The 57,141-nt window shown below is 73.1% G+C and carries 46 protein-coding genes (2 of these 46 cut by a window edge); 21 read left to right on the top strand and 25 right to left on the bottom strand.

What is annotated here, in order from left to right:
- Both WME89_RS25785 and WME89_RS25780 read left to right on the top strand, forming a co-directional pair.
- Positions 1-400, top strand: the end of a protein-coding gene (locus WME89_RS25785) for a hypothetical protein (protein ID WP_438011730.1). Its footprint begins 782 nt before the window's first position; only the last 400 of its 1,182 coding nucleotides appear in the window; the start codon falls outside the window, past its left edge; the stop codon is at positions 398-400.
- A gap of 242 nt (positions 401-642) precedes the next feature.
- Entirely contained in the window at positions 643-1,146 is a 504-nt protein-coding gene (locus WME89_RS25780) for a hypothetical protein (protein ID WP_438011729.1), read from the top strand.
- 578 nt (positions 1,147-1,724) lie between these two features.
- Here WME89_RS25780 and WME89_RS25775 read toward each other — a convergent pair.
- Both WME89_RS25775 and WME89_RS25770 read right to left on the bottom strand, forming a co-directional pair.
- The gene (locus WME89_RS25775; RefSeq protein ID WP_438011728.1) at positions 1,725-2,087 is read right to left on the bottom strand and encodes a DUF1330 domain-containing protein; all 363 of its coding nucleotides are present in this window, start codon (positions 2,085-2,087) and stop codon (positions 1,725-1,727) included.
- Positions 2,088-2,324: a hypothetical protein gene (locus WME89_RS25770; RefSeq protein ID WP_438011727.1), complete on the bottom strand. Its 237-nt coding sequence runs from the start codon at positions 2,322-2,324 to the stop codon at positions 2,088-2,090. It lies immediately after the preceding gene.
- Positions 2,325-2,335: 11 nt separating this feature from the next.
- Between WME89_RS25770 and WME89_RS25765 the strand changes: the two genes are divergently transcribed.
- Positions 2,336-3,250, top strand: coding sequence for a LysR family transcriptional regulator (locus WME89_RS25765; RefSeq protein ID WP_438011726.1), 915 nt, complete (start codon positions 2,336-2,338; stop codon positions 3,248-3,250).
- Positions 3,251-3,943: 693 nt separating this feature from the next.
- Here the strand turns inward: WME89_RS25765 and WME89_RS25760 are convergent.
- The gene (locus tag WME89_RS25760) at positions 3,944-4,249 is read right to left on the bottom strand and encodes a hypothetical protein (RefSeq protein WP_438011725.1); all 306 of its coding nucleotides are present in this window, start codon (positions 4,247-4,249) and stop codon (positions 3,944-3,946) included.
- A gap of 422 nt (positions 4,250-4,671) precedes the next feature.
- Between WME89_RS25760 and WME89_RS25755 the strand changes: the two genes are divergently transcribed.
- The 3 genes from WME89_RS25755 (at position 4,672) to WME89_RS25745 (ending at position 7,178) form a co-directional block, all read left to right on the top strand.
- A complete protein-coding gene (locus WME89_RS25755) occupies positions 4,672-5,253 on the top strand; it encodes an SDR family oxidoreductase (RefSeq protein ID WP_438011969.1) in 582 nt (193 codons plus the stop codon).
- A gap of 293 nt (positions 5,254-5,546) precedes the next feature.
- Entirely contained in the window at positions 5,547-5,738 is a 192-nt protein-coding gene (locus WME89_RS25750) for a hypothetical protein (RefSeq protein WP_438011724.1), read from the top strand.
- Between the two features lie 759 nt (positions 5,739-6,497).
- Positions 6,498-7,178 carry an MOSC domain-containing protein gene (locus WME89_RS25745; RefSeq protein ID WP_438011723.1) on the top strand — a complete coding sequence of 227 codons (681 nt, stop codon included), beginning with the start codon at positions 6,498-6,500 and terminating at the stop codon, positions 7,176-7,178.
- A 245-nt stretch (positions 7,179-7,423) separates the two neighbouring features.
- Here WME89_RS25745 and WME89_RS25740 read toward each other — a convergent pair whose 3' ends face one another.
- On the bottom strand, positions 7,424-9,373 hold the full coding sequence (locus tag WME89_RS25740) for a DUF2169 domain-containing protein (protein ID WP_438011722.1): 1,950 nt from the start codon (positions 9,371-9,373) through the stop codon (positions 7,424-7,426).
- Between the two features lie 170 nt (positions 9,374-9,543).
- Between WME89_RS25740 and WME89_RS25735 the strand changes: the two genes are divergently transcribed.
- From WME89_RS25735 to WME89_RS25705, 7 genes are all read left to right on the top strand, one after another.
- A complete protein-coding gene (locus tag WME89_RS25735; protein WP_438011721.1) occupies positions 9,544-10,887 on the top strand; it encodes a DUF2169 family type VI secretion system accessory protein in 1,344 nt (447 codons plus the stop codon).
- Positions 10,880-12,109 carry a DUF4150 domain-containing protein gene (locus WME89_RS25730; protein WP_438011720.1) on the top strand — a complete coding sequence of 410 codons (1,230 nt, stop codon included), beginning with the start codon at positions 10,880-10,882 and terminating at the stop codon, positions 12,107-12,109. Before WME89_RS25735 ends, WME89_RS25730 begins: the two co-directional genes overlap by 8 nt.
- A gap of 3 nt (positions 12,110-12,112) precedes the next feature.
- A complete protein-coding gene (locus tag WME89_RS25725; RefSeq protein WP_438011719.1) occupies positions 12,113-12,868 on the top strand; it encodes an ankyrin repeat domain-containing protein in 756 nt (251 codons plus the stop codon).
- A gap of 8 nt (positions 12,869-12,876) precedes the next feature.
- Complete coding sequence (locus WME89_RS25720; protein ID WP_438011718.1) at positions 12,877-13,524, top strand: hypothetical protein; 648 nt, start codon at positions 12,877-12,879, stop codon at positions 13,522-13,524.
- 302 nt (positions 13,525-13,826) lie between these two features.
- On the top strand, positions 13,827-15,128 hold the full coding sequence (locus tag WME89_RS25715) for a hypothetical protein (RefSeq protein ID WP_438011717.1): 1,302 nt from the start codon (positions 13,827-13,829) through the stop codon (positions 15,126-15,128).
- 173 nt (positions 15,129-15,301) lie between these two features.
- Complete coding sequence (locus WME89_RS25710; RefSeq protein ID WP_438011716.1) at positions 15,302-16,156, top strand: hypothetical protein; 855 nt, start codon at positions 15,302-15,304, stop codon at positions 16,154-16,156.
- 139 nt (positions 16,157-16,295) lie between these two features.
- Positions 16,296-17,894 (top strand): protein kinase domain-containing protein, encoded by a 1,599-nt coding sequence (locus tag WME89_RS25705; RefSeq protein ID WP_438011715.1) that lies wholly within the window; start codon positions 16,296-16,298, stop codon positions 17,892-17,894.
- 192 nt (positions 17,895-18,086) lie between these two features.
- Here the strand turns inward: WME89_RS25705 and WME89_RS25700 are convergent, their stop codons facing one another.
- Entirely contained in the window at positions 18,087-19,031 is a 945-nt protein-coding gene (locus WME89_RS25700; protein WP_438011714.1) for a LysR family transcriptional regulator, read from the bottom strand.
- 248 nt (positions 19,032-19,279) lie between these two features.
- Between WME89_RS25700 and WME89_RS25695 the strand changes: the two genes are divergently transcribed.
- Positions 19,280-20,134, top strand: coding sequence for an SDR family oxidoreductase (locus WME89_RS25695; protein ID WP_438011713.1), 855 nt, complete (start codon positions 19,280-19,282; stop codon positions 20,132-20,134).
- Positions 20,135-20,188: 54 nt separating this feature from the next.
- Here the strand turns inward: WME89_RS25695 and WME89_RS25690 are convergent, their stop codons facing one another.
- Positions 20,189-21,151 carry a bifunctional methylenetetrahydrofolate dehydrogenase/methenyltetrahydrofolate cyclohydrolase gene (locus WME89_RS25690; RefSeq protein ID WP_438011712.1) on the bottom strand — a complete coding sequence of 321 codons (963 nt, stop codon included), beginning with the start codon at positions 21,149-21,151 and terminating at the stop codon, positions 20,189-20,191.
- A gap of 145 nt (positions 21,152-21,296) precedes the next feature.
- Positions 21,297-22,106, bottom strand: coding sequence for a hypothetical protein (locus tag WME89_RS25685; RefSeq protein WP_438011711.1), 810 nt, complete (start codon positions 22,104-22,106; stop codon positions 21,297-21,299).
- A gap of 1,030 nt (positions 22,107-23,136) precedes the next feature.
- Here WME89_RS25685 and WME89_RS25680 point away from each other — a divergent pair.
- Both WME89_RS25680 and WME89_RS25675 read left to right on the top strand, forming a co-directional pair.
- A complete protein-coding gene (locus tag WME89_RS25680) occupies positions 23,137-28,086 on the top strand; it encodes an MG2 domain-containing protein (protein WP_438011710.1) in 4,950 nt (1,649 codons plus the stop codon).
- Between the two features lie 56 nt (positions 28,087-28,142).
- Entirely contained in the window at positions 28,143-29,696 is a 1,554-nt protein-coding gene (locus WME89_RS25675) for a sigma 54-interacting transcriptional regulator (protein WP_438011709.1), read from the top strand.
- Positions 29,697-30,055: 359 nt separating this feature from the next.
- On the opposite strand, the gene WME89_RS25670 is transcribed toward WME89_RS25675, so the two are convergent.
- From WME89_RS25670 to WME89_RS25645, 6 genes are all read right to left on the bottom strand, one after another.
- On the bottom strand, positions 30,056-30,451 hold the full coding sequence (locus WME89_RS25670) for a GFA family protein (protein WP_438011708.1): 396 nt from the start codon (positions 30,449-30,451) through the stop codon (positions 30,056-30,058).
- 114 nt (positions 30,452-30,565) lie between these two features.
- On the bottom strand, positions 30,566-31,198 hold the full coding sequence (locus tag WME89_RS25665) for a glutathione S-transferase family protein (RefSeq protein WP_438011707.1): 633 nt from the start codon (positions 31,196-31,198) through the stop codon (positions 30,566-30,568).
- A 232-nt stretch (positions 31,199-31,430) separates the two neighbouring features.
- On the bottom strand, positions 31,431-32,003 hold the full coding sequence (locus WME89_RS25660) for a hypothetical protein (RefSeq protein WP_438011706.1): 573 nt from the start codon (positions 32,001-32,003) through the stop codon (positions 31,431-31,433).
- 311 nt (positions 32,004-32,314) lie between these two features.
- The gene (locus WME89_RS25655) at positions 32,315-33,178 is read right to left on the bottom strand and encodes a formylglycine-generating enzyme family protein (RefSeq protein WP_438011705.1); all 864 of its coding nucleotides are present in this window, start codon (positions 33,176-33,178) and stop codon (positions 32,315-32,317) included.
- Positions 33,178-34,299: a hypothetical protein gene (locus WME89_RS25650; protein ID WP_438011704.1), complete on the bottom strand. Its 1,122-nt coding sequence runs from the start codon at positions 34,297-34,299 to the stop codon at positions 33,178-33,180. The genes WME89_RS25655 and WME89_RS25650 overlap by 1 nt, the downstream gene beginning before the upstream one ends.
- A 4-nt stretch (positions 34,300-34,303) precedes the next feature.
- Positions 34,304-36,136, bottom strand: coding sequence for a serine/threonine-protein kinase (locus WME89_RS25645; protein WP_438011703.1), 1,833 nt, complete (start codon positions 36,134-36,136; stop codon positions 34,304-34,306).
- A gap of 159 nt (positions 36,137-36,295) precedes the next feature.
- On the opposite strand from WME89_RS25645, the gene WME89_RS25640 reads away from it, so the two are divergent.
- On the top strand, positions 36,296-36,877 hold the full coding sequence (locus WME89_RS25640; RefSeq protein WP_438011702.1) for a type 1 glutamine amidotransferase domain-containing protein: 582 nt from the start codon (positions 36,296-36,298) through the stop codon (positions 36,875-36,877).
- Between the two features lie 30 nt (positions 36,878-36,907).
- Here WME89_RS25640 and WME89_RS25635 read toward each other — a convergent pair whose 3' ends face one another.
- Positions 36,908-37,303: a VOC family protein gene (locus WME89_RS25635; protein WP_438011701.1), complete on the bottom strand. Its 396-nt coding sequence runs from the start codon at positions 37,301-37,303 to the stop codon at positions 36,908-36,910.
- Between the two features lie 392 nt (positions 37,304-37,695).
- On the opposite strand from WME89_RS25635, the gene WME89_RS25630 reads away from it, so the two are divergent.
- A complete protein-coding gene (locus tag WME89_RS25630; RefSeq protein ID WP_438011700.1) occupies positions 37,696-38,712 on the top strand; it encodes a hypothetical protein in 1,017 nt (338 codons plus the stop codon).
- A gap of 52 nt (positions 38,713-38,764) precedes the next feature.
- On the opposite strand, the gene WME89_RS25625 is transcribed toward WME89_RS25630, so the two are convergent.
- From WME89_RS25625 to WME89_RS25615, 3 genes are read right to left on the bottom strand one after another with little or no spacing between them, the layout of a single operon-like run.
- Positions 38,765-39,718: a formylglycine-generating enzyme family protein gene (locus WME89_RS25625; RefSeq protein ID WP_438011699.1), complete on the bottom strand. Its 954-nt coding sequence runs from the start codon at positions 39,716-39,718 to the stop codon at positions 38,765-38,767.
- Positions 39,719-39,723: 5 nt separating this feature from the next.
- Entirely contained in the window at positions 39,724-40,398 is a 675-nt protein-coding gene (locus tag WME89_RS25620) for a hypothetical protein (protein WP_438011698.1), read from the bottom strand.
- The gene (locus WME89_RS25615; RefSeq protein WP_438011697.1) at positions 40,395-42,602 is read right to left on the bottom strand and encodes a hypothetical protein; all 2,208 of its coding nucleotides are present in this window, start codon (positions 42,600-42,602) and stop codon (positions 40,395-40,397) included. Before WME89_RS25615 ends, WME89_RS25620 begins: the two co-directional genes overlap by 4 nt.
- 358 nt (positions 42,603-42,960) lie before the next feature.
- Between WME89_RS25615 and WME89_RS25610 the strand changes: the two genes are divergently transcribed.
- Positions 42,961-43,827, top strand: coding sequence for an alpha/beta fold hydrolase (locus tag WME89_RS25610; RefSeq protein WP_438011696.1), 867 nt, complete (start codon positions 42,961-42,963; stop codon positions 43,825-43,827).
- A 52-nt stretch (positions 43,828-43,879) separates the two neighbouring features.
- Here WME89_RS25610 and WME89_RS25605 read toward each other — a convergent pair whose 3' ends face one another.
- A complete protein-coding gene (locus tag WME89_RS25605; RefSeq protein WP_438011695.1) occupies positions 43,880-45,562 on the bottom strand; it encodes an alpha/beta fold hydrolase in 1,683 nt (560 codons plus the stop codon).
- Between the two features lie 388 nt (positions 45,563-45,950).
- On the opposite strand from WME89_RS25605, the gene WME89_RS25600 reads away from it, so the two are divergent.
- Positions 45,951-47,141, top strand: a complete 1,191-nt coding sequence (locus WME89_RS25600) for a cytochrome P450 (protein WP_438011694.1) — start codon at positions 45,951-45,953, stop codon at positions 47,139-47,141.
- A 6-nt stretch (positions 47,142-47,147) separates the two neighbouring features.
- Here WME89_RS25600 and WME89_RS25595 read toward each other — a convergent pair whose 3' ends face one another.
- The 3 genes from WME89_RS25595 to WME89_RS25585 form a co-directional block, all read right to left on the bottom strand.
- A complete protein-coding gene (locus WME89_RS25595; RefSeq protein ID WP_438011693.1) occupies positions 47,148-49,451 on the bottom strand; it encodes a di-heme oxidoredictase family protein in 2,304 nt (767 codons plus the stop codon).
- A gap of 232 nt (positions 49,452-49,683) precedes the next feature.
- On the bottom strand, positions 49,684-51,261 hold the full coding sequence (locus WME89_RS25590) for a DUF1552 domain-containing protein (protein WP_438011692.1): 1,578 nt from the start codon (positions 51,259-51,261) through the stop codon (positions 49,684-49,686).
- Positions 51,262-51,313: 52 nt separating this feature from the next.
- A complete protein-coding gene (locus tag WME89_RS25585) occupies positions 51,314-52,768 on the bottom strand; it encodes a DUF1592 domain-containing protein (RefSeq protein WP_438011691.1) in 1,455 nt (484 codons plus the stop codon).
- 288 nt (positions 52,769-53,056) lie between these two features.
- On the opposite strand from WME89_RS25585, the gene WME89_RS25580 reads away from it, so the two are divergent.
- The gene (locus tag WME89_RS25580) at positions 53,057-53,902 is read left to right on the top strand and encodes a LamG domain-containing protein (RefSeq protein ID WP_438011690.1); all 846 of its coding nucleotides are present in this window, start codon (positions 53,057-53,059) and stop codon (positions 53,900-53,902) included.
- A 17-nt stretch (positions 53,903-53,919) separates the two neighbouring features.
- On the opposite strand, the gene WME89_RS25575 is transcribed toward WME89_RS25580, so the two are convergent.
- The 4 genes in view from WME89_RS25575 to WME89_RS25560 are tightly spaced (at most 9 nt apart) and all read right to left on the bottom strand, a layout consistent with a single transcriptional unit that may run on beyond the window.
- On the bottom strand, positions 53,920-54,975 hold the full coding sequence (locus tag WME89_RS25575) for a hypothetical protein (RefSeq protein ID WP_438011689.1): 1,056 nt from the start codon (positions 54,973-54,975) through the stop codon (positions 53,920-53,922).
- 9 nt (positions 54,976-54,984) lie between these two features.
- On the bottom strand, positions 54,985-55,971 hold the full coding sequence (locus WME89_RS25570; protein ID WP_438011688.1) for a hypothetical protein: 987 nt from the start codon (positions 55,969-55,971) through the stop codon (positions 54,985-54,987).
- Positions 55,964-56,602 carry an RNA polymerase sigma factor gene (locus WME89_RS25565; RefSeq protein WP_438011687.1) on the bottom strand — a complete coding sequence of 213 codons (639 nt, stop codon included), beginning with the start codon at positions 56,600-56,602 and terminating at the stop codon, positions 55,964-55,966. The genes WME89_RS25570 and WME89_RS25565 overlap by 8 nt, the downstream gene beginning before the upstream one ends.
- On the bottom strand, positions 56,599-57,141 hold the 3' portion of the coding sequence (locus WME89_RS25560) for a glycoside hydrolase family protein (RefSeq protein ID WP_438011686.1). The gene runs 564 nt beyond the window's last position; only the last 543 of its 1,107 coding nucleotides appear in the window; its start codon lies beyond the right edge, outside the window; its stop codon occupies positions 56,599-56,601. Before WME89_RS25560 ends, WME89_RS25565 begins: the two co-directional genes overlap by 4 nt.

Genomic DNA, 57,141 nt, shown 5'->3' with positions numbered 1-57,141 from the left:
GAACGTCGACATCGTCGGGGGGCTCTCCTTCAAGCTCGTGGAGTGGGCGTCCCTCGATTACCAGCTCCATGTCGTGCGCCAGCCGCAGCTCATCGACGCCTGGCAGGTGCAGAATAACATCCTGCTCACGCTCTCCTATGCCGTGGGCTCGAAGGTGCCAGGGTTGCCGCCCTGCGTGCCCTGCAGGCCGGTGCCAACCAAGGCGGAGCCGGCGCCGACGCCTGCGCCCACGCCGGCTCCCGAGCCGGCGCCGGCGCCTGCGCCCACGCCGGCCCCGGCGCCTGCGCCCGCACCTGCGCCCGCACCGGACGCTGCGCCTGCGCCTGCGCCTGCCGCGGCGCCCGCGCCTGCCGCGGCGCCCGCGCCTGCCGCGGCGCCCGCGCCTGCGCCGATACAATGATTGGAGGTTTCGGCAATGACCTCGCCGCGCTCGCCGCTGGCACACGTGAGCCATCGCCATGGGCGTGGCTCACTGCGGCTCTCGCCGGGGTCGACGATGCCGGACGTGGGGCGGCGTCAGCCCGCAGCCCGGACGGGCTTGGGACGGTGCGCAAGAAGACTCACTCTGGCACAGGCACATCCTCGATCACGCAGAAAACCTCGTGATTGACGCTGGCACGTCACGTGCTCCCGGGGCACGGCATGAAGACCTCGATTCGATGGCTCATCCCCGTTGCGCTGCTCCAGGTGCTCGCCTGCTCCGATCCCGTCGAGCAGCCCACTGAAACCGGATCGGGGGGCGACTCGTCCGGAGGAACCACGTCGTCGAGCGCGTCGAACGGCACCGGCGGCGCCCCCGAGACGTCGTCGAGCGCGTCGGGCGATACCGGCGGCGGCCCCGTGGAGTGCGATCAGGGATACGGCGCTCAGCCGGGAGCGGCCTGCACGAACGAGGACGAGATATGCGACAGCGCCTGCTCGGGCTGCTGGGACAGATGTATCGACGGCGTGTGGGTCGCGGAGTGTGATCCGTGCCCCGATGCGCTGCCCGAGAGCGGGACGAGCTGCGAGGGCTATGACGGCGTGGGACCGTGCAACTACTATGTCGAATGCGGCACGGCGATCGCCGACTGCGACGGGGCGACCGGGTTGTGGGTCGTCGAGGGGGACGACTGCGGCGGGGAGGACTGGGGCGGCTGCGGCTGAGCGTCGGTCTCCCTCTCTGCAACCAACGACGCAGGGCGACGCCGAGTACGGACGCCCGCGCCGCTCTCGTTCCACCGGCGCGAACGTTCCCGCCACGACGCCGTGACCCGATCACCACGCGGCGTCCCTCGATAAGCCGAGATGCTCGCGCAAGAGGCCGACGAGCATCTCGGGATCGACTCCGGGATCGACTCCCCACGTCCGGAAGGGATGCTCCATGTGGCGCATGACGTCGTAAGCAAGGTTGCATCGCCCGCGCGCCAGGCTCTCGTACCTCGCTTCGAACAAGGGATACGTGTCGCAGGCTCGGAAGAAGGGGCAGCCGGTGCAGGTCCTCTCGCGGCGCCAGGCGTCCCCGTCCAGGCTCTCCTGATACCGCGCTCCGCGCTGCAGCGCCGCGGCGGTCAGCGGCCGAGAGAGGTCGGCGATCCGGGCGTCTTGACCGTAACCCGCGCCGGGCGGGTACGGTAATGCGGCCGCGGCGCCGGGATCCTCGAGGCGGAGAGCACTTCAGGTCGCGCATCCAGGAGAGGCGCAATCGCGAGAAGCGCTGAGGCGCTTCGAGAGCGCGGAGCGCTTCAGCCGAGCGGGTGTGTCGGCTGGAGCACGGCGTCGCTGAGCGCGGAGAGGCGCACGGGGTCGGCGCGGTGGTACTCCGGGTCGGCGATCATGTCCGTGAACGCCCTTCGCGAGGGATACCGGACGAGGGCGACGCAGTCCCAGGACTGGCCGGGCTCGGCGCAGAGCGCCGTCTTGCCGTCGCCCGCGTAGAGGATCTCGCCGCCGTGGCGGGCGAGGACGGGGCGCGCGAGCGCGATGTACTCGAAGTAGCGCTCGCGGCCGCCGTTGGGGCGGAAGCGGAGGAGGTTCAGCATGACGACGGGCTTGCCGTCGTCCTCGCGGAGAAAGCGCTCGAGGTCGGAGGGGGTGATCGTGATCATCTATTTCAGCCTTTCCTTCGGGATGTCCGTGAACATGACGATGCTCTTGATGCGGTGGCTCGCGTCGTACTCGACGTCGTCGTGGCCGCTGAAGCCGGCGTTCCCCCTGGCGTCGACGAGCTGCCGCTGCACGAGGGCGTGGGTCTCCCAGCCGAGCATCGAGGCGAGGCGGAACGAGCTGGCCGGGCTTCGCCGGCGAGGAGGCCCGCCGTTGCGGCGCGCCGCGAACGCGCGCATCGTCGCGCGGCATGGCCGCGATCGACTTCGAGGTGTCCGTCCCGCAGCTGCGGTGCTTCCTCGCGGTCGTGGACGCGAGCTCGGTCGCCGAGGCCGGGCGCAGCCTCGGGATGTCCGCCGCGAGCGTCTCGAAGGCGATCACGCGGCTCGAGGACGGCGCCGGCGTGAGGCTCCTCCATCGCTCGACGCATGCCATCTCCCTCACCGACGCCGGCGAGGCGCTGCTCGAGCCCGCGCGCGAGGCCGTGCGCGCGGCGGAGGCCTTCGCCGAGACGGCCGCGCACGCGTCCGCTCGCGGCGACGGCGGGATCGTGCGGCTCACGGCGGCCGCCGGCATGGTCCGGCACGTCCTCGCGCCGCTCGTGGGCGAGCTCGCGCGCGTGCATCCGGACCTCCGGGTCGACATCCGCGTCACGAACCGGGTGCTCGACCTCGCCGAGGGCGGGATCGATCTCGCGATCCGCTCCGGCCCGTTCGACGGTCTTCCCGGGCACATCGCCCAGACCTGGTTCGCCGCGCCGTGGGTGCTCTGCGCGACGCCGGGCTACCTCGCTGGCCGCGCGCGCCCCGTGTCCCTGCGCGATCTCGACGGGCACGACCTCATCGCCTTCCGCAACGGCAGCGGGCGCGTCTTGCCCTGGCCGCACCGGGACGGCAGCTACGAGCCGAAGGCCCGCTTCACCTTCGACGACGGTGACGCGAGCTTCAGCGCGATGCTCGCCGGCGCCGGCATCGCCTGCACTCCGCTCTACCTCGCCGCGGCCTCCTTCCGGAGCGGCGCCGCGGTCGAGGTGCTCGCACCGCTCCGCGCCGAGCCCGTCCCGATCTCGCTGCTCCGCCGCGAGCGGCGCCTGACCCCCGGCCGGCTGACGAAGCTGATCGCGTTCCTGAGCACGCACGCCCCGGACCTCTCCGACTTGCTCTGAGCTCACGCCCGGACTCTGGCAGGCCGCGGCGGCGCGCTGTAGACGCGGGCGGGGAAGGGCAGTCTTGCCCTCGCGGAAACGTCAGCGCCGGTGGAGGAACGCGGCGACGAGCCCGGAGAGCGCGACGACGATCGCGAGCCCGACGAGCGCGAAGTGCGCCGCCTGCGTCCGCTCGTCGGGCACGGCGGCGCCACGATCATCGGCGGAAACATCGGAGTCCCCCGCCGTGCGCCGCAGCTTCCTCGAAGCTGTGCCGGAGCACGCGCGCATCCTTGCGCTCGCTGAGGCATGGGAGTTGGCGGACAGGTGCTCCCTCGAACCGGCGCAGCGCGACCTGCACCGAGAGCATTCTGCATCCGACGATGAACGAAACGCTGGGGGTGCGGCACCTCAGGGTCATGCGAACGACTTCACTCATCGTCCCGTGCATACTCTTGATGGTCGGTTGCTCTGGCCCCGGGTCTGGCGACAGTTCCTCCGGAGGGGCAGGCGGCGGCTCTCCCGGAGTCACGTCTGGCAGCGGGAACGCCGGCGGCGCCGGCGGCGACCCCAGCGGCAGTGGTGGCGCTGGCACCGGCAGTGCCTCCAGCGGCCCCAGCGTTGGCTCCGGCGGCTCCGGCGGCTCCGGCGGCTCCGGCGGCTCCGGCGGCTCCGGCGGCTCCGGCGGCTCCGGCGGCTCCGGCGGCTCCGGAGCTACGCGTGGACCACCCGCCGCGGCAACATCACCGTCTGGAGCCGCACCGGGGGCGAGGTGCTGTCGATCACGCTGGCGCGCGACGGCAGTGTCCACGCGGCCCCCGACGCGGTGCACCTCGCGACGCAATACGGCGCGGATTCGTCGGTCCAGGTCATACCGATCGACGGCTCGCCGCCGTCCATCACGCCCGGGTTCGCGGGCACCTTCCACGCGTGGTCCCAGGACGGCGCGCGCTTCCTGACGACGGCCGGCAGCACGGTGCGGGTGTACTCGAAGACCGGCGTCCAGGAGAGCATCGTCAACCTGCCGGAGTTCTACGAGCTCGGAGCGATCGGAGACTACCTCTGGACGCACAGCGCAGATTCCCCGCGCAAACCGCTCACGATCTACCGGATCGGCGGAGGGAACGTTCCCGTAGCACAGTACGAATTCAGTGGCATCGCCACCTTCGTGCCTACCGAGCGCGCGATCGGCGTGTTCGCTTACCCGGAGCTCACGGTCATCGATCTCGGCGGCTCTGAGATCACGGCAACGGAGCACGAGGCGGCCATGTACGGCTCCAGCGTGATGCACATCGACGGAGGGCTTCGCTGGGCGATCGGTAGCAGGCGAGGCCTCATCGAGCACAAGGGCACGGTGGCCGACCCCGGCGCGACCGGGATGCTCGGCTGCGGAGCGTCGAACCTGGGCGGCTCGGCCTCCGGGCAGGTCGCCATCGCCACGGCTGTGGGGACGATCCTCGTCGCGCGCGGCCGACTGCGCCGCCATGGTCGCAGCCGCCGTGAAGAGGTACGGGCGGCTCGACGTCGCGTTCAACAATGCAGGCGTGGAGCAAGTCATCAAGAGCGTGCCCGAGCTCGAGGAGGACGAGTGGGATCGCGTGATCGACATCAACCTGAAGGGCGTCTTCCTGTCGATGAAGTTCCAGATCCCGGAGATGCTCAAGGCCGGCGGGGGCGCGATCGTCAACACGTCCTCCGTCGGAGGCCTCGTGGCGACGCCTGGTCTGTCCGCGTACGTGACGTCGAAGCACGGCATCATCGGGCTGACCAAGGTCGCGGCCATCGACTTCGCCGCTCGCAACGTGCGGGTGAACGCGATTTGCCCCGGGGGCACGCACACCGCGATGTTCGACAAGTGGATAAGGGATGGGGCCGTGGAGCGACACGTCCTCGCGAGCCACCCGATCGGCCGGTTCGCGGACCCGATCGAGCCGGCTCGGGTGGCCCTCTTCCTGGCGAGCGACGAGGCGTCGTTCGTGACCGGGGTCGCCCTGCCCGTCGATGGCGGGCTCGTCGCGGCCTGACACGGCCGCTGTGTGGACGCGTCGCCGAACGGCCTCGACGCGGAGGCTCAGAGGGGCCACTCGAGCCTGATGATGGCACGCGGATCCTCGCACAGCTTGCGTGAGGAACTGGTAGGTCCTGAGAAGTCGGCCCTGCGGGCCTCTCGACTGGTATACCTGTTGCTACGCTTCCAGTCGGTTCCAGCCAAAGGGAGGTTCCATTGAGCAGAGGGAAGCGCTTGTTTTCGGTAGGTGTCGCGATGGTGATCGGCCTGGGCCTCTCGGTGAGCGTGACCGGAGCGGCATCAGCCAGTATGGATACCGGTAGCGAGGCCATCTCCGCGGCGGCGGACTTCTGGTACCTGCACAGCACGTACAACAGCCGGGCCGAGTGCGAGGGCGCCGCTCAGCTGTACATGTGGCCCAACAACCCGGGAGGCGCCGACGACTACGAATGCCGGTCCGAGGGCGGCCGCTGGGGTCTGTGGCTGGGATTCCTGTCCTGACGCAGTGACACGGAAGGGCAAGCTGGGCGGCGTGGTCCCCGGGGGTGGCGGGAGGCCAACTTCCTATCCCTGAACGTGGTTCTTCGTCCTGGTAACCGGTGTCATTGTCCGGCATAGCACTTTCCGTTCCTCGAACGAAAGGCGTGAAGACTTCGAGGACGGGCTCGGCGCCGGGAGGCGGCGAACCGCCGGTGCCAACCGCTGCTGTCAACCGGTGCAACCCACGGTTGACAACACCCTTTGGTGCGTATCCGACGGAAACAGAAAATTCTCTCCGGACGAGGACCACGAAGCGGTCAGGCAATCCAGACGCGATCCGAAATCAAGCTCCTCGTCGTGGCCGTCCCAGGTCGTAGCCCGTCGAGTCGCCGACCCACGTGGCGCTCGAGTACGCCCCGGCACGCCCGAGAGCGCGAACAGCGACGACTCTCCCAACGCCGCGGTGAAGCTCTCGCCCATCATCTGGTCCAAGGTCTCCGGCGGCACCGCGAACAGGGCGCGGGGAGGCCAGGAGGTCGAATGCGCCTTGTACCGCCCAGTGGTCGGTTGTCAGGGAGCCTCGGAGCCCGGGAATCTTCGATGCCCGGGCGAGCCCCTCCAGGTCTCACGGCGGGACTCGGGCGCCCGCGGCTCCCGTGGGCGAGTCGGCCGGGGCCGAGAGAGAGCGCCCTCGCGCCAACGCCCGTTCTCTTGCTGGCGCGCCTGTCGTAACGTATCATGCCTGCTCGGCGGGTGTATTGGGCCCGCATGGAGCGATTCATGATTGAGCCTGCCGAGCCCAGCCAGGAAGAACTCACCGCGGCCCGCCCGGGCAGCGTCGATACCGAGCGCCTCCAGTTCGTGGGGCTGCGCGGCGATCCGAGCCGCCACCTCGGCCGCGCGGCGCTCGAAGCCGGCATCGCGTCGTTGAGCGCGCCGCTCGACGACGGCAGGGTGGCGCTGATGGTCGCGCGCGGACCTGCGGGCGAGCGGCGGCTGCACACCGACGCCGTGCTCACGGTGGAGGGCGGGATGCCCGGAGATCGCTGGGCCACGCAAACCGAGTACGGCCCCGATTATCAGCTGGCGACGACGCGTGCGGACGTCGCGCGCCTCATTGCCAACGGGCAACCCCTCGAGCTTCACGGCGATAACCTCTATCTCGATCTCGACCTGTCCTCGGACAACCTCCCGCCCGGCACGCTGCTACGCTCCGGCGACTGCCTGCTGCAAGTCACTCCCGTCGCCCACAACGGCTGCAAGAAGTGGGTCCAACGCTTCGGCCTCTGTCCGATGCAGCTCAACCTGGACCCCGCATACCGTGCGCTGCACCTGCGCGGAATCTACCTGCGCGTCGTCGAAGAGGGCCGCGTCCGCGTGGGAGACCGCGTGCAGGTCGTCTCTCGCGGTCCGGTCGCGAGCCGGGCGCCGTCGCACGGCAGCGCGGGCGCGGCCGCCTGAATCCATGGGGAAAGCCGCCGCGGTTGCCCCTATCGGTGTCCCACGCGTTCTGATGGGTTTCCGTGTATTTTACATCAAAGGAGGTATTAGGCAATAGTATTTACGAAGTGGGCGCCGGGGCGCCGGCCTCGGGACCAGGGTGGAGCCATCACCTCCACGTCCGAGGTGGGATTTCCAAGCAGGTCGAGGTCGTCGTGGCTTTCAGCTCCCCTCGAGTGAGATGAGCGACCCGCCGGCCTGCCCGACTACGAGGCCTGCCCCGCCTCGCGCATCGCCTTGCGCACCTCCTGGGCCGCGTGCGGATCTCTCACGATCCTCTCCAGCCACACGCGTCGGAGCCGGATCGTCACCCCCTCCGGCAGCCTCAGGTCTGCGAGGGCCTCTCTGTCGGTCCCGCGCTCGACCGCGATCATCAGCCGCGCGTACTCGCCCACCGTGATCGGCCCTCGCTCGGCCTCGAGCGCCCCGACATAAGCTGCGTCGTACGCCGAGAGCAGCGCCTTGCTCCCGCGCGCCGCGCCGGCGCGGATCGCGTCGAGCCAGTGCGCGTGGAGCGCCTCCCAGGTGCGCGGCGCGAGCGCCTCCGCGTCGAGGATCGCGTCGCGCGACTCCGGCCGGCGCGCGAGCTGCGCCGCGATCGCCGCGCAGCGTGCGAGGGGGTACTCGCCGAGCGGCAGCGCCGGCGCCGCGCTCGGCCCGGCCGGGGTTTGCTCCGGGGCGACCGCAGCGGGGGCGTGCTCCTCCGCCGGAGCGGGCATCGCGACACGGCGCTGCGCGGGCGGCGATGACGCGGGCGGCGCGGGGGTCGCGCGCGGCGGCGGCGCGGATGGCGCGGGCGGTGCGGGTGTCGCGCGCGGCGGCGGCGCGGACGGCGCGGGCGGTGCGGGCGTCGTCGCGCGCGGCGGCGGCGCGGACGGCGCGGGCGGCGGCGGCGCCGTCGAGAAGCGCCAGGCGGGCGGCGCGTCGGGGTGAAGCGCGTCGCTCGCCGTGAGCGACGGCGACGCCGTGTCCCCCGCGAGCGACGGCGGCGGCGCCGTGTCCCCCGCGCGCGGCGGAGACGGCGGCGGTCCGGGCGGGTCCGTCGCGCGGCGCAGCGTGAAGGGCCCTCCCTCCGGCGCGTCGTCGAGCGGCGAGGGCGCTCCGGCGTGGAACGGGAGCGCGGCCTTCGCGGGCTCGATCGCTGGCGCCTGGGTCTGCGCGGGGTCCTCCTCCTCGACGGGGCGCGAGGCCGCGGGCGACGGCGGCACGCGCGCCCCGTTCGCGTCCGGCGACCCGTTCGTGTCCGGCGCGGCGCCGGCGGGCGGCGCCGCGCCGGCGGGCGCCGAGGCCCGCTGGAACGGGAGCGCCGCGGCGGATCTCGACGAGAGCGGGGGCGCCATCGTGCCCGTGCTGCTCGGCGCGGCGTCGTCGTGGGTCACGAACACGACCCCCTCGCGCTGCGGATGATCGAGCAGCAGCTGCCCGCGCCAGACGAGCGCCGCGACGCCGTGATCCGCGTCGATGACGAGCGTGTCGCACCGGAGCGGCACCCGCTGCTCGACCCCGTAGGTCGCCGTGAACGCGCGCGGCGTCGGCGCGCGAAGGCGCGTGATCAGCCGCGCGAAGCGCGGGTGCAGGTGCTCGAGCACGATCCGCTCCGCGCCCGTGAGCTCGTCCGTCACCTGGTCCGGAGGCGCGACGTTGAAATAGGCGGCGTCGATGTCCTCGGGGAGCGGGCGCTCGACCCAGCGCGCGTGATCCCAGCCCGCCGCGTGCCGGCGCAGGCGCTGCGCGCGGCCGGGCCACTCCGGCCGGATCGGGCCGAACCCGGCGGGCCGGCGCGTGAAGCCCGCGTCCCCGCGGATCTGGACCGCCTTGTCCAGAACGCCCACCGCGAGGCGAGCGACGAGCGATCGCACCGGGTTGCCCGCGGGCGCGTGCGCGTGGCCCACGACGACGACCTCTCCCCACCGCTTGAGCGGCGCGACCGGACCCCACGGCTCGACGTACCGCCGCTCGTCGTCCTCGCCCTCCGGCGGGGCCATGGGCGCGCCGGTCAGCGGCGACTCGCCGGGCGCGAGCTCGAAGTGCGCCCGGCACGCGATGGTGAGCGCCCATGCGTCAGGCCTCAGCCGCCACACCAGCGTGCTGGCGCGCAGGAACCCCTGGCAGACGACGTCCATCGCGTCGAGGAGGATACCCGAGCCGCGAGGCATCCGGCGAAGCGAGCGCGCCCCATCGCTCCCTGGTCACGCGCTGGACACTCCGCCGTGCGGCGCCGGACGCGGACCGGCGCGCCTCGCCGCCTCGCGCCCCACGGGCCCGATCGCCGCGGCGCGTCGCCGTTGAATGCCGGTGTGCGCTTCGATAGCGTCGCAGGGCGACGATGGAGTGCCGGAACCTCACGCCGTTCGACGCCCTGGCCTACGGCGCCCTCGACGCGAGCGACGAGGAGCACCACGTCTTCGTGCTCAAGGCGGCCTACAGGCTCGCCGCCGCCGGGGGCGACGGGGAGGCGACGACCCACCGCTGCGAGCTCCTCCCGGGGGACGACGCGGGGAAGCTCCACCTGCGCGACGTGTTCGAGGGCGAGACGAACGCGTCGAGCGTCCGCGCGGAGAGCGATCTCGCCCCGTTCAAGCCGCGCTGCGACGTGCTCGTGCGCGCGACAGCGTGGGCGCCCGGGGGCCAGCCCGCGGAGCGCTGGACGGCCCGGCTGCGCGTGACGACGCCGGGCGAGCCGCCGCCCGGGGACGACGCCGATCTCCGCGTGATGGCGCCGGGCGAGCCGCCGCCCGGGGACGAGGCCGATCTCCGCGTGACGGCGCCGGACGGGCGGACGCCGAGGGGCGACGCCGGCGCGCCCGCGCCCGCGAGGCGCGCGCTCGTGGACAAGGCGGTGGAGGTGTGCGGGCCGCGGTGGTTCAAGCGCACGGCGGAGGGCTTTCGCCTCACGCAGCCCGAGCCGACCGCGAGCGTCCCGGTGCGCTGGGAGCACGCCTTCGGCGGGCGCAGCCTGGTGCCGGCCCCGGAGCCCGGCAGGGGCCCGCTCCTGGACGAGGTGTGCTTCACGAACCCGGTCGGGTGCGGGTGGATGGAGTCGCGCTACCTCGGCGCGCTGAGCGACGCCGGCGCGCCGGCGCCCGACCGCGTGCCCGCGCCGCAGGTCGAGCGGCCTGACGGCAGGGTGACGCGCCTCGTCGTCGCGTCGCACCCGCCGCACGCCGTGGAGGCGCCCGCGATGGCGGAGCTCGCGGAGGGCTACGGCGTGCGCCCGGCGGGCCTCGGGTGCGTGGGGCGCGCGTGGACGCCGCGGCTCCAGCGGGCGGGCACCTACGACGCCGCGTGGGTGCAGGGCCGGCACCCGTTCCTCCCCGACGACTTCTCCTTCGCTTACTGGAACGCGGCGCCCGACGACCAGCAGATCCCGCACCCCGGCCCCGGCCTGCGCGTCGAGCTCTGGAACCTCGCGCGCCCCGAGCTCGCCCGCGACGGGCGCATCGCGTTCGAGCTGCCGCCGCACCGGGCCTTCGCGCTCGCCTGGATCGCCGGGCTCCCCGTGCCGGTCCCCGCGGCGCTCGACACGCTCACGGTCGACGCCGAGGCGATGGTCGTGACGTGCGTGTGGCGGGCGCTCGTGGCGCGCGCGCTCGGGGTGGAGCGCATGGAGGCGCGCTTCGAGCTCGACCCGCGCGCCCCGCTCCTGAAGCTGGAGGCGACGCGTGGCTGAGAACGTCCTCTCGCGCAAGCAGGAGCCGTGGATGGCGGTGTCGTGCGCGCCCGACGTCTGCAAGACCCCGATGGGGTCGAGCACGCCGCCCGTGCCGTACAACGTGGTCTCCAGGCTGGCGCCCGCCCTCGACGCCAGCGAGAACGTGCACGCCAACCTCGGCCGCGTGCAGAAGCACGACCGGACGGTGATGCCCACCACCGAGGGCGACGAGCCGGGCAGCGCGAAGGGGGTCGTGAGCGGCACCGTCGGGCAGCAGAGCTGGTCGCAGGAGCACAGCCCGAGCGTCCGGGTCAACGCGCAGCCGGTCGTGCGCCACGGCGACATGGCGCAGATGAACGGCGACAAGGCGGCGCAGGACAAGGCCGACAAGGCCGCGCGCTACACGTGCCGCAAGGAGCAGATCGCCGAGGGCAAGAAGAGCCAGGACGCAGCCACGCGCGAGGCCGCCGAGCGCTTCGAGCGCAACAACATCGCCGCGGAGAAGGCCGCCCTCTCGGAGCACGTGTACAACCCGTCGAGGCCGGCGCCCACGGGCTGGCGCGACATCAGCAAAGACCCCGAGGCGCTCGCGCGTTACGGGCTCACGCCCGGCGACCTCGACGGCAGCCGCCCCGGCGCCACGCGGCTCTACGAGCCCGATCCCGACGTCTTCGGCGGCGATCAACGGCCGACGGTCGCCTTCCGGGGGACGGAGGGCGGCGCGGACTGGCAGAACAACTTCGCGCAGGGGCTCAACATGGACTCGCCGTACTACCGCGACGCGGTGCGCGTGGGGAACACGCTCGGGAGCAGCGTGGACTACACGGGGCACTCGCTCGGCGGCGGCCTCGCGTCGGCCGCGGCGACCGCGGGCGGCTCGCAGGGCTGGACGTTCAACGCGGCGGGGCTCAACGCGGGCACCGTGACGCGCTACGGCGGCACGGAGCACCCGACGGACATCGCCGCCTACCAGGTCCAGGACGAGGCGCTCACGGGCATGCAGGAGCAGGGGTGGAAGGGCACCGCGGCCGCGTTCGCGGCGGGCGGCCTGTGGGGCGCCCTCGCCAAGATCGGCCTGAGCGCGCTGGCGCCCGACGCCGTGGGCACGCGACACCAGCTGCCCGCGTCGAGCCTCGACCCGTACAACCGTCACCTGATGCCCGACGTCCTCAAGGGCATCGAGCGGCAGAAGCAGGAAGATCAGAAGAAGATCGCCGAGAAGACCGGAAAGGTGTGCTGATCCATGGCCGCGCGCCCGCCCGACCCCGATCGCTTCTTCCTCGGCCCGCAGCGCGAGCTCGCGCGCGCCATCGCGGCCGCCGACCTCGCGGCCGTCCGCGCGCTGGCGCCGGCGACCGACCTCGACACGCCCGGCGCGGAGGACATGACGCTGCTGGTCTTCGCGATGCACCGGGCGTCGGGGCTCGAGCCCGAGCGCCTGCAGATCGTGGCCGAGCTCGTGCGCGCGGGCGCCGACGTGCACCACGTGGTGCCGGGCCTCTCGAGCGCCCTCGATCTGGCGCTGCTCGCGCAGAGCCCCGAGCTCCTGCGGGCGATGCTCGACGGCGGCGTCTCCCCCGACGCGCGCGTCGGCCGCGGCCACACGCCGGCGCTCTTCCGCGCCGCCGCCGAGCCCACGGCCGCGAACATGCGCCTGCTCCTCGACCGCGGCGCCGACGTGAACGCCCGCGACTCGCTCGGGACGCCCGCGATCACCTACGCGCTGCGCGCCCTGCAGCTCGACCAGGTGGAGCAGCTGCTCGACCGCGGCGCCGATCCCGGCGCGGTCAACCGCCTCGGCCAGTCGTTCGCGCACGTCCTCTCGGAGCTCATGGCCCGGCAGCTCCCGGGGTCGCCCGCGCTCCTGAAGATGGCGGCGCTCCGCGACAGGATCGTACGGGCGGGGGTCGCGTGGCCGCCCGCGCCGCCCGAGGTGGAGCGCGAGCGCATGCGGCAGCGCGGCGAGGAGCCGGTCGTCCCGGTCGGCCACGCGCGGTGAGGTGATCGATGGCAACGGGCAACACGATCGGACGCATCGTCGGACAGTCCCCCGCGCGCCCGGTGCCCCCGGAGCAGGCCAACCCCGTCGTGCAGCTCTCCGAGGGGGTCCAGCAGCTCGCGGCGCGGTGGCAGCAGCTCGGCGGGCGGCTGCGGCCGCTCCTCGGCGCGGGTCGCGGCGGCGGGCCGCGCCCGGGCGGCGGCGCGCTGCTGGCCGGCGCCGGCGACGGCGCGCTCGGGCCCGGGGACGTCGCGTCGCGCGAGGAGCTCGCCGCCCGGCTCACCGAGCTCGGGCGCCTGCTGCGGGCCTCGCCCGAGGCGATGGCGAGGCCGCCGCGGCCCGATCAGTTCCAGACGCGCCGGATCACCGAGGAGATCCTGCAGCAGGCGATGGACGTTTCAGGGCCGCGCGGCCAGCCGGTGCACGAGCTCTCGCTCGGCGCGGCGCGGGAGCGGATCGCGGCGCTCGCCGCGAGCGCCCCGTCGCCGGCGCAGGCCGTGCAGGCCGTCGAGAACGCCGCGACCATGGCGCAGATGCGCGGCGCCAACGCGCCGGTGCTCGAGGTACTCCGGTCGGTGCTCGCGGACGTCCAGAAGGCCCTGGACCTGATCCAGGGCATCCAGGGCAAGACGAACGGCGCACAGATCCGGAAGTGAGCCCGTGAGCCGGCCGCCCGGCGCGTCGCGCGCCACCTGCCGCTGAGCCCCGGCCGAGCCTCGCCGAGGAGAGCTGCCCCCAGAGGCGCGCGCGTCGATCCCCGCGCGTCCGATGAGCGCGCTGCGCGCCGCGACGATCCGCCCCCTGACGCCGCCCTCCTGTTCGCGCCGCGCGTCGGAGGGGTGCTCTCCTCCTTGACCTGGTTAAACATATGTTTTAAACAACAGATTCATTCACCTGTTGGGTCGGCCGGCGAGGCGCTCGACGGGCTTCGCGCTGCGGCGCGGGAGGAGGTGGTCAGATGGCTTCTTCGAGGTGCGAGCGGGGGCGGTATGCAGCGAGCTTCGTGGCGGTGGCGCTCTTGGCGCTGGCCGTGGCCGGGTGCGGAGCAGGCTCGGAGCCGGAGCCCGAGCCCGAGCCGGAGCCGCAGGCGGAGGTGACGTGGCACAGGGACATCGAGCCGCTCGTGCAGCGCGCGTGCGCGTCGTGCCATGACAGCGGCGGCGTCGGCGGGGTGACCCTCACGGACGCGGCGACGGCGCGCGCTCTCTCCGGGCGAATGGCCGCGCGGGTGGCGAGCGGCGAGATGCCGCCGCCGGCGCTCGACCCTTCGTGCCGTCCCTATGCGGGCGCGGATCGGATGAACCTCGACGCCGCGGAGCGCGAGCGCTTCGCCGCGTGGGCGAGCGCGGGCGCCCCGCTCGGCGATCCGTCGGAGGCGCCGCCGCCGGGCCCTCCGGCTCCCCACCTCGGCGATCCCGACGTCGTGCTCGAGATGCCCGAGGCGCACGAGGTCGCGCCCGACGCCGACGGCAACGAGTATTACTGCATGATCCTCGACAACCCCCTCGACGCGCCGGCCTGGATCACGAGCCTCGAGGCGCTCCCTGGCGATCCGGAGGTGGTGCACCACATGGCGCTCTACCGGGATCAGGGGCACGACGCGGGCGCCGGCTACGGCGCTCCGCCGGGCGCGAAGGGCTTTGCGTGCCGCGAGCCCGTCCTCGAGCTCGACTGGCAGCTCCTCCATGGCTGGGCGCCGGGGGGAGGGCGGACCGAGTTCCCGGCGGGCACCGGCCTCCGGATCGCGCCGGACGACCAGCTCGTCCTCCAGCTCCATTACTATTCTCCGCGCAAGCTCGGCGCTGTCGACCGGTCGAGCTACCACCTGCGCACGGCGCCCGGGGAGCTCGACACGGAGGTCACGATGGACGTCTTCGGCCCGGTGCCGTTCACGATCCCCGCGGGCGCGGCGGCGCACACCGAGCGGTCCAGCCTCGAGAGCGTCGGGTCGCCGACGAAGATCTACGGCCTGCTGCCGCACATGCACCTGCTCGGCCGGTCGTACAATGCGTGGATCGAGGACGACGCCGGCGCCACGTCGTGCCTGGCGCGCGGCGCGTTCGAGTTCCACCATCAGGCGCTCTACATGTTCGACGAGCCGGTGACGCTCCTGCCCGGACAGCGGCTCGTGACCGAGTGCACGTGGGACAACTCGGCCGCCAGCCCCGATCAGTACAACGACCCTCCGCGCGATGTCGCCTGGGGCGAGGGCACGAATCAGGAGATGTGCTTTCTGGTCGCGTACATCTCACAGGAGTAGGCGGCCGCGGCGCGGCGCCGCGCGCGACCCGGCATGACGGGGCGTCGAGCTCGTGTATCGCCGCGGCAGCGCGCCGGCGTGCGTGAGCTCTGGAACCGGGGTTCAGTGCTGTACAACTGTTCGAGCGGCGTGGTACACGCCCGAGCAGCTCCCGGCCGAGAAACCCTGCTCGAATGTCCAGCCAGAAACCCCTTCCGCACGTCACCGCCGCGCGAGCCGCTGGGCTGGCCGCGCTGCTCGACGCGACCGATCCCGCCGCGGAGAAAGAGCGCGCCGGGAGCGCGGAGCGGCACTTCGAACGGGCGCGGCGGGCGCGGGCGGCGCGGCCTCACGCGGCCGCGAGGCCCGGTGCGAGCCCGGATCCGGCGCCGACCGGCGCACCCGCGCCGACCGGCGCGCCCGCGGCGGGCGGCGCGCCCGCCGCGGGCAGCGCGCGGGAGTACCTGCACGCAGAGCCGACGCGCTCGCCGGTGCTGAACGCATTCCTGAACGAGCTCGGTGACGGAGGAAGAGCGCTCGTTCCGGCGGGCGTCCACGTCTTCGACGAGCACGCCCTCGCGCCGAGGCTCGTCGAGATCTCGCGCCAGCGCGTGACCTCCATGCTGCTCGCCGTGGGCAGGACCGACGTCGCGCTGACGCTCGCGCAGATGCCGCCGATCGCCAACGAGCGCGCCGCGAGGCTCTTCATGAGGCAGGCGGTCCACGTCGGCGGCGACCTCGGGGCCATCACGCGCGACTACGGGCGGCACTACCGGCGCTCCGGGTCGCCGGAGCGCGACGACCAGCGCGCGGGCTGCATCATGGCCACCTTCGCCGGGCGGCTGACCGTCATGGCGGAGAAGCTCCTCGGGCCGCACGTGCGCGCCGACGTGCAGGCGGCGCTGGAGAAGCTCACGTCGCAGGGAAGCCCGCCCGCGCGGCGGACGCGCGCGAGCGAGCTCCGGGCGCCGCAGGGCGCGGGGCGAGGCTTCACCGCGGCGGCGGCGCCCGACGCCGCGAGCGCGACGAGGCGTCCGCGGGGCAGGTAGGCGGCGCGCTCGCGCGATCTCGCGCCGGCCCGGATCCTGTTGCGGGCGGCGCATCCGCCTGCTTCGTTGAGCGCGAGGCGCCCCGGAGAGTTGACTCCCAGGCCCCTGGATGCGTACTCCCAGCGAGAGGCCGAGGCTCATGACTTCACTCGCAGAAGGCAGCGTCATCGCGGGTCGATACCGCCTCGAGCGCATGCTCGCGCGGGGCGGCATGGGGTCGATCTGGGTGGCCCGGCACCTCCAGCTCGACGTCGGCGTCGCGGTCAAGCTCATGGCGTCCGAGTACGCCGCCTCGACCACCGCGCGCGCGCGCTTCGAGCGCGAGGCGAGGGCCGCGGCGCAGCTCAAGATCCCGAACGTCGTCCACGTGCACGACTACGGGATCGAGGACGATACGCCCTTCCTCGTGATGGAGCTCCTCGAGGGCGAGGACCTGGAGACGCGGCTCGCGCGCGAGGGGCGGCTCACCGGGGCGGCCACGCTGACCATCGTCACGCAGGTGTGCAAGGCCCTGCGCCGCGCGCACGAGACGGGGGTCATCCACCGCGACCTCAAGCCGGCGAACCTCTTCCTCTCGCGCCAGGACGAGGACGAGCTCGTCAAGGTCCTCGACTTCGGGATCGCGAAGGCGGAGGGCATGCTGCTGGCCGGCAAGGAGACGAAGACGGGCACGCTCGTGGGCTCTCCCTATTACATGAGCCCCGAGCAGGTGCGCCGGAGCAAGTCCCTCGACCGGCGGAGCGATCTCTGGTCGGTCGGGGTGATCATCTACCGCTGCCTCACGGGCCGTCTCCCCTTTCCGGGCGAGGAGATCGGCGAGGTGTTCGTGGCGATCTGCACGGAGGACTTCCCCCTCCCGTCGAGCCTCGCTCCGGAGCTCGGGCCCGAGGTGGACAGGTTCTTCGCGCGCGCGCTCATGCGCGACCCGGAGCATCGCTTCCAGAGCGCGAGCGAGCTCGCCGAGGCCTTTCATGCGGCGGTCCACCTGCCCGGCGCGCAGATCAGAGCCCCGCAGCCGTCGGCGCCCGCAGAGGGAGCGCCGCACCCGCTCGCCGGCCACGACGGCGCGTCGGGAACGGCGGTCGCGAGCCCAGAAACGATAAGGATGGCTCCAGGAGCGATAGGGACGGCTCCAGGAGCGATAGGGACGGCTCCAGGAGCGATAGGGACGGCTCCAGGGGCGATCGCCGCAGGCCCAGGTGCGAACGCCGCGAGCCCCGACGCGTTCGCGTCCACGCTGCGGGGCGGGGCCGCTTCCGTCCCGCACCGCTCCTCCAGCAGCGGCGGCGCGGAGGGCGGCGCGCCGCCCTTCGAGGCGACTGCCAGCACGCTGGCCCCCTCCGGAGAGACCCTCGTCGTGCCGCCGGCCGGCGCCCGCCGGCGCTGGGTCCCGCTCGCCCTCGGGGCGCTCGCGATCGTGCTCGGGCTCGGCACCTACGCGGTGCTTCGCGCCCCCGCGCCGGGCGACGCGCCGGCGCCGCGCCTCGACCAGGCGGCCTCCGAGCCGCCCGCCGCCGCGCCCCCGGCGACCGCGCCCGTCGTCACGGCGACGGAGCCCCTGCCAGCGGCCTCCCACAGCGCCTCCGCCGCGCCAGGCGCGTCCTCGGCCCCCGCGGCGCCGGCCGCCGCGCCCACGTCTGTGGACGCGCCTCAGCGGCCGTCGCCGTCCTCCACGAAGGCCACGCCGCAGCCCGCCCGGCCGAGGATCCCCCGGGACGACCCCACCGACCACATGTGACGCTGTCCGGCCCTCGCCGGAACGCCCCGACCGACCCCATGTAGAGCCTCCCGGCCTCGCCAGGACGCCCCGACCGAGCCCATGTGAAGCCGCCCGGCCCCGCCGGCGCCATGTGAAGCCGCCCGGCCCCGCCGGCGCGCTCCCCCGCGCCGCGGCGCCGCAGGAGCCCCCTGGTACGGCCGCGGCGCCGCCTCAGGCGTCGCTCCGCCCGGCGCCCGCCCGCGCCTCCCGTCGTTCGCGCAGCGCGGGGGCGATGCGCTCGCGCACCAGGTCGAGGAACACCTTCACCTTCGGCGATAGATGCCGCGTGCCCGGGTAGACGACGTGCAGCGGCACCTCGACCGGGCTCCACTCGTCGAGCACGCGCGCGAGGCGCCCCTCGCGGACGTCCTGCTCGCAGCGCATCGCGGGCAGCATCCCGATGCCCACGCCCGCGAGCACGACCCGGTGCAGCACCTCGAGGTTGTTCGCCGTCGCCCGCGGCGCGACCCGCACCTCCGCGCGCCGCGCCCCGCGGTGCAGCACCCACCGCGCGCCGGGCGGCTCCCCCGCGCGCGCCCCGGCCGACGCGACGACGTCGTGGCCCGCGAGATCCGCCGGCGCGCGCGGGGCGCCGCGCCGCGCGAGGTACGCGGGCGCCGCCACCAGGTAACGGGGCAGGGCCCCGAGGCGCCGCGCGACGAGCGAGGTGTCGCTGGGCGCGCCGAACCGCAGCGCCACGTCGAACCCCTCCGCGACGAGATCGACGACGCGATCGGTGCAGACCACCTCCACGCTCACCTCGGGGTGGATCCGCAGGTACTCGGCCACGACGCCGCCCACCCACCCGAAGTGCAGCGGCGCCGTGACCCGCAGGAGCCCGCGCGGCCCCTCCTGCATCTGCGTCACGGTCCGGTCCGCGTCGTCGAGCTCGGCCACGATGCGCGCGCAGCGCTCGTAGTACGCCGTGCCGACGTCCGTCAGGCTCAGCTTGCGCGTCGTGCGCCGGAGCAGCTGCGCGCCGAGCCGCGCCTCGAGCTCGGACACCTTCCGGCTCACCGTCGACTTCGGCATCCCCAGCTCGCGCGCGGCCCGCGTGAAGCTGCCCGCCTGGACCACCCTGGTGAAGACAGCGATCTCGTTCAGGTCGGGGAGCATCGGATTGTTCCACCCATGGAACTATTCTTCCTGCCGGTCAAGACTAATCAGGCGCGTGGAACAGCCATAAGCTCTGTCCAGAGAGGGTGGCTCGCCCCTGTCGCGCACGCGTCGCAGACGCGACGCGAGGGCGCGCGCGGCACGACTCGATATCTGTCCCGTGAGCGCGGGAGGCGTCGAGTCGCGTCGTGCCGCGCCGCGCCGCGCCGCGCCGCGCGCGGGAGGGAGCCACCCGGAAGGAGACACACATGTACTTGGTCACGGGTGCCACCGGGAACGTCGGCAAGGAAGTCGTCGAGGAGCTCCTCGACGCGGGCGAGGCGGTCCGCGTCTTCACGCGCGATGAGCGCAAAGTGGCCCGCTGGGGCGACAAGGTCGACAAGGCCGTTGGAGACCTCGCGCGACAGGACACGATCGCGGCGGCGCTCCAGGGCGTCCGGGCGGCGTTCCTGCTGCCCGTGGGCGGCGCGGAGGGCATCGAGCACGTCCGCAATTTCATCGCGGCAGCGCAGGCGAGCGGCGCGCCCCGCGTCGTCCTCCTGTCGAGCTTCAGCGCCGGCGCTCCGACGGTGCAGCTCGCAAAGCACCACGCCGAGCGGGAGCACCTCGTCAGGGCGTCCGGGCTCCCATGGACGTTCGTCCGGCCGGGCACCTTCATGTCCAACACCTTCCAGTGGGCCCGGTCGATCAAGGCGGATCGCGTCGTCTATAACCCCCACGGGGACGGCAAGACAGCGCCCGTCGCCCCGCGCGACATCGCCGCTGTCGCCGCGCGCGCGATGGTCACGGGAGACTTCCTGGGACAGGCGCTCGAGGTGACAGGCCCCGAGCTGCTCAGCACGCCGGACCAGGTGGAGATCCTCGCGCGCGTCCTCGACACGCCGCTGCGGCGCGTGGACGTCTCGGTCGAGGCAGCGACGCGGAGGATGATCGAGGCCGGCATGCCCCCGCCGTTCGCCGCCGCCCTCGGCGAGCTGATCGAGCGCATCCGCGCGGGGAACGGCGCCGTGCAGACCGACACGGTCGAGCGCGTGACCGGGCGCAAGCCGGCGACCTTCGAGGCCTGGGCGCGCGAGCACGCACGGGCGTGGACCGGGGACTGACGCCGCCGCGGGCCGTCCGGGCTCAGCCCTGGTGGGCGTTCTTGCGGTCCGGGCTCAGCCCTGGTGGGCGTTCTTGTAGAGGCGAAGGCTGTTGCGGATGGCCATGGTCACCGTCATGGGCCCGACGCGCGGCACGAACACCTTGGCCTTGCTCTGGATATCGTCGCTGAAATTCTTGAGGGTAGAGAAGTTGATGCAGAGGGTGCCCTCGCGGATCTCGGAGGCCTGCACGTGAGGAAAGCTCCGCGAGGGCACGCCGGTCACCACGATGTCCGCCTGCCGCAGCGCGCTCGCCCGGTCCACCGTCGTCTCGTGCACCTCGTGCGTGTCGCCGGACGGGCTGGGGACGAAGAGCAGCGGACCGTCGATGTCGAACGAGGTCACGTGCGCTCCGTCGTGCGCCATCATGCTCGCGAGCGGCCTCCCGACCACCTCGCTGCGGTTGAAGATGCAAACGCTCCGGCCCGCGAGCGGCCGCTCGCCCTCGCCGAAGAAGCCGGCCGCCTCGACCAGCTTGAGGATCGCGAGCGGCGTGCAGGGCAAGATCGCCTTCTTCGTCCTCGCCCCGTCCAGGAAGCGCTGGTTGCCGTACAGGCAACGTGCCCAGAACGTGTGGAGCCCCTCGATGTCCTTGGAAGGATCGACGCTGTCCCGCAGGTACACGTCCTGCTCCGTGCCAAAGATCGGGTAATATACCATGATCCCGTGCACGCCCGGATCCGCGTTCGCCGAGCGGATGGCGGCCTCGGCGCTGAGGCGCGTGGCGTGGCGGATCTCGAAGCGGACCCCCACGTCCTCGCACGCCTTGCGCGTGTACTCCGCGTAGGTGTACGAGGGGCCGTGATCCGCCGCGAGCACGCCGACGAGGAACAGGGGCTCAGGCAGGGCGGCGAGCTCCTCCCGGACCTCGCGGCGGAACTGCTCCGCCACCACGTTCGGATCGATGACGCTGGCCGTGCGAGCATCCGGGCTCGGCGGCTTGTGTTGCGGGTCCATCCTGGGGGCGGAGACGAGCACGCGCCAGCATCGCTGTCAAGTTTCCGGCCGCTCCGTACGCGTCACGCCGCGCCACCTCGCGCCGCCCGTGAGCTCACGCGCGACGACTCGGACGTTGGATGGCCCGGAGCTCACCGCAGCGCGGTTTCGAGACTCGCCATCTGACTCAGCGTGACGGGTGCCGCCGCTCCGCGCCGGCCGCCGCGCCGGCGTCGACGGGCTCTGCTGCGCGGTTGTCGGTCGCCTCGCCGGCGGGGCCGGTGGTGCCAGGCACGTTGAGGACCATGCCCCCCTTGTCGCGCAGCTCGTCCACGAAGTCCGCGCCGAACACCTCCTCGGGCGTGTCGCCGTCGAGCCCGCCCATGCCCGAGAGCCCCTCGAGATCGGCGAGGTTCCCGTCACGGCGCCGCGGCAGGGGGCGCGCCTGAAGCACGTCGTCCCGCGTCACCGTCAGCGCCACGACGTCCTCGCGCATCACGCTGATCCAGGAGGCGGGGAAGTCGGCCTCGGCGCCCGCGGGGCCGCGCACGCGGAGCCGCGAGATGTCGTTGCCGGGGTCGTTCGCGCCCACGCCGATGAGCTGCACCTCGGCCTCGTCGGCGGTCATCACCCGCGTCTCGGGGCCGAGCTCGACCGTATCGTCGGTGACGCCCAGCGCCTCGTCCAGCTCCTGCCTGCGCTCGGGCGGCTGCGGCACCAGCGAGGTGTCGACGCGCCCCGCCGGCTGCGCTGTCGTCCGCCCCTCGTAGTACCGGGGCATCGCCAGGAGCTCGTCTCGACCCGGCCGCAGCTGGAGGCGCCCCCCGGCCGTGCCCTGCACGAGGTCCATCGATACAAGCAGCTCTTCGCTCGCCAGCGGTGAACGGAGCACCACATGGGTCACCACGCCGCGCTCCCGGTCGACCAGGACCCGGTCGAGCACGCCTGCCGCGAGGCCGCCCTCGGCGGTCACGGGCATCTCGAAGTCGATCTGCATGATTCCTCCTCAGACTAAGAGCCTCGTGCTCGAGCGAGAGCCTGAGACGGGCAGGCGTCGATGTCCAGTGGAGGGCCGGCGAACTTCATGGCCGGGCGCAGCGCTCGTCGTCGGCGCGGGGCCGGGCGCGGGACGGCACGCCGTCTGCTTGGCAAATGCGTCCCCACGCGCCGCGGAAGGGGCGCCGGTGAGCGCGGGTACGCGAGCCTGGCGACCTCATCCTGGAGACGAGGCGCCGCGCGCAATCTCGCGCCGTGCGCTCCTCGGTCATCGAGGCTCGCCGGTGCGCGAAGACTCGCCGGTGATGCGAGTCGGCGAGTCGGCATGAGCGCGTGGCTGCGACTCCGCGTGGATGTGTCAGCGCCAAACGCACGCGCGGTGCCTCTCGCATTCACCAGAGGCTTCCATCGTCAACCTAGAAAGCCCGACAGTCGAAGAAGGCAACCACAGAGGCACAGAGGGCACAGAGAAGAAGAGGAGAAGTTGTTTTTTTTTCTTTCTCTCTCCTCTGTGTCCTCTGTGTCCTCTGTGCCTCTGTGGTTCAAATTTTCTCTTCGAATGCTTGGCCCGCACGCTGATGGTATCGTCGCTGATAGAGAAAGATCGTCTGGGAGTGTTTGGTGTCAGTGCTTTACTGCCCACTGCCGTGCCTGAGGGGCACCCTCTCTGCATTTGCCAGGGGTCTGGGATCGGGCTCACATGAGCTGGGATGGCGCGACGCCACGGCGCAGCTGGGGAGCTCGCTCCTCCTCGCCCGCGGACCGGGGGCAGCTCCGGAACGAGCTCCGCCCCGGCGCGGCCCCGCCCCCCGAGGACCGCGCCGGACCGCCAGGTGAGCCAGATCCTGGGCACACCGTGGCACACCTCCGTACCCGGCTCGCGATATTCCCGCGGATTTGCTGCTCTCGGTCGTTGGTACGCCTGATGCAACCTACGCGCCGGCCGCTGGGCGTGTGCCAGGGCCTTCGGGAGGACTGGACTTATGCGCGTACGCTTCGATGCTCTCCGCCGACGCTGGAGCTCCCCTCACGTGCTGGCCGCGCTGGCGCTCGCGGGCGCGTTCTCGGGGGCTTGCTCTTCCGATGAGGCACCGCCAAAGACGTTTGGCCGCCCCGATCAGCCGAAGAACGGCACGATCGAGGTCGACGAAGCCAAGCTGCGGGGCGTGATCGAGGAGGGCGACCTGCGCCTCCAGATCCCGGTGCGGAACCTGACCGCCGGGGCGACCCGCGGCCACCTGCGCGTCACGCTCGTCGATATCGACGCGGACAAGGAACAAGGCACGACCGAGGTCGACGTCGAGATCCCGAGCGCGGCCGGCGCGACCGCGGAGGCCCGCCTGAAGGCGCCGTCCGTGAGCGCGCAGCCGGGCCTCGCGCGGTACCTCGTCCGCATCGACGACGGGTCGGAGGAGGGGCTCGTCGTGACGCGGAGCCTGCTCCGGGTGATCCCGCCCTATGACGTGCAGCTCGAGGGGCCGGCGCGCGTCGTGCGCGGACGCCCCGCGAGCTACCGCGTGCGCGCGACAGACCCCTTCACCTACCAGGCGATGGCCGGCGTGGACGTCGAGCTCTCGGTGGGCGAGGGAAACGCGGCGCGGCAGCTCCGCGGGACGACGGACGCGCTCGGCGCGGCGGTGTTCGAGGTGGAGCCCGGCGCGCTCGGCGAGCACCCGGTCTCGGCGGAGGCGGACGGCTTCGGGGTGAGGGCGGTCATCGACGAGCACGTCACCGTCGAGGGGCCCGGGCCGAAGCTGCTCCTCACCACGGACAAGCCCCTGTACAAGCCCGGCCAGACAATCCACCTCCGCGCGCTCGCGCTCGAGCGGGGCAACAACGCGCCGCTCGCCCGCGAGTCGGTCACGTTCGAGGTGGAGGACGGCAAGGGCAACAAGATCTTCAAGAAGCCCGTCGTGACCGACGCGTTCGGCGTCGCCGCGACGACGTTCCAGATTGGCTCCATCGTGAACGTCGGCGACTTCAAGGTCCGCCTCGTCAGCGGCGAGGCCACGACCGAGAAGACAGTCAGCGTGGGGCAGTACGCGCTGCCGCGGTTCGAGGTCGCCGTGAAGACCGACAAGCCCTGGTACAGCGCGGGCGACACGGTGGTGGGCACCATCGACGCGCGCTACTTCTTCGGCAAGACCGTCGCCGGTGGCAGCGTGACGATCGAGGCCGCGTCGCTGGACGTCGGCCAGACGACGTTCCAGCGCATCCTGGGCGAGCTCAACGCCGAGGGGCACTACGGGTTCAGCGTGGCGCTGCCGCCGAGCCTCGCGGGCCTGCCGCTGGAGCAGGGCGACGCGGCCGTGACGCTCACGGTCACCGTCGCGGACACGGCAGGTCAGGAGGTCACCAAGGCCATCCCGGTGAAGGTCGCCGCGGACGTGGCCTCCATCGTGCTCGTGCCCGAGGCGCGCGAGCTCGTCCCCGGGGTGCCCAACACGCTCCTGCTCTTCGTCACCGACCCGCTCGGGGCGCCGCTCCCCGACACGGAGGCGGTCATCGAGGCGCCGGACGGCTCGCGGCTCACCGCGCGCACCGACGCCTTCGGCCAGGCCGCGGTGACGTTCACCCCGCCGCTCGGCGCGTCGGGCGGCCCGTCGGACGATGAACCATCCGGCGAGCCGGCCGGCTCGTCGGACGGCACTTTCAAGGTCCGGGCCAAGGTGGGCGACCGGACTGTGACGCAGTCGTTCTCGTTCGCGGCCCAGGCGGGCGGCGAGCACCTGATCGTGCGCACCGACCGCGCCGTGTACGAGACAGGCGAGACGATCGAGGTCTCCATCGAGTCGAGCGAGGAGGCGGGCAGCGTCTACATCGACTGGCTGAACGACGGCCAGGCCGTCGACATGCGATCCCTCGAGCTCGAGGGCGGGCGCGCGCGCTTCAGCATGCCCGTCGACGCCGGCCTGCTCGGCAGCAACCGGGTCGAGGCGTACCTGGTCGACGACGACGGCAACCTGGTCCGCTCGGGCCGCACGGTCTTCGCGCGCGGGGACAGCGCGCTCAGCATCAAGGTCGACGCCGACAAGCCGCTGTATGCGCCGGGCGAGACGGCGACGCTGCGGCTCTCGGTCAAGGACGACGCGGGCAACCCGAAGGTCGCCGCGGTCGGCGTCCAGGTGGTCGACCAGGCCGTGTTCGCGCTGGTCGACGCCCAGCCCGGGCTGCTCCGCACCTACTTCGAGCTGGAGGACGAGTTCGCGAAGCCGAGCTACGAGATCCACGGCCCGCAAGCGAACCTCCAGAACCTGCTGTTCAGCGCGACGGCGAGCGAGGACCCCGAGCAGGCCGAGGCCGCGCAGCGCACGACCCAGGCGTCGCTCGCCGCGCTCGCCGGCCGGTCGCTCACCGGCCTCCAGGCGCGCACCTGGCCGACCGTGCTGGTGCACGTGCAGGCGGAGCTCGCGCCGTTCCACGAGCGGCAGAAGGGCGGGCTCAAGCCCTGGCTCGCGGAGGCTACCGCGGGCGCCGCGCAGGAGCTCAAGGCGCTCGGCTGCGAGCCGGCCCAGTACTTCTGCAGCACGCCGGAAGGCATGTACGTCGAGCTGCTCGCGCAGCGGACGACCGAGCGCTTCAAGGCGTTTGACGTGTGGGGCAACGCGTACGCGGTGGTCGGCGGCCAGGGCGGGTTCGCGTTGCGATCGTCGGGGCCCGACGAGGTGGCGCAGACCCAGGATGACGCGTCGATCGCGTTCACGTTCGACGACCTCGGGATCGTCGTGCCGGTGCAGGACTGGGCGGCCGGAGGCGATCCCGCCGCCGAGGGCGACGGCTGGGGCACGGGCTCGGTCGCGAGCGCGGCGAGCGGGGCGGGCGGCGGCTCCGCCGGGGGTACCGGCAGCGGCGCCGCCGGCGGCGGCGACAGCGGGCCGCGCGTCCGGCGCGAGTTCCCGGAGACCCTGTACGTCAACCCGAGCGTGATCACGAGCTCCGACGGCACGGCGACCCTGAGCATCCCGCTCGCGGACAGCATCACCGAGTGGCGGCTGTCGGCGCTCGCGAACTCGGCCGACGGCAAGCTCGGCGGCGTGCAGAGCGGCTTCAAGGTGTTCCAGGACTTCTTCGTCGACGTGAGCTTCCCGGCGACGCTCACGCGCGGCGATGAGGTCGAGTTCCCGATCGCGGTCTACAACTACCTCGAGACGCCGCAGACGGTCGATCTCACCCTCGATCCGGGGAGCTGGTACACCCCGCTCGGCGCGACGTCCACGCAGGTGTCCCTCGCCCCGGGCGAGGTGCGCGGCGTCCGCTTCCCGGTGCGCGTCGACACCGTGGGCGTCAACTCGCTCACGGTCACCGCGCGGGGCACCGAGGGCGCCGACGCCGTGGCCCGCACCGTGCGCGTGGTCCCGGACGGCAAGCCGTTCGCCGACAGCCAGTCGGGCATGCTCGAGCCGGGCAGCGCGACCCACGCGCTCTCCTTCCCCGAGGGCGCTGTCGTCGGCTCGAACCAGCTCTACGTCGAGATCTACCCCGCGTTCCTGTCGCAGGTCGTGAGCGGCATGGACAGCATGCTCCAGGTGCCGTCGGGCTGCTTCGAGCAGACCACCTCGACGACCTGGCCCAACGTGCTCGTGACGCAGTACATGAAGCAGACGGGCCAGATCACCCCGGAGATCCAGATGAAGGCCGAGTCGCTGATCTCGGCGGGGTACCAGCGCCTGCTCACGTTCGAGCACCCCGGCGGCGGCTTCTCCTGGTTCGGCGAGCAGGACGGGCACCCGTTCCTGTCGGTCACCGCGTTCGGCGTGATGGAGTTCGCCGACATGATCAAGGTGCACGCCGTGGACGAGGCGATGCTCGCCCGGACCGTCGCCTGGCTCGCCGGGCAGCAGAAGGCGGACGGCACGTGGGAGGGCGATCAGACGGAGTTCTTCAGCTTCCACACGGGCACGCTCCGCAACAGCGCCTTCGTGCTCTGGGCGCTCGCGAGCGCCGGGTACACGGGGCCCCAGATCTCGGCGGGGCTCGGCTACCTGGCCGGGGCGGTGCAGCCGGCCACCGACGACCTGTACACGCTGGCGATCGTGGCCAACGCCCTCGCCGTCGCCGACCCCTCCAGCGCGCTGACGGACCGGGTGCTCGACGCCCTCGACGACCGCAAGACGGCGGAAGGGGACGCGTTCTTCTGGGACGACGGCGGCACGCAGACGTCGTTCTACGAGTACGGCGACGACGCGAAGGTCACGACCACCGCGCTCGCGGCGCACGCGCTGCTCTCGGCGGACGCGCACCGGGCGAGCGCCGACGGCGGCGTGAAGTTCCTGACGCAGTCGAAGGACCCGAACGGCAACTTCGGCTCCACGCAGGCGACGATCTGGAGCCTGCGCACCCTGCTCCTCGCCGCGAGCAAGGGGACCGAGGGCGCCACGGGGTCGTTGACCGTCGCCGTCGACGGCGAGCCGACGAGCACGGTCTCGCTGCGCGAGGACCAGGCCGACGTCATGACGACGCTCGACCTCACGCGCCTCGCGACCACCGGGGCGCACGAGGTCACGCTGTCCTTCGCGGGGGAAGGGAAGCTCAGCTACAACGTGGTGAGCCGCCACAACCTGCCGTGGAGCGCGGTGCCGAGCGACGGGGGCGGGCCGCTCAAGGTCAGCGTGAGCTACGACAAGACGCAGCTCTACGTGAACGACATCGTGACGGCGTCGCTCGACGTCCGGAACACGACCGACGCGGCGCAGAACATGGTCCTCGTGACCGTCGGGCTCCCGCCCGGCTTCCAGCTCCTGACCGAGGATCTCCAGGAGCACATCGCCGCGGGCCAGCTCTCGAAGTTCGAGATCACGGGCAAGCAGCTCATCCTCTACGTGACGGAGATCCCCGCGGGCGGCGCGGCCGCCTTCCAGTACCGGCTGCAGGCGACCATGCCGGTGAAGGCCGAGGACGGCGGCGCCGAGGTGCACCCGTACTACCAGCCGGAGCAGCAGAGCTTCTCCGGGGCGCAGACCCTGCAAGTCCTCGGGGAGTGAGCGCCGTTGCCGGGGGTTGCGCGGGCGTCGTACACTCGCGCAACCTTCGGAACGGCATGGCGGAGCGAGATCCTCGTCCACAGGCAGCTTCTCCGGCGTGCGTGGAGCTGCCGCCCGCCGCGGCCGAGGTAGCGACCGAGCTGGACGCCGCCGAGGGCGCGCCCGGCGAGCGGACGGCGCCGGGCCAGGCGTCCCTGATCGTCCGCGCCGGCGACGGCGCGGCGCGGGTGATCGACATGGCCGACGGCGACGTCGTCGCGATCGGCCGCGCGCCGGAGTCCGCTGTCTGCATCGACGACCCCCGCGTGTCGCGCAACCACGCGCAGATCGCGCGGCGCGGCGACGCCCTCGCGCTCGCCGACCTCGGGAGCCGCAACGGGACCTCCGTGAACGGCGCCGTCGTGCGCGCGGCCGAGCGGGCCCTCGCTGGCGGCGACGTGATCCGCATGGGCCCGGCCGAGATCGTCGTCGCGATCGCCGCGCCGGCGCCCATCCAGGCGGCGCCGCCCGGGGCCGCGGCGGCGGAGCTGGAGGGCCCCTCGTCCGGTCAGGGCGCCGGGTTCGTCGTCGCGGACGAGGCGATGGTGAAGGTCTTCCAGGTGGTGCAGCGCCTCGCGCGCGCGCAGACCACGGTGCTCGTCCTCGGCGAGACCGGGTCGGGGAAGGAGGTCGTCTCCGAGCAGATCCACCGCGCGAGCCCGCGCGCCGGGGGGCCCTTCGTGCGGCTCAGCTGCGCGGCGCTGCCCGAGACGCTGCTCGAGAGCGAGCTCTTCGGCCACGAGAAGGCCGCGTTCACCGGGGCGGACCGCCGCAAGATCGGCTACTTCGAGGCGGCGCAGGGCGGCACGCTGCTGCTCGACGAGATCGGCGAGCTCCCCCTCGCCATGCAGGCCAAGCTGCTGCGCGTGCTCGAGAGCCGGCGCATGGCCCGGATCGGCGGCACGCAGGAGATCGAGCTCGACGTGCGCGTCGTGTGCGCCACGCACAGGGATCTGCAGGCCGAGGCGGCAGCCGGGAGGTTCCGGCAGGATCTCTATTATCGCATCAGCACGTTCGTCCTCCGCGTCCCGCCGCTCCGCGAGCGGCGCGCCGAGATCGCGCTGCTCGCACACCGCTTCGCGCGCCAGGTCGCCGAGCGCATGGGGGAGCGGGCGCCGCGGTTCGCGCCGGCCGCGATGAAGGTGCTCGAGGCGCACGCGTGGCCCGGCAACCTGCGCGAGCTGCGCAACGCGGTCGAGCACGCCGTCGTGCTCGCCGACGCCGGCGTCGTCGAGGTCGAGCACCTGCCTGCCTCCGTGGTCGAGGGCGGCGCAGGCCCCCCGAGCGCGGGGGCGCCGGCCAGCGTGGGGGCGCCGGCCAGCGCGGGGGCGCCGGCCAGCGTGGGGGCGCCGGCCAGCGCGGGGGCGCCGGCCAGCGCGGGGGCGCCGGCCAGCGCGGGGGCGCCGGCGGAGGCCGGGCCGATGCCCGCGCGCCTCGCGGAGCTGGAGAAGAAGAGCATCGAGGACGCGCTCGCCGCCGAGGGGAACAACCAGACGCGCGCGGCGAAGCGGCTCGGCATCTCCCGGCGCGCGCTGCTCTACAAGCTGGACAAGTACAACATCCGGCGCTGAGCGCTGGCCCTGCGCCCCGCGGGTGGAAGGGCGCGCGGGCGTCCATTGTCCTCGCAGGGCACGCGCCGACGCGGCGGCGAGGAGGTGGAGATGAGCGAGAGCGGAAGGCGTGAGAGCCAGGCCATTCGCGCCAACATGGCCCAGGCGTCGCCGGCCCTTCAGGCCTTCTTTCACGCCGAGCTCTCCCCGCAGCGGCGCCGGGCGGCCTCGGGCCCGCGCCGCGCGCGGGGCAGCCAGGCCTGGTGCCGTCCGAGCGCCTCGCCGCGAACACGAACAGCGCGGCCAGGAACGCGCGCAAGCGCGAGCGGAGGGCGCGCCGGAACGGCAAGTGAGCCGCCGCGCGCGCCGGGAGCGCAGGTCTATGGCGGGAACTCGTCGAACCGAGGATACGAGTCCGTGATCTGATGCCAGGCCGCCATCGAGGCGACGTGGATGTGGTGATCCGGCCGCTTCGCCGGCACGCCGTCGAGCGCGCCGAGCTGCACGTGCGCGAACGCCTGCCCGCGGACCACGTCGTACAGGGGCGAACAGCACTGCTTGCAGAGGCAGCGGTATCCGTTCTCGCTCTCCCCGAGCCGCAGGAGCAGCTCGCTGCCCGCCGTGACGCGGACCTTGTCGATCTCGATCCCGCCGATGGCGGCGCAGGCGGCGCCGGTGCGCCGCCGGCACCTCGAGCAGTGACAGTAGAACGCGTAGCTGAACGCGTCGTCGACCTCGAACTGCACGGCACCGCAATAACAACTCCCGCTCAACATCGCTCCTCCACCTCCCTCGAGCGCCGCTCCAGGAAGCGCCGCTCCGGCTCCTGCATCGTGGGCTCGCGCGCGCCTGTACCGCGCGGGTTTCCTCGCACGGCGCCGGCGTCCGCGTCAGGCTGCGTTGCCGAAATTGCGCGCCATCACCGGGGCGACGCTCGGGTGCGCCTCGGCGCGCTCGGCCGCCGCGATGGCGCGCGGCGCCACCTCGCGGATGCGATCCCGGCCCGGGCGCCAGCGCGAGAGCACGGATGCATAGACATCGAGCACGGTCATCTGCTCGCCGAGGAAGAACGGGCCCTCCCCGAAGCTCGCCTCGAGCGCGCTCCAGCAGCCGAGCGTGCGCTGCACGGTGGCCTCCTTGAGCTCGGCCTGCGCCGCCTTGTCCTTCACCCATCGCTCGGGGAAGTCCCCCACCGTGTACATGGGATAGATCGCCGAGGGGAAGTAGACGAGCCGCCGCAGGAACGCCGCGCGCCGCGGATCGCCCGGGCGCGGCGCGAGATCCGTGTCCGGGTGCCGCTCGAGCAGCCAGAGGACGATGGCCACGCTCTCGGTCATCACCGTGCCGTCATCGAGCACGACCGTCGGCACCTGGAGCAGCGGGTTCAGCGCCCTCAGCGCCTCGACCGCGGGTCCGGGCTCCCAGGGCGCCACCTCGGTGAGCTTGAACTCCTCGCCGAGCAGCGCACAGACCGCCTCGATCAAGGTCGAGCCGCACCCCTTGCACCCGTAGATCGTCAACATAGCTAGCGCACCTCCGTCCGGTGCGCCCCTCATAGCAGCGCCGCGGATCGCTGGGTAGCGCGGCGCTCCCCGCCGTCCGGATCAGCGGCGCTCCCGGATGCCGCGCCGCCATGCGCCGCGGTGGGGGCGCGGCGAGACGGAGAAGACATCGCGTCTCCCGAGGTCGAGCCGGGCCCGGGTGAACAGGCCAGCTCGCGCGGGCCCGCGTCGCGCCGGACGCGGCGCCGTTGTCTCAGGGCTCGGCCCCCTCCAGCATGTGGCAGTAGTTGCACGAGAACTCGCCTGTCTGCGTCGTCGGATCGAACCTCGGGATCTGGAGCAGGTCGGCCATCTCGGGCACGACCTTGTCGAACATGAAGTTGGTCCACTCCTGCCGCTCCGGGTGCTCCGGGTCTCCCACCCACTCGAGGAAGCCTTCCTCGCTGCCGGGGAGCGGGGCGATGCCCGCGCTCGGCATCGCGTAGCTGCCGTTGGCAACGCCGTCGCCGTGGCACGTCTCGCAATCCATGCTCTCGAACTTCGGGTCGTACGCGACGAAGACCTCCTTCATCCGCGGCATGACCACGTCGGTCATGTACTCGGTGCGCTCCTCGATGCTCATGTCCTGCCACGCGACCGGCTCCGGCCCCGGCTCCGGCTCGCTGTCGTCCGCCCCGCCGCACGCGGCGGCGAACAGGCACGCTGCCATCGAGATGCGCCGCAGGACCGCGTCGGTCCTCCTCGTCCGGCGCTCCGGGGGAGGCGAGCGATCGGGCTGCCCCGCCTCTGCCATCGCGTCGCTGGTCGCCGGTCCCACGGTGTTCATGGATCGCATCGTCACGTCTCCTTCTGATCGAGGCTGCGCGCCCGGCGGTCCCGGCCGGACGAGCCCTGGTTCTACGGTCACGACGAACGAGGGGGCGCGGGATCGACACGGCGGGCGAACTTTTTTTGCGTTGCATGCAAGTGCATGAAATTACTTGATTCTGTCGATCTTCCGCCCGGCGAGGCGCTCCGGGCCGGTCGCGCTCGCGCGCGCCGTCAGGGCGACAGGCCGGGCAGGGACGGCCGCCGGGTTCCCGGCGCCCCGGCGTGCACCGGGGAGCCTCGGCGGATCTGCGGGGGGAGCGGCCGGCGCTACCCGCTGCAGCAGCGGAATCCGATCGTGTAATCCGTGTCGTCGCGCTGTCGGACGTCGCGCGCGTCGCACCGGAGCTCGTCGAGCGAGCCGCCGCTGTCGAACGCTCCGCCGCGCGTCCCGCAGAGGTCGCCGGAGCCGGTGTCGCCGGAGCACGAGTCTTCCCACTCGCGGACGTTGCCGCTCATGTGCTGCAGGCCGAGATAGCCGCCCTCGCACGCCATGCTGGCGTCATCGCCGACCGGCACCGTCGCGTCGCCGTCGCCGTTGCACTGCTGGGCGTCGAACTCGCCGGTGGAGTGGGCGAGCGCGCCGCCCTTGCTGCAGGCGTCGAACCACTCGCCCTGCGCCGCCCCAGCGTCGCCGTACGGCAAGGGGCCGCCGTGGAGCTTGCCGCAGAGGCGCTTGCCCAGGCTCTTGCAGAAGGCGCGCGCGTCGCACCAGTCGACGCACGTGGCGGGGTACGGGTCGTCGGCGCGGCGGGCCGCGCACACCTCGGGGGCGCCGGGGCCGGAGTCGAAATCGAAGGTGCCGTTGAAGGCGCAGAACGGCTCCTGCGCCTCGATGTCCGGGGTCGTGGCGAGGAAGCGGCGGTAGGCGGCGTTCGACACCTCGGTCTGGTCGATGCAGAACGCGCTCTCGACGGTCACCATGCCGGCGGGGCACTGGCAGACGCGCGCCGCGCACGAGGCCGTCGCGCAGTCGGCGTCGGCCTCGCAGGGCTGGCCGTACAGGCACGACGCGTCGCCGGCGCCCGGCTCGCAGGTGAGGCCGTCCAGCGGGCGCACCAGCGTGCACGCCGAGGCGAGGGCTGCGGCGAGGGCAGCCGCGGCGGCGATGTGGGCGGGCGGCCGGCGGCTCATCAGAAGGCCCCCTCGACGCCCGCGGAGGCGCCGGCGACGAGCGGACGGAGCGCCGGCCGGAGCGCGCTCGCGCGGGCCGGCGACGGCGCGGCGGCCGGCCGGGTCAGGTAGAGCCACGCCGCGGCGCCCAGCGCGACGACGCCCACGCCGAGGCCGATGTCGGCCACCGCGTGCTGGACCCGGATGGCGCGCACGTCGTCGCCCCGGCAGCGCGGGGCGCACGTGGCGCGCAGCTCGGCCTCGGCGTCCAGCGAGAGCGCGCCCACGACGGCGAACACGCCGAGCCCCGCGACGCCGACGCCGCCGGCGGCCCACGCGAGCGGGGGGACCGCGCGCTCCGCGGGCGGCGCGACGGGCGGGGCGAGCGGAGGCGCGGCGAGCGGAGGCGCGGCGAGCGGAGGCGCGGCGAGCGGAGGCGCGGAGGACGCGGCGGACGGGGGCGCGGAGGACGCGGCGAGCGGAGGCGCGGAGGACGCGGCGGACGGGGGCGCGGAGGGCGGGGGCGTCGCGGCGGGCGGAGGCGCGGAGGGCGGGGGGGCGCCGGGCGGAGGCGCGGTGCGCGCGGCAGACGGAGGCACGCCGGGCGCGGCAGGCGCGACGATCGGGCGGGGCGAGGGCGGCGCGCCGGCCGGCGGGGAGCCCAGGATCACCGTGATAGCCCGGTTCTTCTCGCCCTCGCGGATCAGCACGCGCTCCTCGACGGCGGGGCCTCCCGCGGGCTCGTAGCGGAAGGTGTGCGGGCCCGGGTCGACCGGCAGCGCCTTGCCGTCGAGCGTCGCGGCGAGGAGGCGCCCGTCCACGAGCACGCGCACGTCGAGCCGCTCTCGTCCGCCTGCGTCTCTGGCGGCGATCACCACGGAGGGCAGGCTCTTCTCCACCTCGGCGAGCCATGGCCCGCAGTCGGCCACGGCGGCCGCCGGGCACGTCGGCTGCGAGCAGGCGATGAGCGCCTCGCGCGCCGCGATGAGCTTTCCGTCGCGGCGGAGGCCCTGCGCGCGCTCGTAGGCGGCAGCGCACGCCCGCTTGCTGGGCTGGGCGCGGGCGTCGATGCCGGCGAGCGAGAGCGCGGCGGCGAGGCACAGGGCGAGCGCGGGCCGCGCGCGGGCGGGAGAGGCGTTCATCGGCTCACAGGCACTCCGGCTTCAGCCGGCGTATGCCAGCCTTGTCCACGGTGTAGGGGGGGGAGCAGCGCTGGGCGTCGGCGCGGGTCGCGCGCGGCGCGGGCGCAGGGGCGCGCGCGCCCACGGCCGTGCGCGCCGGGCGCTGCGCGGGAGCCGCCGCGGGGGTGAGCGGCGCGGGCGGGGCAGGGGCCGGCGTCGCGCTGGCCGCAGCCGTCGTGCTGGCCGCAGCCGTCGTGCTGGCCGCAGCCGTCGTGCTGGCCGCAGCCGTCGTGCTGGCCGCAGCCGTCATGCTGGCCGCAGCCGTCGTGCTGGCCGTAGCCGTCGTGCTGGCCGCAGCGCTCGCTGCCGTCTCCTCGGCGGGATGGCCCTGCGACGTGGCCGCGGGGACCGCGCTCGCCGCCTCGTCCGGCCCAGAGGGGCCGCGGCGCGACCAGTGCGCCGCGAGCGCGGCCGCGCCGCCGAGGAGCACCACGCCCAGCGCGACGAGCGGGCGCTGGCGCCTCGTCGGGGCCCGCGGCGCTTCATCTCTCGGGGCGAGCGCCACGGAGGTCCCGCTGGACGTCGCGTACCCCGGCTGCGGTGCCGCCGCGGGGGCCACCTGCTCGCGGACGACGGCCGGGATCTCGGGTGCGGTCTCCGCCAGCCCCTGCGCCGACGGGCTTGGCGGCGCAGGCCCGCGCCCGTTGCCGTCGGCGTATGCGCTGTTTTCGCTGCCGTCGGCGTATGCGCTGCTGTTTCCGCTGCCGCCGGCATACGCGCTGCTGTTTCCGCCGTCGCCGTACGCGCTCGCCCCGCTCCCGCCGCCGCGCGCGGGGCCGCTTCCGGCCGCACCTGCGCCGGCCATCGCCGAGCTGCTCGGGCCCGCCGCCGACGCGCTCTCGATCTCCGCGACGCGCGTCGCCCGCTGCGCCAGCGCGTGGCCGGCGAGGTCCTCCACCCACTCGCCCACCGCGCGCGGCGACGCGAGCGGCACGGCCTCCTCGATGGCGATCGCGAGCTCGCGGGCCGTCGGGTAGCGGCCCTCCGCGTTCCGCTCCAGCGCCCGGAGGACGACCGCGTCGAGCGCCCCCGGCACGTGCGGCGCGAGCGCGCTCGGCGGCGGGATGGGGCGCTCGAGCACGGCGGCGATCAGGGCGGCCTCGTCGCCGCCGTCGAAGAGACGCTGGCCGGCGAGCGCCTCCCAGAGGACCACGCCCGCCGCGAAGACGTCGGTCCTCCGGGTCACGTCGCCGCACAGGATCTGCTCGGGGGCCATGTAGGCGAGCTTGCCCTTGAGCTGCCCGCCGCGGGTGATGCTGAGCCGCCCGCGCGCCTTGGCGATGCCGAAGTCGAGCAGCCGCGCCGTCCCGTCGACGCCGACGAGCACGTTCTCCGGCGAGATGTCGCGGTGCACGATGCCGAGCGGCTCGCCGGACTCGCTGCGCGCCTCGTGGGCCGCGTGCAGCCCGTGGAGCGCGCCGCACGCGACGCTGGCGACGATGGGCGGCGGCACCGGCTCGCCGCGCGCGCGCGCCGCCCGGAGCAGCCGCGCCAGCGACTCGCCCCGCACGTAGTCCATGACCAGGAACGCCTCGTCCGCGGCGATGAGGAGGTCGACCGTGGCGACCACGTTCGGGTGCTGGATGCGCGCGACGATGCGGGCCTCGTCGCGCAGGCTCTCGGCGATCTCGGGTGACTCGGCGAGCTGGGGGTGCAGCCGCTTGATGGCCACGGTGCGCGAGAACCCCGCCTCGCCGACCAGCCGGCCGAGGTGCACCGACGCCATCCCGCCGGAGGCGATCGGGCTGTAGATCAGATACCGGCCGATTCGCCTGGGCGGTGACGGCTCCGACGTCATGCCGGGGCGATGATACACGAGCCCGCGCGGCGCCGCCGCTGCTCGGCGCGCCCGGGCCGGGCCGCGGCGCGGCGGGCGTCTGGCCGGGCGACCTCGCGCGCTCCGGCGCGCTTGCGGTCGCCCCGCGCGGCACAAGCTTTCGCGCGGAGGCGGAGCACCATGGCACGCGTTGTATTCCTCGTGGACGAGATGTTCGAAGACTCGGAGTTTCAGGTCCCCTACGACCGCGTGCGGCGCGCCGGGCACGAGGCCTCGATCGTCGGCCTCGCCGCGGGCAAGCAGCTCACGGGCAAGAAGGGCAAGGTGACGATCACGACGGAGCGGGCGGCCGAGGACGTCTCCGACGACGACGTCGACGCGGTCGTCATCCCCGGGGGCTACTCGCCGGATCACGTGCGGACGAGCGTGGCCGCGGTCGGCCTGGTCCGGAACGCCTTCACGCAGGGCAAGCCGGTCGCGGCCATCTGCCACGCCGGCTGGATGCTCGCCGAGGCCGATATCGCCGACGGGCGGACCCTCACGTCGTGGCCGTCCATCAAGACCGACCTCCTGAACGCCGGCGCGCGCTGGGTCGACCGCGAGGTGGTCGAGGACGGCAACCTCATCACCTCGCGCAGGCCGGACGATCTGCCGGCGTTCTGCGACGCGCTCCTCCGCCAGATCGAGCGCGGCGTCCCTGCGCGCGCCGAGCCCGCCATGGCGCCCGAGGCTACCGCGCAGGAGCCGGCGCCAGGGCCTTGATGAGCCCGCGGTCCGGGCGCCGCCGGACCGTCAGGCGCGATGGGCCGTGCTCGGCTCGACGAAGCAGGCGCGGTACCCGTCGGGATCGGTGACGAGGACCTCCCGTGTGTGCCACGGCTGGTCGCGCGGCCCGTCGATGGCGGCGCCGGCCGCCGCGGCGCGCGCGGCGATGGTCTCGATGCCGAGGTCGCCTGTGGCGCTGAAGCACAGGACCACGCCGAGGCCGCGCTGGCCGGCGAGCGAGACCCCGGGCGGCGTGGCGACCAGGAAGAGATCGGCGTAGCGCGCCCAGCGCAGGTGGATGAACACCGGATCCTGGTGGACGCGGGTGAAGCCGAGGAGCTCGTAGAACGATGCGGAGCGCGCCGCGTCGGCCACGAGGAGCTTGACGTAGGCGGGCATCAGGTAGGGTTCGTCGCTGTGCATGGTCCCTGGGCGCCCAGATGTGCTGCGCGCACGGCCGGAAGGCAAGCCGCGAGCGCCGGGCGGGGACGGCGCTGTCTCGTCCTCGTCGTTCGGGTCCTCGGTGAGCCAGAGCCCGTCCCGCTGCGCCGTCACTGGCCATGGAGATCTCGCGGCCGTCGTGGGGGGGCATCGACGCGAGCTGCGTGTCCGGCCTGCTCTGCTGTCGTCTCTGCTTCGACTCCGACACACGAGGCGCGCGGAGGGCCCGTGATGGGCACAGGGCGAGTCTGCTCGTGAACGATTGTGTGAATGAATTGGGAGTGTCCTGGTAATGCACGAGGACTCCAGATAACACCGCGCGCGCAATGCCATCATGTGTCCCTTGGCGCCGTGGTGTGGTATCAGCGGTCGGCATGCAGTTCCGCCTCGATCAGCTCAGCAAGAACATCCTCCGGGACTTCTTCGTGCTCGTGGGCGCAGCCGAGACCGAGGTGGAGGTGCCGGCCGGGGACGCCCAGCGGATCGACGTCTGGCACGTGCCCGATCCGGAGCTGTTGCGTGCGCACCCCGAGATCGAGCCTGGCCTGCTCCGCTCGATGGCGGCCGAGGCGGGGATGGTGGAGGTCTTCAGCGCCGCGCCCGACACGGCCGAGTTCCACGATTGCCTGCGCAAGCGCTACCAGTGGCATCACACGCTCGAGCTGCGCGCGGAGCGCCGGCTCGACCTGCCGTCGGCGTGGCTCGTGAGCGCCGGGCGTCCGGACGGGGTGCTGCGCGACTTCGGGTTCGTGCAGGACGCTGCGGGTCCGGAGGGGCTCTACGCGGCGCCGGCGCCGGGGTGGCGGATCCGCACCGTGGTGATCGCGGAGCTGCCGCGCGTCAGGGGCACGGTGCTGCTGCGATTGCTCGGCTCGCCCCGGGTGCGGCGCGCGGCGCTGCGGGATCTGGCGGCGCTCCCCGAGGAAGCGTGGGAGCGCCGGGTGGCGCTGCCGTGGCTCGTTCGGTTAAGCTTCGAGGTGCCCGAGGAGCTCCTTCCTGGGCTGCCGTCCGAGGAGAGGGATTTCATCATGGAAACCCGCGAATGGTATGAGCAGTGGAACGCACGGAGAATGCAAGAGGCAAAGGAGGCGGAGGAGCGCGCTCAGCTGCGCGGGCATGAGCTCGGCCTTCAGCGCGGGCATGAGCTCGGCCTTCAGCGCGGGCATGAGCTCGGCCTTCAGCGCGGGCATGAGCTCGGCCTTCAGCGCGGGCAGCTGCAGATGGCTGCCCGGCTCTGCGCGATCCGGCTCGGCCGACCGCTGACCGAGGCGGAGACCACCGCGCTGGCGGAGCGGCTCGAGCGGCTGCACGAGGGCCGGGTGGGCGAAGTGGTCCTCTCGTTCTCGGCTGATGCGCTGGCGGGCTGGCTCGCCGATTCGAACGCGACGTAGCGCGGCGGCGCCGCCGGCCTGTCAGGACAGGAGATCCCGGCGGCCGCGCGACCTACTGCGCGGCCGTCGCCGCGGGCTCCACGACGCAGCGGATCCCGAGGAAGCCGCAGCGGTACGTCACCTCGAACCCCCCCGGCCGCGCCGTCCTGACGAGCGGCGGGATGCCGTCGCGCCAGCTGCCGCCGCGGGCGACGCGCATCTTGCCGTTGCCGTCGTTGGCGCTGGTCGTCCACTCGAAGACGTTGCCGGCCAGGTCCTGGATGCCCTGCGGGTTCGCGCCCGCGGGGAAGCTCCCCACGTCGCACGCGGTCTTGCGCACGGCGCCGCCGCCCGACCAGCAGAGCTGATCCTTCGGGGCCTCGCCGCCCCATGGGTACGGCCGCGCCTCCTCGCCGCCGCGGGCCGCCCACTCCCACTCGTCGTCGCGCGGCAGCCGCTTGCCCTGCGCCGCGCAGTAGGCCTCGGCCTGCGCGAAGTCGACGCAGACCATCGGCTGCTTCTCCTTGCCGGCCACGCCGTAGGTCGACGCTTCCTTGGCACAATTTGCCAATGTATCCGTACACTTGCCCGCCTTGACGCACGCGGCGTAGGTCTCGGCGGTGACCTCGGTCCTGTCCATGCAGAGGTCGCCCACGGTGGCCTTCACCTTGAGCGGGCCCATCACGAAGCTGCCGCCGGGCACACGCGCCATGCCGTCGGGACAGCCGTCCGAGGGCTTCGCCGGCGTGGCGGAGGCGGTGGCCGGATCCGCGCCGGCTCGCGCGGCGGTCGGATCCGCGCCGGCCGGCGCTGGCGTCGCGGTCGCCGCGGTCTGAGGCGGCGCCGGGGCGGTCGGCGCGCCGCCAGCGGTGTCCCCCGGCGCGGCCTGCGCCGCGGGCGCCGGCCCGGCGGGCGGCGAGCCGTCGGGGGCCGCGGGAGAGGCGCCGCACGCGGCAGCGAGGGCGCCGCACGCGGCGGCAGCGAGGAACAGCGAGGAGGTGGCGAGGGGCGGGGTGTGGGATCGCATGGTGTCTAGGAGGCGGTCACGGTCGGCGCCGGCTCGTCGTCGAGCCATTGCTCCTGGACGACGATCGCCGGCAACAGGGTGAACGGCCCGTCGTAGCCCGGGCCGAAGGTCAGGATCTGGATCACCCGCCGGTCGCCGCGGCGGATCGGGAACATCACCTCGCCTCCGCGGGGGAGCTCGCTGCCGCCGCGGGGCGGATCGATCCAGAAGGCCACGCCCTCGGTCTTCCCGCCGAGCAGCGAGATGGCCGAGACGGTGAGCTCGGGGCAGCGGATGCGCAGCCATTCCCTCGTTCGATAGGCGCGGCAGCCCGCGGCCGCGGGGCCGGTGCGGGAGAGGCGGACGCGCGGCGCGGCCTTCCACTCGGCGGCCGTGGGCTGCCTGGACGGCTCGGCCGGGAAGGGCTCGGCGTCGAGGGATCGCTCCTCGACGGCCTCGGGCGCGGTGGCCGGGGGCTTGCCGGGCGCGCCGGTGGCGGCTGCGGGCACGCTGGTGGCGGCGGCCTTGGTCTGCGGGCCGGGCGCGCCAGTGGCGGCGGCCTTGGTCTGCGGGCCGGGCGCACCAGTGGCGGCGGCCCCGGGCGCATCCTTGGTCTGCGCGCCGGGCGCGCCGGGCGCCGCGGCCAGGGTGCCGACCATGCCGGCGGCCGTCAGGACGAGCAGCGCGACGCGCGGCCTCATAGCGTCTCCAGGAAGGCCACGAGCGCAGCCCGGTCCTCGGGCGACAGGTGGCTCGTCTTGCCCATCCAGTCGGCGTTCTGCTCGATGAGCTCCGCCAGCGTGCCGGCGCGCCCGTCGTGCAGGTACGGCGGCCGCCCTCCCACGAAGCGCAGCGAGGGCGTCTTGTACTCGGGGCGGGGATCCTCGTCGTAGCCCGGAGGCGGCGGCCGCTTCGGCATCGGGTACGCCATGCGATCCGTGTAATCGCTCGTGGGCACGTGGCAGCGGGAGCACTTTGCCTCGTCGCTGTGGAAGATCTCCTGGCCGCGCTTCACGCGCTCGTCGGCCGCCCCCTCGGCGCGCGGCGGCGTCACCAGGCCGCGCCGGATGAACATCGTGAGATAGGTGGCCCGGGCCGCCAGCCCGGCCGGCGTGTGGTCGATCGGCAGCCCACCCCAGCGGTGCAGCCCCATGCCCGCCTGGAGCCTCGCGAGCAGATCCTCGTTCTCGCCGTGCCAGCCGTATGGGCCGGCCGCGCCCACGTTGCCGGCGAGCATCGGGGTGCGCCGCGGATAGCCCTTCCGCTTCGCTACCTCGGGGATGTTCTCCGGCCTGCCGACGAAGTTCGCGTGCTCGCCGTCGGCCGTGCTGAAGGTCGCCTCGCGCCAGACGTGCCCGTCGTCCCGCCCCTCGGGGTGGCACCCCGCGCAGCCGAGGTTGCCGCTCACCGTGGCGTCGAGCGCGCTGTAAAATAGCCGGCGCCCCTTCGCTACCTCGGGGCCGAGCGGATCGTCCGCGAGGTGCACGAGCGCCGCCGGCCCCTCCGCGGGCGCGGCGCCCGCCGGGAGCGCCGCCGCCGGCGCGGCGCCCGCCGCGACTGCAGTCGGCGCGGCGCCCGACACGCCTGCCGAGCCCGCTGCGCCCGCCAGCGCCACCGCCGGGCCCGCGACCGGGTCGTGCAGCCGGATCGCCGCCACGTCCCCCGTCGCGCGGCAGAACACCCACGCCGTTGCCTCGTCCGCGGACAGCGCCAGGCCCGTCGGCGCGCCGCAGGTGCCCGCCACGCGTATGTGCGGGTCGTAGCGGCCGCCGACCGGGTAGCTCTTCACGATCGCGAGCGTCGGATCCACGGCGGTCGCGTCCACCTCGAGCACGAGGTCGTCGCCCTCGCCCGCGACGAGCAGCGTGCGCGCGCGCTTGCGGTAGGCCACGGCGCGCGGCTGGGTGACGGGCGTGACGCTCGCGCCTGGCAGGGTGATGACGCTCTCCGGCGTGATCACCTGCTCCGCGAACGCCGACCTGAGCACCGGCAGGTTGCCGTGGTGCGGCGGGGCGAGCGGCTCGTCGCGGCCGGTGAGCAGCACGTCCACGGTCGCGGCGCCGAACCACGCGGCGTGGCCCATGGCGCCGAGCGCGTGCCGCGCCGCGAACAGGCGCCGCCCGTCCTCCGAGAGCGCCAGCGCGTAGCCCAGCGACGCGGCGAGCCGCTCGCCCGACGGCGCGCGCAGCGGCGCCGCGGGCAGCGCGACGCGCCGGACCCGCGGCGCCCCGCCGAGATCGTCGATCCGGGTGACGTCCGCGCCGACGAGGTGGCTCACGTACGCGGCGCTGCCGTCGGGCAGCACGGCGACGCCCCGCGGCTCGCGCGCCACATCGACGGTCCACCTCGTCTTTCCGGCCTCGAGGTCCACGGCCGAGACCTTGTGCGTCCACGCCGAGGTCACGATCGCCGTCTTCTCGTCGGGCGTGACCGCGATGCCCCACGCGTCCGCGGGCAGCGGGACGCGGCCGAGCTCGACGAGGCCGGCCGCCGCGTCCGGCCGCAGGATGAGCAGGAGCCCCGGGTCGCGCACCGTGGCGAGCACCCGCCCGTCCAGCGCCAGCACCTGCGCGGGCCTGCCCGGCGTGGGCACGCCTGCGCCGGGCCGCGCGGGGTCGAGCGGCAGCGGCACGACGCGCAGGACGCCGTGATCCTCGTCGGCCACGTAGAGCGCTTCCTCGCGCGCCGCGCGGGCGAGGGCGCCGCCCTCGCGGACCGGCGCGCGCAGGGCCGCGGCCGAGGCCGGAGGCAGGGGAGCGGCCGGCGCGCCCGCGCCGCCATCGGGGGCGGCCGCGCTGCCGGCCGGGCCAGCGCCCGCGTCCGTGCCGGGCGCCGGGCCGCTGGAGCAGGCGCTCGCAGCGAGCGCGAGGAGTGCGGCGAGAGAGCGTGTCGCGGGGTGGAGCAAAGGGATCGCCGGATCTTCGCGCGCCCCCGCGCCCCAGGTCAACCGGCGCGCGGAGTGGCCGCGCGACGCCTGCGCGGGCCGATGTGCGGAACCGACGTGCGGAACCGACGTGCGGAACCGACGTGCGGAACCGATGTGCGGAACCGACGTGCGGAACCGATGTGCGGAACCGATGTGCGGAACCGACGTGCGGAACCGATATACGGAACCGACGTGCGGACCGACGCGCGGCACCTCCCCAGGGCGCCGGGATCACGCCGCCTCGAGCCATGGAGTCGCCCGGCCCAGGCTCCGCAGATCCCATGACCTCCACGCGACGTTTGATCCGTGCGCGCGAACGAGCTATCTCGGCATGTCCATGACGACAGCATCCCTGGCGGGCCACGGCGGCCCGGATGGCGCGCAGACGCCTCGGTTCATGGAGGTGAACGGAGCCCGGCTCGCCTGTGTGGAGCAAGGACAGGGCACCCCGGTGGTGTTCCTGCACGGGGCGGTCTCGGATCACCGCATGTGGGATCGGCATCGCGCCATCGTGGGAGAGCGGCACCGGGCCATCGCCTACAGCCAGCGCTATTTCGGGACCGGCGAGTGGGGCTCCAGCTGGCCCCCGCTCGGCGTGCAGACGCACACGGACGACCTTGTCGCGTTCCTTCGCGGCCTCGGCGCGGGCCCCGCGCACGTCGTCGCGTGGTCGTACGCCGGCCATGTGGTCCTGAGTGCCGCGCTGACTCACCCCGAGCTGATCAGGAGCGCTTTCATCTACGAGCCGGGGGTTCCCTCGTACGTGACCGATCCCGCCGAGCTGAGCGCCCTGAGGGACGACGTGAACGCCATGTTCGGCCCCATCTTCGGGGCGGTCCAGCGCGGTGACAGCAAGGAAGCCGTGAGGCTCCTGCTCGACGGCTCGGGCCAGCGCGAGGGGTATTTCGACGCTCAGTCCGCGGAGAGACAGACAGTCAATCTGGACAACGCGCGGACCATGCCGCTCCTCCTGTCGCAGCCCCGGCCGCCGGAGATCACCTGCGGCCAGCTGGCCAGCCTGAAGGTGCCGGTCACCATCGCCCATGGCGAGCTCTCCCGGCCGACGTTCGGCGTTGTTTCTCGCGCTGCCGCCCGCTGCATCCCCGGGCAGCACCTGGTGGTCCCCGGGGCCACGCACATGTGGCCCGAGGAGGACGCGGCCGCGTTCTGCGCCGCGGTGTTGAGCCGCATCAAGGAACGCTGATCGGCGCCGGCGCCGCCTGGCTCCCCGGCGGGGCGCTCCCGCTTCGCGTCGTTCACCGCCGGAGCAAGCGCGCCTCCTCACGCGCGAGGCGCGCGACGGCCGTCCAGTCGATCGGCGCCGCCTTCCGCGGAGCGGGGCCGAGCGAGGCCATGTTCTCCCACATGTCCTTCGTGCCGAAGAGCAGCTCGACCACGGCCAGGTCCTCGTTCCACGCGACGGGCACGAGGTCGTCGAGGCACGTCGTATCGACGACGGCCTCGGGGTCCTCGATGAACTGCGCCATCATCTGCGTACCGCAGGGCGCCGCGCCGGCGGTCTTCACGGGGGATTCGTACGCGACCCAGTGCGGGCTCCAGGGCACCGCCACGAACGTCTGATGGGGCGCGGTGAGCCTGTCCGCCACGCGCTCCGCCAGGCCGATGGGCGTTTGCGGGTCGAGCAGGCCGTTCATCGCCAGGATGGGCACGGTGAAGCTCGGCCACCCGTCCCAGAGCTGGTCGTGCGGATAGCGCGGCCAGATATCGTGGAGCTCGCCGAGCTCCAGCGCATCTTTCAGGCAGAAGCGCTGCGAGTCGCAGCGCGCCTGGAGCTCGGCCAGGGTAGGGGCGGGCTCTTCCCACAGCTCGGAGAGGGCCACGTGCGTCCCCAGGACGATCGAGTCCCGCGGCTCGCCTCCGTCGGTCTGCGAGAAAAGGTCGAGCAGCGTTTGCATGTAGTGACCGACCACCTGCACGTCGCCGTCGTCGCAGCGGTCGATGCGGTAAGCGAGCGGGAAGATGTGAGTCCGCAGGGCGCGTGACTGCGCGAAGATCGGAACGATGGATGTGAAGAGCGCGGCGTCGGTGCCGAGCTGCGAGCAGTGACCCCTCGAGAGCTTGCCGAGGAGCGCGTCGAGCTTCGCCCACGGGTCGACGCCGAGCTTCGCCCCGCAGACCGGATCGGCGGCGCAGATGGCCGACAGATCCCTCACCACCGGATCGAATTGCGTATCGTACCAGGACAGGTACTGCGCGCCCGGCGACATGACCGAGTCGAGGATCACGGCGTCTGCCCCGTCGGGGTGCGCCTGCAGGAAGCGAAGCGCGCGCGTCGTCCCGTAGGAGGCGCCATACAGGACCACCTTCTTGCCGGGCTCGCGCGTCAGGTCGATGAGCCGCGCGAGGTCCTCTGCGTCGGCTGACGTCGTGAAGCGCGCGAGATCGCCGCCCCATCTCGCCTTCACCACCTGGATGCAGGCGGGCCACTCCATCGCTGTGATCTCCGCGCCGCCCTCGGAGCTCGGGTCCTCCTGGACGGGGCATTCGAGGCGGCTCGAGGGCCCGACGCCGCGGTGCTCGAGCACGTACCAGTCGACGTCGGGCATGGCGCCCTGCCACAGCTGCTCGATGACGTCCTTGAACACGTAGCCGGAGCCGCCGGGGCCGCCTTGCAGGAGCCAGACCTGCGCCTTCGCCGCGCCGTCCGGCGCGAGGTGGCGCGATACGAAGATGGGGAGCGCCTCGCCGTCAAGCCTCGAGGGATCGAGCGGTAAGGGGACCGTGGCGCACTCGGAAATGAAGTCGCCCGGACAGCTCCCCCATGCGATCGCCGTGCTGCCGCCGGAGCCACCCGAGCCGCCCGAGCCGCTCATCTCGGCGCTGGCCTGGTCGTCGCGGTCAGCGCAGCCCGCAGCGAGCGCCGTGAGCCCGAGCGCCACGGGGAGCAGCCCCCGCCGAAGGATGTCTTGCATGTTCATGTTGGTGAACCTCGTGATCGCCGCAAGGGCCGCAGGTCGAGCGGCGCCCTCGTCGCGGTGGTGGTGACCAGGGCGCCGGCGGCGCCCGCGAAGGTGTGGTTGTCGAGCGCGATGTGGTGTGTTCCCGCTCGGCGTGGTTCTGCTCAACACCAGTGTCACTTCCAGCGGTAGCGGATCTCTCGCTGGAGGCCTTGGTCGGCGCCTCGCTCGACGTCGTGGGCGACGGGGTGAGGCGGTACGCCGTGAGGCAGCGGGAGCGCTGAGCCGGACAGGCATCTCCCCGGCGCTCGCGATCTCAGCCGAGCCGCCGAGCGCCTTGCGGCGCGCCCCCGCGGCAGGCGACCATGCCCCCTCCATCCCTTTGCCCGCCCGAGGAGGTCCTCGATCCATGAGCGAACGGCTGAACCTGATGTCCCCCGCGATGCTCGCCGACCCGTACCCCACCTACGCCGAGCTGCGGCGCGACGCGCCCGTGTGCCAGGTGGACCCGGGCGGCTTCTGGGCGGTGACCCGCCACGACGATGTCATCGCCGTCCTCAAGGACACCGAGCTGTTCTCCTCGGAGGGCTTCCGCGCCGCCACCAAGCCCGCGTGGCTCGGGCACAACCCGTTCGGCGACTCCATGATCGTCCTCGACCCGCCGGCGCACGGCCGCCTGCGCTCCCTCGTGAGCCGCGCCTTCACGCCCGCGGCCATGGCCCGGCTCGAGGCGCGCGTGCGCTTCTTCGCCGACGACCTCGCGGCGCGCCTGCCGCTCGGCGAGCCGGTCGACTGGGTCGAGGCGCTCGCCATGCCGCTGCCCGCGAGCGTCATCGGCGAGCTCCTCGGCCTGGACCCCTCGCTGCATCCGCGCTTCAAGCGCTGGACGGACGACCTCACCAGCATCAGCCCGGTCACGCCGGACATGACCGCGCGCATGGAGGAGATCCGCACCACGGTGCGCGAGGCCGAGCAGTACATGACCGAGGTGCTGGCCCGCCGCCGCCGCGAGCCCGCCGACGACATGGTGACAGACCTCCTGCGCGCCCAGGTGGAAGGCGAGTCCCTCACCGACGCGGAGCTCATGAGCTTCATGTTCCTGCTGCTCGTCGGCGGCCTGGAGACCACGGTGCACCTCCTGAGCCACACCGCGCTGCAGCTCATCGCGCACCCGGAGGTGCTCGATCGCGTGCGCGCGGATCCCGCGCTGATCCCGCGCCTCGTGGACGAGGTCCTGCGGTACGAGCCGCCGGTGCGGTCGGTGTACCGCGTCGCCACGGCCGACGCCGAGCTGAGCGGCGTGCGCATCCCCCGGGGCGCGAAGGTGCTGGTGGTGATCGGATCCGCCGCGCGCGACGAATCGCACTTCCCGGACGCGCACCGGTTCGACATCGGCCGCGGCGGGGTCACGAACGTGCCGTTCGGGCATGGCGTCCACTTCTGCCTGGGCGCGCCGCTCGCCCGGCTGGAGGCCCGGCTTCTGTTCACGGCGCTCCTGCCGCGCGTCCGCCGCTTCACCCAGGCGGGGCCGGTCGCGTGGCGGCGGTCGATCTCCGTGCGCGGCGTGACCTCGCTCCCGCTCGTGGCGCACCCGGCCTGAGCGCGCTCACAGCGAGCCCAGGAAGGCGACGAGGGCGTCGCGATCTTCCCTGGGGAGCGCCATGAAGCGCTGCCTCGCCGCGTCCGCCTCGCCGCCGTGCCACAGGATCGCCTCGACGACGTCCCGCGCGCGGCCGTCGTGCAGGAGCTGCGTGTGGCCGTTCACTGCCTCGAGCAGCCCGATGCCCCAGAGCGGCGGCGTCCGCCACTCGCGCGGCCCCGCCAGGTGATCGCCCGTCGACGTGTCCGCGAGCTCTTCTCCCATGTCGTGAAGGAGCAGATCGCTGAAGGGGTGGATGAGCTGCTCGCGCAGCTCGACGAACGGATGATGGCTGCCCGTCTTCATCGTCGGGACATGGCAGCTCGCGCACCCTGCCTGGCTGAAAAGCACCTCGCCGCGCTGGACCGCCGGATCCGCCGTGTCGCGGCGCGGCGGCACGCCGAGCATGCGCATGTAGGCCGACATCCTGTCGAGATCCTCGTCCGAGAGCTCCGGATCCCCGCGCGTGCCGGCCGCGCAGCCCGCCTGTTGCTCGCCGCACTCCTCCACCGGGAAGAGGCTCGTCGTCACGCCCATGTCGGCCACGAGCGCGTCGGCGACCTGGTGCGGCACGCTCACCTTGCCCGCCTTCCAGCCGAGACGCCCGATCCGCAAGATCCCCGAGGCGGGATCCGGGATCAGGTTCGGACGACCCGAGATGCCGTCCTGGTTGCAGTCCATCCCGTCCGCGCGCTCGAGCAGCGACTCCTCGGCGATCGCCTCGAGGAGGCCCATGCCCACGACCGGGCGGGCGACGCGGACCGAGTAGCTCGAGATCGGCCCCGCGGAGAGCCCGCTGAAGCTGAACGTGGGCTGCCGCAGGACATACGGTGTTCCGTCGGGGAACTGCCCGGGTTTGTCGGTATAGGCGAGGGTGGCCGTGCCCTCGCCGGGGCTCCCGTCGAGCCCCTTGTCCTGCAGCTGCCGGCCGTAGCTCGTGTCCCTCGAAGGCCCGCCGTCCGCGCCCGCCTCGGGGCCGAACAGCTTCACGACGGAGGTCGTCATCGCCTCGCCGGGCTCGGGCGGCGCGCCACGGCCGTTGTTGACGTGGCAGCCCGCGCACGCGGCCTGGTTCGAGAGAGGGCCCGCCTTGCCAGCCTGCTCGTCGAGGGCGGGATTGCCGCTCTCGCTGTGCTCACCGGTGGTGAAATCCGTGTGGAACAGGCGGCGCCCCTCCAGAAAGCGCTGGATCGAGCCCTCCTGGATGTTGAGCGCCATCTGCTCGTAGTAGAGGTGAGGCTCCTCGTGGATGTACGGGATCGTCCCGTCTCCGCCCGACAGGGCGGCGTCGTTCGGCTCGTCGAAGGGCGTCAGCTCGCCGCTGCCGACGCGGTAGCGGAACGTATCGCTGTAATAGCTGGTCCTCCCCTCGACGGTGGCCGGATCGAGGAACACCCCGAACTCGAACTCCAGCAGATCGCCCTCGCGGATCTCCCTGCCCTCCCTGGCGTTGCGGTCGACGACGAACTCCCAGTGGGTGCTCGTGATGCGGTCCATGCCGTTGTTCGAGTCGAACACGTTGCCTTCGCCCGAGTGCCAGCAACGGAAGTTGATGACGTTGTTGTCCGAGGTCTTCGCGCTCGGGAGCCAGGTGAACTTGACCGTGCTGCCGCCCGCCGGGATCGTGTCGTCGATGATGAACTTGTAGCTGCGGTTCTCGAAATAGCGCGGCTGAAACGGGCTGAACTCCTCCTCTTTCTCGTGGCGGCCGCGCACGCGCCCCGCCGCTTCGAGCGTGATCGTGCCGTCCGCGGCCCTCGTGGCGATCGGCCGGCCTCCCGTCGCCGCGGGGAACAGGGGAGAGATCTCGCCGGTCACGCCGGAGCATTCGCCGGGAGAGACTCCGTCGCTGCTGCAGGTCGCGGTGGGCGGCGCGCCCGACGAGAAGTAGGCGTAGATGGCCTCGACGTCCTCCGCCGCGATCGTCTGCGCGTCGAAGGCCGGCATGCGGTCCGAGCCTGTGCGCACCTGATCCGTGAACTCCTCCAGGGAGCCGTCGAAGGCGAACAGATCGGGGAACCCGCCGGTCGGCTTGCCATACGCGTCATGGCACCCGCCGCAGCTCTGCGCGAACGCCCGCGGCAGCGCCGGCCCTTCGCCCGTCTGCGCGCACGGAGCGCCGGGGGGATCGCCCCCGGACCCCGACCCCGGCGGGGGAGACCCAGGCGGGGGAGACCCGGGCGGGGGAGACAGCGCCGGATCGCCCGAGCACCCGAGCCCCGCTGCGCAGATCGCGAGCAGCCCGAGCGAGACAGTGAGACCCTGAGACACAAATCGACGTGAGCGGCTTTCGATCATCGCGCTTCGACCTCCGATATGGGCCCATCCATCAAGACCGTGATCACACGGGGGCTACCTGGGGCATCCCCTCAAATTCTTCGGAAAATTCACAGGGAGGCGGGGAGACGGGGAGGGAAGTCTTCAAAATACTCCCTGTCTCCCCGCCTCCCTGTTCAATTTCCCCGCTGGAAAGAGCTGCAACATGAGGGGATTCTTCAGGGGGCTACCGCAAGATCTCCTCGAGCAGCGCGTTCGGCGTGCCGCGGAGATCGTCGCCGAACGACGCGACGCCCAGGTCGTAGTACTGGTTCATGATCGTGAACCAGAGATCGCGAAGCTGGCGGTCGCTGCCGACCGCTTCGTAGGCGACGTGCGCGTCGTTCAGGAAGACGCCGTCGCCGCCCAGGAGGACGATGGGCAGGTCGTACGCGTCGTGATCGTGCGTGCGCATCTCGCTCATGTAGACCATGACCGAGTGATCGAGCACCGTCCCGTCGCCCTCGCGGATCGCGTCGAGGCGCTGCGCGAGCTGCGCCGTCTTCTGGCCGAGCCAGCAGTTGATCGCCGCGAAATCGAGGTTGCTCTCCGCGGCGATCTTGTAGCGGCCGTCCTGTGTCGCGCTGTCCAGGTTGCCGGGGCCGTGCTGACAGGCGTGGTAGTGCAGGCTGCTGCCTTCCCGGTACTCGAGGCCCACCTTCGCGCGGACGTCCGCCGGGATGCACCTGTACTCGAACTCGGAGCGCGCGTCGTCGAGCATGTGCGTGACGACGCGCGTCACGTCGCATTGAATGGCCATGACAATGAGATCGATCATGACGTTCGCGTGATCGTCGTGCTTGTATTCGCCGGCTTCGGTGCTGTCGTTCTCGTTGAGCCCCTCCTGCTGGCCCGGCGGCTCGGGGACGACCCCGGGCTCGCGGATCGGGTCGCAGCCCAGGCTGCCCGGGGTCATCGTCGACTGGATGCGGGTCACGTTCTTCTCGATCTCCCGCAGCGAATCCAGGTGTTGCTGGACGATCTTCCGATCCTCCGAGCCGACCTTGCTCATGAGCGAATTCGCGTCCGCGAGCACGGCGTCGATCACGCTCTTCTCGGTCGCCGCGCGGCGCTCCGCCTCGATCCTGGCCTGCTCGGCGGTCTGCCCGGCCACGGGCGCCGCGCCCGCCGCGCCCGCGTTGACGAGCGCGTCGAACACCGCCTTCGGGTTGACCGAGCGCTTGAGCGGCTCGCGCGGGCTCTTCCAGGAGACGGCCTGGTTGTACGCGTAGCTCCGCCCGTCGAAGAAGCCGGGCTTGACCCCGAGCCCCGTCTGCAGCGACGGGATGCGGGTCGCCTGCTCCGGCCCGGCCTTCTGGACGATGAGCTGGTCGACGGAGACGCCGTTGCCCACCCACTCGCCGAGGTCCTGCCCGAGGTCCCTCCCGAGCTGATCGGCGTCCACGCACGTCGACAGCGCGGCCGTGCAGCGCGAGTGGGACGGCTCGAGGGACGGGCTCTGCTCCTTGCTCCACGTGTAGTTGCCGAGGCGGCTTACCATCAGCATCTTCGACTTCACCGGCGCGAAGTGCTCGAGCACCCTCGGCAGCTTGAAATCGGCGCCCTTCAGCGTCTTGCCGAACGCGGGCGCCGTCTCCCACCAGTGATGCGGCGCCCCGTTCGGGAAGGTGCAGAGCAAGAAGCGCTTCGGCGTGCCGGCCTCCCCCGCGCGGGCGCCGCGCGGCGCGAGGCTCTCGAGCCACGGCAGCGCCAGACAGACGCCCGCACCCCGCAACAAGCTCCTGCGTGTCATCAAGCGTTTCATGTGCGCGTCGCTCCTTCGTGCCTGATCTCTTGCGGAAACAGCGCCTGTCGGCTCACCGTGCCTCGCCCCTGGCGGGGCGGAGGCGGAACGCCTCGCTCGTCACCACCTCCTTCACCAGATCGGCGATCGTCCCGCCGTCCCAGCGCGCGGTGATCTCCTCGAGCGCGGGCCTGTCCTCGGAGGTCGGGGTCCGGCGCAGGGCATAGGCGAAGAGCTGCTCGGAGGGGCAGGCCCCGGACCGGGCCTCTTTCTGGAGCTCCGGCAGGAGGCCGGAGATGTCCTGGAACTCCGTGCCATCGTACGTGCCGCTCGCGTCGATCGCGTCGCCGTTCGGGTACTCGGTCCGGTAGGCGCCGGTCGGATCGAAGTTCTCGAGGCTCAGCCCGATGGGGTCGAGCACGTCGTGGCAGCTCGCGCAATCGGGGGACTCGCGGTGCTTCTCGAGCTGCTCGCGGACGTTATCGATGGGGACCCCGTCCCCGCTCGCGACGCCGAGCTCCGGGATGTCCACGTTGGCGGGCGGCGCCATGGGCACGCAGAAGAGCTGCATCAGGATCGTCTTCGCGCGCGACGTGGGGGACGTCCGATCGGCGCGCGACGAGAGCGTCAGGAACGCGGGGAGCGTGAGGAACCCGCCGCGCCCACCCTCGGGGTCGTTCGCGTAGAGCGGCGCGAGCAGCGGGCTCTCCGGGTGGGGCGCCGTGAGGAACTCGGACCAGGGCCGCCCGCCGGTCGTGAAGTCTGCGAAGTAGGCGTTGGCCTGATCGAGGATCGCGCCCTTCAGATCGTCATTCCAGAGCGGGAACAGCGACGTATCGGCGTTGTGGCTGGGGAGCGTGCGGGTCCCGAGCCACTGCCCGAAGAAGTTCTGGAGGAACGCGGCGCTCTTCGGGTCGGCCAGCATCCGGTCCACCTGCGGCCGGAGCTCGTCCTCGGTGGCCAGCTCGTCGCGCTCCGCCGCGTCGAAGAGCGCCTCGTCAGGGAGCGAGCTCCAGAGCAGGTACGAGAGGCGCGAAGCGATCTCGTGGCCGTTGAGGGCGCCCGGCGCTCTCTTCGAGTCGGGGCCGATCTCGACCCTCAGGAGGAAGCTTGGCGATGTAAGCAGCGTCCGGACGACGTGCTGCACCGCCTCGACGGGGGACATCTCGAGGGCCGTCAGCGCGTCAGTGTACTGCGCCACGTAGCGCTCGACCTCTGCCTCCTGGAGCGGGCGCCGGAAGGCGCGCAGCCCGAAGCGCTCGATGATGTCGCGCGCGCATCCGGCGTCCGCGCGCTCTGCCGGGTCGCACACGAGGATCGCGGCGCGCTGCGCGTCGCTCGAGAAGGCGTCCGCGGCGAGCTCCTTCGCGGCGTCGTAATATCCCTGGACCAGGACCTGTGAGAGGCTCGAGAGCGCGCTCGCGTTCGCGTCGAAGCCCTTCGCGCCGGAGGCGGGAAAGCCGTCCGCGGGCCTCAGGCTCGTTCCGAGGAGGTGAGCGACTGTATTGTTGTACTCCGATGCCGTCATGTGGTGCAAAGGCATCCCACCTGGGTCGATGGCGGCGTCTTGCTCCGGATCACCGCTGGATCCGAGGACGCCTCCGAGGACGCCATTGCACGAGGTGCTCAGGAGACATGCGCCCGCGGCGAGCCATAGACTCGCGGTAAGTCGGTCAGGTCTGAACGTCATCGTCGGCTCCCGCGTGTGGAATCGGCAGTTTTCCCCTCGTGTCCGGCGCGCGCGGTTTTCGTGATCAAATCGACGCCATAGCTGCGCTAGGGTCATTCCATGTCGTGTACGCGGAAGACTGCAACGATGGTGTTGCTCCTCGGGCTTTCCTGCTGCGGGGCGGACGCGGAGATCGCGGTAGGTCGCATGAACCCGGCGGCAGCGGCGGGCGGTGGCAGCGGGGGCGGCAGCGGCAGCGGGGGCGGCGTCGGCAGCGGCGGCAACGGGGGCACCGGTGTCGCCCCTTGTGATGAGCTGCCGTCGGCGGCGCATCGGTACACGTTCGACGGTGAGGGGGCGGTCGTCGCCGATACGGTCGGCGACGCTGACGGCGAGGTCCTCGGGGGAGCGAGCCTCGATGGGGGAGGGGGGCTCGCGCTCGACGGCGAGGACGATTACGTCGATCTGCCCGCGGGGCTCCTGGCAGGCTTGCGCGACGTCACGGTCATGGCGTGGGTCGCCCGCGGCAGCGGGGGGGCGTACATGCGGATCGTCGACCTCGGGGTGGGCAGCGGCGGCGAGGATCCCCCCGAAGGCGATGGGAGCGTCGGGCGGTCATACCTTGCCATCACCCCCTCGACGGGCTTCGACGTGCGGGGGGTCGCCGCGCTCGCGAGCGACAGCGGCGCCGCGGGCCAGGTGGAGATCCCCACCGCGCTGAGCCTCGACGACGGCGAGACCCATCAGGTCGCCGTCGTCGTCGATGGCGAGGCGGCGGACATGGCCCTTTACGTGGATGGCGCGCTGCTCGGCCGCGCGACGGTCGGGTTCTCGCTCTCGGCGATCCAGGACGTGAACAACTGGCTCGGGCGGTCCCAGTTCGATCAGGATCCGTACTTCCACGGACGCTACGACGAGCTGCGCATTTACGGTGAGGCGCTGGCCGCCTGCGCGGTGGAGGCCGCCTGGAGCGCCGGCCCGGATCGGCCCTGAGGGTCAGGCCCTGAGGCTCAGAAGACCAGCGCGAGGCCGAGGCGAGCGCTGACGCCTGCGGCCGGGGGGCGATACACGGTCCCCTCGAGGTTCTCGACGATGAAGCGGGGCCGCTGCAGCGGGGCGACGGCGTGCAGCGCTCCCTCGACCCTCAGGGGAGGGGCGATGTCCGCTTCGATCAGCGACCCGAGCCCGATCGCGAAGATCGGCGCGGTGCGGTGGAAAGGCTCATCGACCTGCCGTCCCGTGGCCATGAGCCAGTGCTGGCGGCCGAGCGCGCAGAGGTACACGCGGACGGCGGGGTGCCCTAGGGCGCGCGCGCAGGTGTCGATCTCGAGGAACCAGAGCCGGAACTCGGCGCCAGCGGCTTGCCCGGCGATGCGGCCCGAGCTCGACGGCACCACGCCGGCCGCCCCGCCGGCGCGGAACCAGCCGCTGCGGATCGCGCCTCCCGCGGCGAGCCCGACGCCGAGCGTCGGGACGAGCGCCTGCTCGACGTGTGCGCTCAGCCAGAGCGCGCCGTCCACGTCGTGCTCTGCCGCGGGAGGGCGTTCCGTCGCGGGAGGGCGTTCCGTCACGGGAGGGCGGCCGGCCGCGCGAGGTCGCTCGGCCGCGCGAGGTCGATCGGATGCGGGTGGCGGTGGACGCGGCGCGCGCGCGAGGGGGGCGTCGGCCTCCTGGGGCTGCGCGGCGGCGTTCCGCGCGACAGCGTCGGGATCGATCGACATGGCGACGATGAGCGCCGCGGCCCGCGACATGGACGCGCAGTCGTCGCCATGGAGCACCCGCTCGCCGGGCGCCGGCCTGCGGATGCGCAGGGCGAGCCGGAGGCGCGCGTCGCCCTCGCGAGCGACGGCGATGTCGACCTCGATCGGCTGGCGCTGCTCTGATGCTCCCAGCAGGCGGACGATCTCGTTCCGGACCTCGTCTCCCGCGGGGCACCCGTCCGGCGCTTCCCATCGCAGATCGACGGCACGCGGCCCGGTGGGCGCCGCGATCGCGCGCGTGGGCAGGAGCGCCGCCGTGACGATCAGCGCTTGCAGGGCCGACGGGGCCCACCTCGAGACGTGCACCTGCGCACTCTACTCCTCCTGTCCGCACGCGGCGCGCACGCGGGTCGCGAGAGGCGAGCCCGGGCTCTGCGCGAGCAGCTTGGCCGCGATCGCCCTTCCGGGCGCCGCGCGACCGGAGCGGCAGAGCGCGATCGCGCGCGAGGCCTCGCGCTCGGTCGAGAGGACCCCCCGCGGAAACCGGCTGGCGTGCTCGTCGAGCTTCGAGAGCGCTTGCGCGAACTGGCCCGCCTGCAGCGCCTGCTGCGCGTCGCGCAGCAACGCGATCTCCGCGTCGAGCCCCTCGGGGCCGGGCTTCCCGGCGGCCGTCGCCGTGGGCGTGCGCGGTGCGGGCTTGCGCGCGGCGCCGTCCGCGGCTGGGGGCGCAGCGCTGAACCCGGCGGGAGCGCTGGCTCCGGCGGGCGCAGGCGTCCCGTCGGCGGGCGCGCTGCCCCCGGCGGGAGCGCTGGCCTCCGCGGGCGCGCTGGCCCCTGCTGGCGCGCTGGGTCTGGCGGGCGCAGGCGTCCCGTCGGCGAGCGCGGCGGCCTGCGGGCTTCGTGGCGCTGTGGCCGCGATCCTCGCCGCCTCCGGCGCGCTCGGCACGTCGTCCCGGGCCGGGAAGTAGAGCGCAGCGCCGGTCGCCAGGCCCACGACCAGCGTTGCGAGCCCGATCTTCAGCGGCGCGCCGAGCAGCGTGACGCCCGCCCCTTTCGCGGCCGCCGTGCTCACCTTCGCGGCCACGCCCGCGGCGGCGGGAGCTGCCGTCTCCACCGCCACCCCGGCGCCTGCGGGCCCGATGGCCCCGGCCCCCGCGGCGCCGGCCCCCGCGGCCCCGACCCCCGCGGCGCCGGCCCCCGCGGCGCTCTCGGCGCCCGTTGCCACGGCCGCGGCGGTCGCTCCGGCGATGCCGAGCCTCGCCCACACGGCCGCGCGCATCCGCCTCCGGTCGTCGTTCGTCGGCTCGTCCTCGTCGCGCAGGGCGTCCAGGAGCGCCTGCTCGCCAGCTCCCAGCTCACCCATGCCGGCCTCCCCGGATCCTGGCGTGGTGCCGGTGCACCGCGTCGGAAAATGCCTGTCGAGCGGCCCTGAGCCGCGCATAAACGGTGTTGATGTTCACCCCGATACCCTGCGCGATCTCCGTCGCCGGCATCTCTTCCAGCTCGGCGAGGATGAGCACCACGCGCTTCTCCTCGTCGAGCGACGCCAGGAGGTCGTGCGCCACGCGCGCGGCCTCCGCCCTCGTCATCGCCTCGTAGGGGCTGAGGTCGCTCGGCCCCGCGATCAGCTCCGGATCCAACGTTTCTCCCGCCCCGCGGTGGGTCGGGCTCTTGCGGCGCAGCGACCTCCGGTGCGCTTGCACGACATTGACCACGATCCCGAAGACCCATGTCTTCAGCGACGAGCGGCCCCGGAACTCCGGGAGCCGCCGGTGCACGACCACGAACACCTCCTGGCACACGTCCTCGTGCGCCGAGGCCTCCACGCCGAGGCGGCGTACGGTCCGCCAGACGAAGGGGAAGGTCTCCTCGTACACCGCGGCGAAGTCGAGCGGCGCGGCCTGGACGCCGGGCGCGGGCACGGCGGGGACCGCGGCCGGGACCGGGCCGGCGGGCGGAGGCGTCGACGGAGCGACCGCCGCGCGGGCGGTCACGGGCTGCACCCCTCCGCGTGGGGCAGCGAGACGTAGAGCTCGCCGAGCGCGGTGAGCTCGCCGCTCGCGCCGAGCAGGTCCACGTTGGGGATCGCCTCGGTTCGCCCGGAGAACCAGGCGTACCGGAAGACATCGGGATCCGATTCGAGGAGGGGGACCGCTTCTCGCATGTACGCTGCCTGCGCCTCGGGCGACCGATCCGCGCCGTCTCCGCACGAGAACTCGGTCAGCCAGATCGGGCGCCCGTAGCGTTTGAGCTCGCCGAGGTACCACTCGAGCGCCGGCCTGTCACAAGCGTACCAGTGCGCCGCGATGAAATCGACGCGGCAGCCTTCGCACGCGGCGAAGAAGGCGTCGAGGTACGCGAACGGATCGGTCTCGTGGCAGCCGCCCCCGCAGAAGTTCACGGCCGGCGAGACGATCTGGAGCCCCTTCTCGTCCGCGATCTCCTCGATGCGCGGCCACAGCGCCGCGGCCTCGGCGGCGGACAGGTTGGCCTGAGAGAAGAAGTTCGGCTCGTTGAACGCGAGCAGGTACTT

The organism is Sorangium sp. So ce321, from assembly GCF_051530195.1.
Taxonomy (GTDB): domain Bacteria; phylum Myxococcota_A; class Polyangia; order Polyangiales; family Polyangiaceae; genus Sorangium.
The sequence above is the reverse complement of the archived record's forward strand: the minus strand, read 5'-3'. Positions and strand labels throughout refer to the sequence as shown.

What these genes read in the sequence shown, in the direction of transcription:
- WME89_RS25720 (WP_438011718.1), top strand. Translation starts at nt 12,877, where the DNA reads ATGGCAACGGGCAACACGATCGGACGCATCGTCGGACAGTCCCCCGCG.
- WME89_RS25650 (WP_438011704.1), bottom strand. Translation starts at nt 34,299, where the DNA reads ATGAACGCCTCTCCCGCCCGCGCGCGGCCCGCGCTCGCCCTGTGCCTC.
- WME89_RS25675 (WP_438011709.1), top strand. Translation starts at nt 28,143, where the DNA reads ATGGCGGAGCGAGATCCTCGTCCACAGGCAGCTTCTCCGGCGTGCGTG.
- WME89_RS25570 (WP_438011688.1), bottom strand. Translation starts at nt 55,971, where the DNA reads ATGGGTGAGCTGGGAGCTGGCGAGCAGGCGCTCCTGGACGCCCTGCGC.
- WME89_RS25590 (WP_438011692.1), bottom strand. Translation starts at nt 51,261, where the DNA reads ATGAAACGCTTGATGACACGCAGGAGCTTGTTGCGGGGTGCGGGCGTC.
- WME89_RS25625 (WP_438011699.1), bottom strand. Translation starts at nt 39,718, where the DNA reads ATGCGATCCCACACCCCGCCCCTCGCCACCTCCTCGCTGTTCCTCGCT.
- WME89_RS25660 (WP_438011706.1), bottom strand. Translation starts at nt 32,003, where the DNA reads ATGAACACCGTGGGACCGGCGACCAGCGACGCGATGGCAGAGGCGGGG.
- WME89_RS25765 (WP_438011726.1), top strand. Translation starts at nt 2,336, where the DNA reads ATGGCCGCGATCGACTTCGAGGTGTCCGTCCCGCAGCTGCGGTGCTTC.
- WME89_RS25620 (WP_438011698.1), bottom strand. Translation starts at nt 40,398, where the DNA reads ATGAGGCCGCGCGTCGCGCTGCTCGTCCTGACGGCCGCCGGCATGGTC.
- WME89_RS25735 (WP_438011721.1), top strand. Translation starts at nt 9,544, where the DNA reads ATGGAGTGCCGGAACCTCACGCCGTTCGACGCCCTGGCCTACGGCGCC.
- WME89_RS25745 (WP_438011723.1), top strand. Translation starts at nt 6,498, where the DNA reads ATGATTGAGCCTGCCGAGCCCAGCCAGGAAGAACTCACCGCGGCCCGC.
- WME89_RS25695 (WP_438011713.1), top strand. Translation starts at nt 19,280, where the DNA reads ATGTACTTGGTCACGGGTGCCACCGGGAACGTCGGCAAGGAAGTCGTC.
- WME89_RS25665 (WP_438011707.1), bottom strand. Translation starts at nt 31,198, where the DNA reads ATGTTGACGATCTACGGGTGCAAGGGGTGCGGCTCGACCTTGATCGAG.
- WME89_RS25705 (WP_438011715.1), top strand. Translation starts at nt 16,296, where the DNA reads ATGACTTCACTCGCAGAAGGCAGCGTCATCGCGGGTCGATACCGCCTC.
- WME89_RS25725 (WP_438011719.1), top strand. Translation starts at nt 12,113, where the DNA reads ATGGCCGCGCGCCCGCCCGACCCCGATCGCTTCTTCCTCGGCCCGCAG.
- WME89_RS25700 (WP_438011714.1), bottom strand. Translation starts at nt 19,031, where the DNA reads ATGCTCCCCGACCTGAACGAGATCGCTGTCTTCACCAGGGTGGTCCAG.
- WME89_RS25750 (WP_438011724.1), top strand. Translation starts at nt 5,547, where the DNA reads ATGGATACCGGTAGCGAGGCCATCTCCGCGGCGGCGGACTTCTGGTAC.
- WME89_RS25585 (WP_438011691.1), bottom strand. Translation starts at nt 52,768, where the DNA reads ATGACGGCATCGGAGTACAACAATACAGTCGCTCACCTCCTCGGAACG.
- WME89_RS25715 (WP_438011717.1), top strand. Translation starts at nt 13,827, where the DNA reads ATGGCTTCTTCGAGGTGCGAGCGGGGGCGGTATGCAGCGAGCTTCGTG.
- WME89_RS25645 (WP_438011703.1), bottom strand. Translation starts at nt 36,136, where the DNA reads ATGACGTCGGAGCCGTCACCGCCCAGGCGAATCGGCCGGTATCTGATC.
- WME89_RS25655 (WP_438011705.1), bottom strand. Translation starts at nt 33,178, where the DNA reads ATGAGCCGCCGGCCGCCCGCCCACATCGCCGCCGCGGCTGCCCTCGCC.
- WME89_RS25710 (WP_438011716.1), top strand. Translation starts at nt 15,302, where the DNA reads ATGTCCAGCCAGAAACCCCTTCCGCACGTCACCGCCGCGCGAGCCGCT.
- WME89_RS25600 (WP_438011694.1), top strand. Translation starts at nt 45,951, where the DNA reads ATGAGCGAACGGCTGAACCTGATGTCCCCCGCGATGCTCGCCGACCCG.
- WME89_RS25580 (WP_438011690.1), top strand. Translation starts at nt 53,057, where the DNA reads ATGGTGTTGCTCCTCGGGCTTTCCTGCTGCGGGGCGGACGCGGAGATC.
- WME89_RS25685 (WP_438011711.1), bottom strand. Translation starts at nt 22,106, where the DNA reads ATGCAGATCGACTTCGAGATGCCCGTGACCGCCGAGGGCGGCCTCGCG.
- WME89_RS25770 (WP_438011727.1), bottom strand. Translation starts at nt 2,324, where the DNA reads ATGCGCGCGTTCGCGGCGCGCCGCAACGGCGGGCCTCCTCGCCGGCGA.
- WME89_RS25610 (WP_438011696.1), top strand. Translation starts at nt 42,961, where the DNA reads ATGACGACAGCATCCCTGGCGGGCCACGGCGGCCCGGATGGCGCGCAG.
- WME89_RS25740 (WP_438011722.1), bottom strand. Translation starts at nt 9,373, where the DNA reads ATGCCTCGCGGCTCGGGTATCCTCCTCGACGCGATGGACGTCGTCTGC.
- WME89_RS25605 (WP_438011695.1), bottom strand. Translation starts at nt 45,562, where the DNA reads ATGAACATGCAAGACATCCTTCGGCGGGGGCTGCTCCCCGTGGCGCTC.
- WME89_RS25775 (WP_438011728.1), bottom strand. Translation starts at nt 2,087, where the DNA reads ATGATCACGATCACCCCCTCCGACCTCGAGCGCTTTCTCCGCGAGGAC.
- WME89_RS25635 (WP_438011701.1), bottom strand. Translation starts at nt 37,303, where the DNA reads ATGCACAGCGACGAACCCTACCTGATGCCCGCCTACGTCAAGCTCCTC.
- WME89_RS25670 (WP_438011708.1), bottom strand. Translation starts at nt 30,451, where the DNA reads ATGTTGAGCGGGAGTTGTTATTGCGGTGCCGTGCAGTTCGAGGTCGAC.
- WME89_RS25780 (WP_438011729.1), top strand. Translation starts at nt 643, where the DNA reads ATGAAGACCTCGATTCGATGGCTCATCCCCGTTGCGCTGCTCCAGGTG.
- WME89_RS25630 (WP_438011700.1), top strand. Translation starts at nt 37,696, where the DNA reads ATGCAGTTCCGCCTCGATCAGCTCAGCAAGAACATCCTCCGGGACTTC.
- WME89_RS25640 (WP_438011702.1), top strand. Translation starts at nt 36,296, where the DNA reads ATGGCACGCGTTGTATTCCTCGTGGACGAGATGTTCGAAGACTCGGAG.